A 45,986-nucleotide genomic window follows, 5' to 3' on the forward strand; every position below is an offset into this window, starting at 1 on the left:
GACGGCACGCGCCCGGGAGGGGCCGGGGCGACGCGGTCGAGGACCGGTCGCCCCGTGCCCGTCAGCACCCTGCGGTGAGGGTGACGCCGATGATGACGCCGGCGCAGAACGGGGTGGTGGCGGGCGCCTCGGAGGCGGCGTCGGTGCCGATCTCGTCGGCGGCGGTGAAGGTGTCGTGGGCGGTGGCGAGCTCGGCGAGGTCGGCGGGCTGGACGGTCTGGACGGTGATGGTCGACATGGTGTTCTCCTTGGATGAGTGGTGGCGGCGGATCCGCCGGGTCGTGCGGGGAGTGGTGCGGGTGGTCCGGCCGGAGGGCCGGGGAGCGGGTGCTGCGGGAGCACCCGGGCGGGAGGAGGGCCGGGTCAGCAGCCCGCGCCGAGGGTGGCGCCGACGATGATGCCGACGCACAGGGGCGTGGTGGCGGGCGCCTCGGTCGCGGCGTCCGAGCCGAGCTCGTCGACGGTGGCGAAGGTGTCGTGCGCTCCCGCGAGGGCGGTGAGGTCGGCGGACTGGGCGTCGGTGGAGATGGTGGTCATGATGTGTCCCTTTCGTGGAGTACCTCGGGCTGAGGTGGTGGTCCCCTCGGGATCGAGGGGAGGTTCGTGGGGCCCTAGCGGGCGGTGAGTCCCGGGCGGTCCGGGTCGATGCGCGCGGCGCGGGCGGCGTCGGCCCAGGCGTCGGCGGCGGGGATCGTCTCGGCCGAGGAGCGCAGGAGCGCTTCGGCGAGGACGCGGGAGCGGTGCTGGCCGAAGCTCAGTCCGCGGTAGGAGGAGCGCTCGTCGGCCGGGTCCTCGGCGTAGGCGAGGCCGTCGGCGAGCCTCTCGGCGAAGGCCGAGACGGCGGTGCGGGGCGAGGGCCGGGCATCGAGCAGCGGAGTGATCCTCCGGGCGACGTCGTCGGCGGAGTCGGCGGGCAGGTAGACGACGAGGGCGTCGGAGCGGGGGAAGGCCCGCGGGTCCGAGAGCGCCTTGGCCTGGTGGCGGGCTCCGGAGGCGGCGAGCGCCTCCAGGAGCGGGCCCCACAGGGCGAGCGCGTCCTCCGCCGAGTCGGCGACGAGCGAGAGGCGCACGACCCGGTCGGCGGGATCGAGTCCCATCGGGCCGAGGGCGAGGAGGTAGCCGGGAGTGGTGCGGGTGCGCCAGCTCGGCAGCCGGACGCCGGCGACGGCCCCGTCGGCGGAGCGGACGAGATCGACCTCGGGCACGAGGACCCGGACGCGGCCCAGCTCGACGACCCGGCGCTCCTCCCCCTGCACAGTGGCGGAGCCGAGCACCCCGGAGGGAGCGGGCTGCAGGACCGTGCGGTGCGGGATCGCGTCGATCAGCCGGGGGGCGAGGTCCTGGCCGTCGCCTCCGGCGGTCTCGCCGAGCAGCGGGTTCCGGAGGTGCAGGTGGGTGTAGAGGGTGGCGGCGAGTCGGGCCCGCAGCTCGATCGGCCCGGTGGCCTCGATCACGGTCCCGTCGACCTCGGCCCGCAGCCGGGCGGCGTCGACGCTGATCACGGCCTCGTCGAGGACGGAGCGGGTGGTGAGGGCGGTCATCGCGGGCTCCTGTCGAATCCGAGGGCGGTGGAGTAGGCGGAGGGGGCGAGCAGGACGCGGCGGCCGATGCCGGCGGCGGCGCGCTCGATCCCGGGGAGGCGGGAGACCATCGAGGCCCGGGCGAGGGTGCGGTCGACGAGGTGCCAGCCCAGGTGGGCGGTGGCGCGGACGGCGAGGGCGTCGTCCGCGCCGGCGGTCTCGGCGGCGTAGGCGAGCCACATCCGCCGGATCCTCGGGACCAGTGCCGCCATCCGCTCCGCGATGCGGGCGTCCGCGGCCGCGGTGTCGAAGGCGAGGGGAGGAGCGGAGGCGCCCTCCCGGGTGGTCACGGTGTCGAGCACCGCGCGGTGGATCCACTCCCCCGCCAGCGTGCCGAGGTCGCGGGCCGGATCCCCGATCCCGAACTCCTCCCAGTCGAGCAGCTGGAGGCGCCCGTCGCGGAGGTGGAACTGGTCGAGGCGGAGGTCGCCGTGGATCGGAGCCGTGCGGTTGCCGCTCTCCCACTCGCGGAGATCCTCCGTGGCCGAGACGAGCTGCTCGTCGTGCTGCAGGTCGCCCCAGAAGGCGAGCTCGGCGAGGGTGAGGTCGACGTAGCGGGTGTGCGGGATGCCGACGCGCAGCATCTCGACGGGAGGGCTGGGGTGCGAGGTCGCGGTGAGGCCCGCCACCGGGCCGGCGTGCAGCCGGGCCAGGAGCCGGCCGGCCTGTTCGGGGAAGTCCGCGGGGACGCGCTCCTCCACGAGCAGGAGGGCCAGGCTGGTGCCGGGGCAGTGCTCGAACACCAGCAGGGAGTCGTCCTCGTCGGCCGCCAGCAGGCGGGGTCCGGCCGGGGCGTGCTCGGGGCTCCGGGCGGCGAAGCCGGCGAAGTCCCTGGAGCGGCGGAAGGCCGCGGGGCCCGCCGTCCGGGGCGAGACGTGCTTGACGAAGACGCGGGCGCCGTCGTCGAGGGTCATCGTCCACGACGCGTTCCGGCCGGCGAAGGCGGGGCGGTCGATCGCGGCGACGCGGTGGCGTCCGCCGCCGAGCAGCCGCTCGGTCGAGGCCGCCGCCCGGAGGGCCGCCGGATCCGCGGGGCGGTGCCCGGGGGTCGCGGGGCGGAGCCCGGGAGTCGCGAGGAGAGTCACGATCGTGTCCTTCGGTCGGTCGAGCGGATCAGAAGAGGTAGGTGACGACGAGGTAGGCGCCGCCCGCTCCCCCGACGAGGAGGGCGGTGTTGACGAGCAGCTTCTTGAGGGGCGAGGGGCGGGTCGAGGCGGTGCGCGAGGTGGTCATGGTGGTGTCCTTCCGAGGGGTGGTGGTGGTGGATATCGGGAGCCGGGCCTAGGAGGCGTCGGCGGCCTTGAGGGAGGCGCGGAGCGAGACGCGGGAGCCGGTGCGGAGCGCGTTGTTGCGGTAGACGCGGACGACCAGGCGGAACAGCAGCGGCACCGTGATCGCGGCGACGACGGCGGCGATCACCATCTCGGGGGTGCCGACCGAGTCGAGGCCGAAGCGCATCGGCATCAGGTAGGAGGAGAAGAGGGGGACGAAGGAGAGCGCGTGCACCCAGGCCTCGTCGAGGTTCGCCGGCACCACGTAGAGCGCGATGATCAGCAGCGCCATCTGCACGACGGAGAGCGGCATGGCGGCGGTGCCCAGGTCCTCCTGCCTCGACACGGTCGAGGCGAGCAGGGTGCTGAGGAGCGCGAAGAGCACGTAGCCCTGCAGGAACCAGACGAGGAACCAGACCAGGCTCGGGCCGAGCTCGATCTCGAGGACCGACCACCCGCCGACCACGCTGAACCCGCCGACGACGGCGCCGCCGATCACGAGCAGCTGGGCCAGGGTCACCAGGCCGACGCCGATCATCTTCCCGGCGAGCAGCGGGGCGACGCCGATCTTCGTCAGCAGGATCTCGACGATCCGGGACGACTTCTCCTCGACCACCCCCGAGGCCAGACTCGACGAGGAGTAGACCATCGCGGCGAGCAGGGCGCTGATCATCGCGGTCGCGAACAGGATCCGGGTGTCGAGGACCACGGTCCCCGCCTCCCTCGTCGCGTCGACCAGGAACCAGCCGCCGATCCCGGCGCCGAGGCCGGCGATCGCGGCCAGCGCGAGGGTCGCGGTGAGGATCGTGCGGTTCCCGGTGCGGGTCAGGATCTCGCGGCGGACGATCGTCGCGGCTCCCCGGGCCGGCGTCGGAGGAGCGGAGCTCTCGGCGGTCCGGGCGTGGGCGGCGCGGGGGTGCGTGGTGGTCATCGTCCTGCTCCTTGGATCTCGAGGCGGCGCTCGGCCGCAGGGGTGGAGGCGGCGGTGAGCCGCTCGGACAGCAGCTCGGTCAGCGAGCGCTGCGCGGTGCGGATGCTCCGGAGGCCGCCGTGGCGGGTGAGGGTCGCGAGCACCTGCTCGGGGACGTCCCGGCCGCTGCCCTCGATCGAGACGAGCAGCGACTCCGGCTCACCGGGGACCGGCTCGGCCGACAGTCCCGGTGTGACGCCGAGCTCGGCGACGAGCAGGTCGTCCAGAGGGCGGGAGAACTGCAGCTGCCAGCGGCTGCGGCCGTCGTCCTGCAGCTCGGCCACCGCTCCGCTCGCGGTCACACGGCCGGAGTCGAGCACGCAGACGGTGTCGCAGAGGCGCTCGACCAGGTCGAGCTGGTGGGAGGAGAAGAGCACGCCGACGCCGCGGGCGGACTGCTGCCGGATCAGGCCGGCCATCGTCTCCACGGCGACCGGGTCGAGCCCCGAGAAGGGCTCGTCCAGCACCAGGAGCGACGGATCGCCCACCAGGGACACGGCCAGCTGCACGCGCTGCTGGTTGCCGAGCGAGAGGTCCTGCACCAGCGTGTCGGCCCGCTCGGCCAGGCCCAGCGCGTCGATCACCTCCTCGGCGGTCTCACGGGCTCCCCGGGCGTCGTGCCCCTCGAGCAGAGCGAAGTGGATCACCTGCTCGCGGACCCGCATCTGCGGGTAGAGGCCGCGCTCCTCCGGCATGTAGCCGATCGAGCGGCGGTCCTCGGCGGTGATCGGCGCGCCGTCCCAGGTGATGGTCCCCGTGTCGGGGGTGAGCAGGCCCAGGATCAGCCGCATCGTCGTGGTCTTGCCGGCGCCGTTGCCGCCGATGAAGCCGACGATCTCGCCGCGGCCCACGGACAGGTCCACGTCGTGCAGGACCCGGTGGCCGCCGAATGCACGGCTCACGCCGCTGAGCTGAAGCCCTCGCATGTCATCTCCTCGAAGTCGTTTCTCTTGACTCCTCAGACGCTACGGACGCTCTCGCGACGGGCTCCTGTACTTCGGTACAGCGCCGAGGTGGCCAAAAGTGCAGGTCCCGCATCACCGGACGTGCAGGTCCCGAGGCGGCCGCGCGTGCAGGTCCGGGGGCGGCCCGGGTGCGGGCCGCCGGCGTCCCGAGCACGACGGACGCCCCCGTGCTCGTCCGGTCGGCGACCGGAGCGCACAGGGGCGTCCGTGGAGGAGGAGGAGCGGGGTCAGGCCGTCGCGCAGCTCCCGTCGACCTCGCCGATGACGCCGTCCGTCACCGACACGACCGCGCAGTTCGGGTAGCCCCGCTGCGGCCGGTGCGCGGGGTCGAGCGCGCGGAGGATGCTCCCCAGCACCGCTCCGTGCGTGACGACCAGCACGTCCCCGTGCTCCGCCGCCGGCACGAACCGCGCGATCGCGGCCTCCACGCGGACGCGCACGGTGGCACCGCTGTCGGCCCGGCCGGAGGGGTCGTGGCGGTGGATCGCGTCGAGCACCGAGTCGAGCCCGGCGTCGGTCATCCGCGGCCAGTCGGCGGAGGAGGGCACGTAGGAGTAGCCGTGATCGGCGAACACCGGCTCCCAGAGCGAGGCGTTCGGCTGCCCCTCGAAGGCGCCGAAGTGCCACTCGCGGAGCTCGACCATCGGCTCGGCCTCGAGCGACGGGTGCCCGGCGAGCGCCGCCGCCGCCGTGGTGCGGGTGCGGGTGAGGTCGCTCGTGAACGCCGCGACGAGCGGCACGCCGCGCATCCGCTCGCCGAGGGCCGCCGCCTGGCGCTCGCCGCGCTCGGTCAGCGGCGAGTCGCACCAGCCCTGCAGCTGGCCGGCGACGTTGAAGAGGGTCTCGGCGTGGCGGACGAGGTGGATCGTGCCGGTCACGGGCGCGCGTTCGCGGGCGTCGTCGGGCGGGCGGAGGTGGTGCGGTGCATGCGGTTCTCCGGGGTCAGCGCGCTACTCCGGAGCGGCGCGCGCGATGTGGAGGGCCAGGAAGGCGACCTCCTCGTTGGGCAGGGCGGCCTGGTACTCGGCCGCCACGAAGGAGCGCACGCGCTCGGCGGAGGCGATCGCGCGCGGGTAGCGGGCGCTGAGACTGGTGAAGAGGAAGTCGTCCTCGCTCTCGAGCAGGCCGCCCGAGAAGAAGCGCTCGGCGAAGTACTGCAGGTGCGCCACGAAGCGGGCGGAGCGGAGGTCGTCGCGGTCGAGCGCGGCTCCGCTGGAGTGCTGGATGATCGCGGTCACCGAGCGGATGAGCTGCACGATCCGGAGCGAGTCGATCCCGACCTTGCCGAGCTCCGCGTTGGCGAGGTGGAACGCGACGTTCGCGGCCTCGTCGGCGGGCAGCTCCACGTCCAGGCGCTCGCGCATCCGCTCGACCGCCCGCTCCCCCACCGCGTACTGCACGGGGTAGACCGTCCGCATCTCCCAGGCCAGCCGGTTGGCGACCGAGAGTCCGCGCCGCTGCCGCTCCACCGCGAAGTGCAGGTGGTCGGTGAGCGCGAGGTACACGTGCGGGTCGAGCTTCAGCCCCTGCTCCTCCGCGTCGGCGACGACCGCGCGGGTGAGCTCGACGAACTCCGGCGGGATCTGCGCCAGGAGCTCGACGAGGTTGCGCTGATCCGAGTCGTCCAGCGCCACGAACACCTGGTCGACGCTCGAGGGCTCGATCGCCTCGCCGGCCTTCGCTCCGAAGCCGATCCCCCTGCCCAGGAGCACGCGCTCGACGCCGCGCTCGTCGACGACGAGGACGACGCTCGAGTTGAGCACCTTCTTGATGGTCTGCATGCGTGTCTCCGTCGACGGCCGCGTCAGGGCTGGGGTGGGGGTGGCGGGGCCTCTGCCCGGAGAGCCGGACGGCGCCTCCGGGCAGAGGAGGATCATCCCAGATCCGCGCCGTTGGAGGCGATGACCTTCTGGTACCAGAAGAACGAGTCCTTGCGGTAGCGCTCGGTGCTGCCGTGGCCGAGGTCGTCCATGTCGACGAAGACGAACCCGTAGCGCTTCGAGATCTGCGAGCTGGAGGCGCTGATCAGGTCGATCGGTGCCCAGCTCACGTAGCCGAGCAGCTCCACGCCCTCGTCCACCGCCTGGATCATCTGCTCGAAGTGCGCGCGGAAGTAGTCGATCCGGTACGGGTCGTGGACCCGGCCGTCCTCGGTCAGCTCGTCGCGCATCCCGAGCCCGTTCTCGACGATGAACAGCGGCTTGCCGTAGCGGTCGTAGAGGTCGATCAGCGAGATCCGCAGGCCGACGGGGTCGATCTGCCAGCCCCACTCGCTCGACTCGAGGAACGGGTTCTTGACGCCGAGGACCGTGTTGCCGGGGGTGCGCTCGGCGTCGGGGCGCACGGACTCCGTCATCGACATGTAGTAGCTGAACGAGATGAAGTCGACCGGGTGCTCGCGCAGCAGCTCGACGTCGCCCGCCTCGAACGGGATCTCGACCCCGCGGCTCTCGAGCGCCCGCAGCGCCAGGCGCGGGTAGGCGCCGCCCGCCTGGACGTCGGTGCAGAGGTAGAGCATCCGCTCCTTCGCCTGCGTCGCCGCGACGTCGTCGGGGTGGCAGGTGTTGGGGTAGGTGGTCAGCATCGTGAGCATGCAGCCCATCCGCGACTCGGGCCACAGCTCCTTCAGCGTCCTCGTGACCGAGGCGGAGGCGACGAACTGGTGGTGCAGAGCCGTGTAGCAGGCCTGCTCCACGCTGCCCTCGACGGTCTCCTCGATGATCCCGCCCGAGGTGAACGGGTGGCGGATGATGCCGTCGATCTCGTTGAAGGTCAGCCACATGTCGACGAGGTGGCCGAAGCGCTCGAAGCAGGTGCGGGCGAAGCGCTCGAACAGCCCGATCGTACGGCGGTCGACCCAGCCGTTGTGCTTCAGCGCGAGCGCGAGCGGCGGGTCGTAGTGCGAGAGCGTGACCAGCGGCTCTATCCCGAGGCGCCGCATCTCGGTGAAGAGGGCGAGGTAGTAGGCGATGCCCTCCTCGAGCGGCTCCGCCTCCTCCCCCGTCGGGTAGAGGCGGGTCCAGGCGATCGAGACGCGGAGGGTGGTGAAGCCCATCTCGGCGAACAGCGCGAGGTCGCCGGGGTAGCGATGGTAGAAGTCGATGCCGCGGCGCTTGGGGTAGTACTCGGTGTCGTCGTCGGACATCGCCGCCGTGATGCTCTCCACCGTGTTGCGGTGGTGGATCGCGTACTCCTTCGGGTCCGCCTTCGGCTTGTAGGAGGCGACGTCGCTGACCGCCGGGCCGCGCCCGCCCTCGCGCCACGCGCCCTCGACCTGGTTGGCGGCGAGGGCGCCGCCCCATCGGAATCCGTCAGGAAGCGCCATCGGCGAGCTCCTTCTCTCTCTGCGTCACGGTCATGATCCGGTCGCCGGAGGTGATCCGCTCGGCGGCCTCGACGAGCACGGTGTACTCGGCGGAGTTGGTCACGAGCACCGGGGTCGTGGTGTCGTAGCCGGCCGCGGTGATCGCGGCCAGGTCGGCGATGAGGAGCAGCTGCCCGGCCTCGACCCGGTCGCCGACCGCGACGTGCGCCTCGAACGGCGCGCCGTCCAGCTGCACCGTGTCGATGCCGACGTGGATGAGCACCTCGACGCCGTCCGCGCGGCGGAGCCCCACGGCGTGGCGGGAGGAGAGCAGCGCGATGACCTCGCCCGCGAACGGCGCCCGGACGGCTCCGTCGGAGGGGCGGATCGCCAGCCCCTCGCCGAGCACGCCGGCCGAGAACACGGGGTCCGGCACCTCCGAGAGGGGGATGACGGAGCCGGTGAGCGGCGCCTGCAGCGCGAGCGGGCTCCCGGCGGCGGCCGCCACGTCGCCGAGCGCCTGGACGCTGGCGGACGCGTCGTCGCGCCAGATCACGAAGGAGACGACGAACGAGACGGCGACCGAGATCAGCAGGCCGATCACGGCGTTGAGCAGGTTCCAGGGGTTCAGCCCGTCGATGAACATCGAGATGCTGGCGACGCCGGGGCTGACCAGCGCGAACGCGGCGACCTGCGTGGCGCCGATGTAGGCGCCTCCGACGACGCTGCCCGTGATGACGGAGACGAGGGCGCGCTTGTTCTGCAGCGTGACGCCGTAGAGCGCCGGCTCGGTGATCCCGAAGAGGGCCGAGAGGCCGCCCGAGAAGGCGGTGGCGCGGAGGGTCGCGCTCTTGGTGCGCAGGGCGATCGCGAGGCTGGAGCCGGCCTCCGCCGCGTTGTGGGCGAGCGAGGAGGCGAGGTAGAAGGTGTCCTTGCCCGCGCTGGCCATCGTCGCGATGGTCGGCGGGATGAACGCCTTGTGCATGCCGACCGAGATGATCAGCGGGAGCACGCCGGCCAGCAGCGCGACGGCCACCCAGCCGAGCGCCCCGTAGAGGCCGATCATCGCGCCGGTGAGCATGGAGCCGAGCCAGTAGCCGAGGGGGCCGAGCAGGAAGATCGTGGCCGGAGCGACGATCACGAGGCACATCAGCGGCACGTAGAACGTGCGGATCGGGCCCCACGAGTGCTTTGTGAAGAAGCGCTCGACGACCGAGAGCAGCAGCACGGCCAGGATCGCCGGGAACACCTGCGCGTTGTAGGCGATGACCGGCACCGGGATGCCGAAGAGCGCGACGCCGCCCTCCTGGTTGAGCAGCGTCGTGAACGCCGGGAAGACCAGGACGCCGACGAGCCCGAGCGCGAGCGGCCGGTTCACGTCGAGCTTCTTCGCGCTCGTGTAGGCGACGAGCAACGGCAGGAAGCCGAACACCGCGTCCGGGATGGCGGACAGCAGCTTGAAGCTGTCGGAGGCCGGGTCGAGCCAGCCCAGCGCCGAGGCGAGGACGAGGAACGACTTGAAGATGCCGGCGCCCGCGATGGCCGGGATGATCGGCGTGAACACGCTGACCACGAAGTCCATGATCGTCGCGCCGAGGCGCTTGAGGGACCGCGGCTGCTTCGCCCGCGCCGTCGACGTGGTGGTGCCGCCGCGCAGCTTCTCGACCGCCGCGTACATCTCGCTGACGCCGCTGCCGACGATGACCTGCGTCTGCGGGCCGGTGACGACGCCGATCACGCCGGGCACCGCCTTCAGCGCCTCGACGTCGGCCTTCGCGTCGTCCGCCAGCGCGAACCGCAGACGGGTCGAGCAGTGCTGCAGCTTCGCCACGTTGGCGGCGCCGCCGACGTGCTCGAGGATCGCCTTCGCGCTCTCCTGGGTACTCATCGGTACTCCTCCGGGTGTGTGGGGACGCGCGCTTCCCTGCGCTGTGCTGCCCGGCCGTCCGTCGCCGTCCCCGCCCCCTCCGGCACCGTCATCGGTGCTCCGGCGGAGCGTCAGGAGGCGTCCGGGCACAAAAAAAGGACCCGACGACGCTCATTACGCGTTTCGTCGGATCCTGCCTGCACGACCAGTCACATGTCCGAGAGCGACGCTAACACGGGGGTGGGTGGGGCGTCAAAGAGGGGGGCGTGCGCTCGGCCATCGCGTACGGGCGGTTGTTGCACCGGTGTCGGCATGATGGACACGTGGACACTCTCGACGTCGTTGCGGCGGTCATCAGCGATCGCGGCCGTATTCTTGCCTGCCGTCGGCGGGCGGACAAGGCGGCGGGCGGGCTCTGGGAATTTCCCGGCGGCAAGAGAGAACCTGGCGAAACGGCTGAAGTCGCCCTCGCGAGGGAGATCCGCGAGGAGCTGAGCGTGGAGATCGAGGTCGGCCCCAAGCTGACGTCAGACGAAACGGAGGTCGGCGCTCTCACCATTCGGTTGCACTGCTTCCGAGCCGTGGTTCGTGGCCCACGCCCCACGGAGAGCACCGACCACGACCAACTCCTCTGGCTCCTTCCGAGCGAACTCCCCGGACTGGAGTGGGCCCACCCCGATCTGCCGGCCGTTCGGCTTCTTTCCTCTACGGATCGATGAGGTCGAAGCCCTCGTCAGACCTGAACGCTGTGATGATCGAGAGGCTGCGGATGAGATCCAGCATGTCCTCTTCCGGGCGACCGGGAAGCAGGATGACGGGGACTGCCGCGTAGCCCTCGCGCTGCGCAAGATGCGCATAGTCGAGCACCTGCCCGATGGCCATGCGGACGAAGGACCGGGCGGTCGACTTCTTGGCTTCGACGATCCAGCCGCTCGATCGGACGTACAAGTCCGGCTCGACCCGTGAGCTGCCGACCGGGAGGGTCAGACGACTGGGCGGCGTGCCGTTCTCGGTCAGCCAGAGCCCAAAGTCGGACTGCAGCTCGAACTCGATTCGGGAGACGACCCGGTCATCGAGAGGGCTGACATCCGCACCCGCGATGACTATGTCGGAGTGCTCGGGAGGCGTCCAGTCGCCGAGCGAGGCAGCGGGCTCCTGCATGCCACCATAGGTCGGCAGCCGAGTGATGTCCGCCGCGAGCGGCAGGAGAGTGAAGATGATGCCGCGTCGCTGCGTCCCTTCGGTGTCCGGGATGATCTCCCACCGGTAGGTCGGAGTCCCTGTCGTGAAGGCACCGATGTAGGTCACGCTCGTTCCCTGCACCGTGAAGAGCCGAAGCACCCGCCCATCCTGCGCCGCGTCCCGGAGAGCCCTGTTGCCGCGAAGAAAAACTTGGTCACCGACCTGCCCTTCTCCCGTGTAGGAGTAAGACCCGTCCTCGCGAAGTCCCTCGAACCGGTCGTAGCCGTATCGAGCTCCCTTCGCCGGATCGGTGAAGATGAAGATTTCACGGAGCGCTCGCGGCGTCACGATCCCCTGCTGCTGCTGCCCTCCGTAGGCGCGGTGAATATCACGCCGGAGGACCTGGTCGCCCACTTCCAAGGTGAACCGACGCTCGGTGGTGTCTCGTCGAAGCAGACGGGAGCGGACAGCCTCCGCCTGCGCTTCGGTCAGATCCCACCGAGATTCCTCAGCCGGAAGAGTTCCGTAGGAGGAGCGGAGGAGGCTTCGGATTCGACGCTGAGAAACGCCCAGTTCAAGTGAGAGTGTGGCGGGAGTAACGGGAGGCATCTCGCGAGACTAGGAATGCTCGGAGCACGTTCTGTCGAGATGTACTCGTGTTAGCGACAGAGTTACTCATATTGCCTAAGTGCTGAACTTTGTGCCGCATGCGTCCCAGAAGAGAGGTCACAGAAGAGACCATTACTCACTATCGCAGAGTTGAAGGACGCTAATGCGGTCACGCCTGCCGCTGTTGCGGCGTCGGGACGACCCTCCATCAGAGGAAAGAGGTTCTCCCCCTCAATACCGGCACCCCGCCAGCACCGCCTCCGACGCCGCCCGGTCCCGGGCGCCGATCCCGAGCCCGTACTCGCTGAGCACCGCCACGAACTGCTCCACGTACCCGCAGCGCAGCTCCGCGGCCGGTGGCAGCCACTCCCCCGGGCCGGCGTCGCTCTTCGCGCGGTTCGTCTGCTCGGAGGCGGCGACGAGGTTCGCGGGGTCGTTCGCGAAGGCGAAGCGCTGGTCGTCCGTCCACGACCAGGCGCCGTGGTGCCACGCCCAGCCGAGGGCGACGACGTGGTCGATCTGCACGAGGCGGGAGGTGTCGGTCCCGGAGACGAAGGCGACCGAGGTGCCGTCGTAGGGGTCGATCAGGGTGCCGGTGAGGACCTTGCAGTCGCGGGTGCCGGGCTTGAACACGGGGGCGAGCAGGTCACGGCCGAGGACGTCGTTGCGGGTGTCGCAGCCGTTGCGGTCGACGTCCGACCACGCCTGTCCGAAGAGGTCGCGGTCGTAGGGGACGGCGGCGGGGCCTTCGACCGCGGGGAGAGCGGCCAGCGTCGCGAGGGACGGAGCGGACGGCCCCGTTTCCGGAGCGGACGGCTCGACGTCCCCCGAGGGGCTGCTCGGCGCGGGAGCAGCGGGACTGCTCGACGCCGCAGAAGCACCGGCCGAGGAGGACACCGCCTCCGGTCCGCCTCCTCCCGCCGTGTCCGACAGCGCGACGGCGGCGACGGCGAGCGCCGCAGCTCCCAGCAGAGCGAGGATCGCACCGGCCCGTCGACGAGGGCGCCGGCGCACGGGGAAGGTAGGCCAGTGGCGCATGATCGACCCTCCTGCGATGAGACCCGCGATGCGGTCGACGCGACGCGCCTCCTCAGTATGCGGAGTGACCCGCTCCGGGCTCGACGGTCGGGTGGAGCGTCGGGAACGGGGCGGCCGCGCGGAGCGACAGCGTCGACGACCGGGCTCGAGCCTCCCGGAGGCCACCTCGTCGCGCCCGCGCCGTCGACCCGCGCCTGCTTGACTGCTCCCATGGAGATCTTCATCGGAGTGGTCGGCCTGCTCGGCGGGCTGGTCATCGCCGGGCTCGCGGTCGTCGCGGTGGTCATCGGACGGCGGCGGGCGGTGCCGGCGTCGCTGGTCGACGTCGAGGTGCGGCTGACGCACGCCGGGGACGACTGGTGGCGGGTGGGCGCGCGGGTGCGCAACTCCGGCCGCTCGCTCGTGCCGGTGACGAGCTACAGCGACGGGCGGCCGATCTCGGTCGATCTCGGCGGGGCCGTGTCGGCGGAGTGGTACGGGTCGGCTCCCCGGTCGGACGCGTGGCGGATCGATCCGGCGGTCGGGCTCCTCCTCGGACCCGTCGCGCTGGAGCGCGGGGCCGACCTGGGGGCGACCATCGTCGTGCGCGGGCGGCCGCAGGTGCGGATCGACGCGCCGCTGCGCTACGTGCCGGTGCGCGAGAACGTGATCGAGTCGCAGACGCCGGACGCCGCTCCGGTCTGGGGCGTGTCCGAGGCCGCGACCTCTCCGGCAGCAGCGCCTGCGTCGGCTCCCCCCGCGCCGATCCGCCCGCGCCAGCAGCGTCCGATGGACGCCGACCCGTCACGTCCCGAGCGCGAGAGCGTCCTCCGCGGCGGCTTCGGAGTGTGGGCGGCCATGATCGCGGGGGGCGCCGGAGCCGTCGGCGTCGCGATCGGGATCGCCCTCGAGCTGGCCGGCGTCGAGGCGTCGGGGCTCGGCGGCGCGGGCATCATCCTGATCGCGGCCGGCTTCCTCGGCCTCGTCGGCACCCTCGTGATCCGGCTGCTGCGCCGCTGGCTCGAGCCGCCCGCCCTCTGGCGGACGCCCGCGCAGCGCCTCCGCCGCCCCGGGACGATCACCGTCCTCATCCTGAGCTACGCGGGGCTGGCGCTGTTCTGCACCGAGTTCGCGGCGCAGTCGGTGACCGGCGACACGACCTGGGTGGCCGGTGTCGCCGTGCTGATGCTGATCGCCGCATTGATCGGCATGGGACTCGTCGGGTTCCTCCGTCTGGTGGTCCTGCTCGGCGTGCGCCGCGCCTCCCGGGAGACCCCGTGACCCGTGAGGTCGTCGTCGTCGGAGCCGGCCTGGTCGGAGCGGCGACAGCCCGCGCCCTCACCGAGCGCGGCGATCGCGTGGTGCTCGTCGAGCAGTTCGAGCGGGGTCACGACCGCGGCTCGTCCCACGGCGCGACGCGCATCTTCCGCCGCGGCTACCTCGAGGACGACTACCGCGCCCTCACCGGACGGGCCGGGCGCGCCTGGGCACGGCTGGAGGCTGAGACCGGCCGCCGCCTGCTGCACCCGGTCGGCGCGATCGACCACGGCGACCCCGCCGTGCTGGCCGCCGTCGAGGCTGTCCTCCTGCGCGACGGGATCCCCGTGGTGCGGATCGAGGCGGACGAGGCGCAGCGGCGCTGGCCGGGACTCCGCTTCGAGACCGACGTCCTGCTGCACCCCGAGGGCGGACGCCTCGACGCGGTGGCCGCGATCGACGCGATGCTCGACTCCGCCCTCGGACGCAGCGCCGTCCTCCGGACGCAGACGCGGGTGCTGGGCATCGAGGAGCGCGCCGACGACGTGCGCGTGCTGACCACCGATGGCGCCCTCGACGCCGACGCGGTCGTCGTGGCCGGCGGATCCTGGACGCCGCCGCTCGTGGACGGCCTCGTCCGCGCGGCCGGCCGACGCCTCCCTCCGCTGCGCGTCACGCAGGAGCAGCCCGCGCACTTCGCGACGGACCTGCCCCTCGACTCGTGGCCGAGCTTCGCCCACCACCGCGCCGGCCTGCCCGTCGTCTACGGGCTCGCGACGCCCGGAGTCGGGGTGAAGGTGGGCGAGCACAGCACCGGAGTCGTCGTCGATCCGGACGAGCGCACCTTCGAGCCCGAGCCCGGAGCGCTCGCCCGCCTCGTCGGCTACGTCGCGGAGTGGATTCCGGGCGTGGACGCGGCGAGCGCCACTCCGATCAGCTGCCTCTACGACAGCACGCCCGACGAGGACTTCGTGCTCGACCGCGTGGGCCGCGTGACTCTGGCGACCGGGTTCTCGGGGCACGGCTTCACGTTCGGTCCGGTCCTGGGCGAGCTGCTCGCGGACCTCGTCGCCGGCGGAGTGGCGCGGGAGCGGTTCCAGCTGCTGCCGGCGTGAGGGGCGGGTGCGTCCGGAGGAGTGGCTTCCGACCGGGGAGCAGCGGCTTCTGACCGGGGAGCAGCGGGTGGATTCCGACGCAGCAGCGTCTGCTCAGCGGCCTGCGGGGCCCGTCCCGTGCTGCTCGCGGCCGTCCGGGTCGAGGAGCACGGCGTCGTCCCAGCCGCTCGCCGCCTCCCTCGCACGGGCCTTCGCGGGCGCGCGCCGAGCCACCGCGACGACGATCAGCGCCCCCAGCATCACCAGGGCGGCGGTCTGCAGCGGCGGCGCGACCATCGCGAGCGCCTGCCGCACGTAGAGCTCCGGCGGGACCGTGATCGAGTCGCCCTGGTACTGGTTCGGCAGCAGGAGGACCACGACCGGGAGCGCGAGCACTGCGGCCCAGAGGACGACGGTCACCGCGATCGCGGCGGCCCAGAGCAGGCGGACCCGCGTCATCGGCGGGGAGCCCTCAGCAGCGGGACCACGACCGCCAGGCCGAGGGCGATCAGGCCGACGGTGAGGAACGGTCCGATCGCGTTGTCGCTGAGCACGCGGAGGTACTGCTCGGGCCCGAAGGCGCTCTGCGACGGCGAGTAGTCGTACCAGCTGTGGGAGCTGTTCCAGAGGGCGAGGAGTCCGACGAGGACGCTCACGGCGCCGACGACCGCCAGGGTTCCGGCGATGCGGCGAGTGGAGACAGCGGGGCGGGGGTCGGCGTCGGGCGCGTCGTGACGGTCACCGGAGTCGGGTGCCGCGTCGCCGGGAGCGGAGTCGGGTTCGGTGGGGAGCGGGACGGTCGGCTCGGTCGGGAGTGGGACAGTCGGCTCCGCGGCTCGGGGCGCGGTCGGCTCCGCGGGTGTCGGGACGGCCCGCACCGCCGCTCTCGCGCGCTCAGGAGCGGTGAGTCGGCCGGAGACTCGGGAGCCCGTCGGGCCGTCGACCGATCGCACGTCCTCCTGATCGGGAGCGGACCCGCCACCTCGCCGGCCGGCCGATCGCCCGATGCCCGAGGTCCCGCCCGATAGGAACGGGGAGCGGAGGCGCTCCTCGCCGCTGCCGCGCCGCTCGGCCTCGCGTCCGTCGTAGCCGCGCTGGAAGCCCGCGTGGTAGCGCGGGTCGGTGCCGCCCTCGTCCGTCCCGCCGCTCTCTCGTGGGGAGCCGTCCGCTCCGGTGCTCCGCGCCATGCCGTCCCCCGCTTCGTGCAGTCGGGCCATCATGTCGCACCTCGCCCGCTGCGGGGAGGTGCCGGGCGGAGCTCGGGGTGCGGTCGGCGGAGGCGGGGGTTCAGCGCCCGGCCGCGGTGGTGCGCGACGGGAGGCTGACGATCCCCGCTCCGACCAGCAGCAGGCCGATCGTCACCGCCGTCAGCGCCGGCCAGCCACCGGCTCCGACGGCCAGGCCGAGGAGCCAGCCGCCGGCGGCCGAGCCCGCGTAGAAGGCGATCGTGTAGACCGCACCGGCGTGCCCTCGGAGTGCCGGAACCGCCCGCGCTCCCGTCCAGGCGGCGCCGGTCGCGTGCAGGGCGAAGAAGCCGGCCGTGAAGACGAGGAGTCCCGCGATCACCACGGCGACGTTCTCGGCGAGCATCACCAGCAGTCCGACGATCATCAGGGCGACGCCGATCCGCATGACGAGGCGGGGACCGATCCGCGGCCCCCATCTCCCCGCGAGCCGGGAGGAAAGGGTTCCCGCGAGATAGGCGGCGAAGAGGAGGGAGACGAGCGCGGGCGCCAGCGCGAACGGCGGCGCCTCGAGCCGGAACGCCAGGTAGTTGTAGACCGCGACGAACACGCCGACCGCGAGGAACGTCTGCAGCGCGATCGCGACGAGCATCGGATCGCGGAGCACCTGCGCCGTCTTCGCTCGCCAGCCGCCGGGAGCAGTCTCGCGCGTGCCGCCGCCCCGGGGCGCGAGCACGGCGAAGACGATCGCCGCCGCTGCGCAGACGGCCGTCACGACGAGCAGGGCTCCGCGCCATCCGAGCGCCGCCGCGAGCGGTCCGGCGAGCAGGCGTCCGGCGGCACCGCCGATCGTGGTCCCGGAGACGTAGGCGGTCGCGGCGGCCGTCGCTCCGGCGCCTCCGACCCGGTCGTGGATCGCCGCGACGGCGAGCGCCGGGACGGCACCCAGTGCCGCTCCCCCGAGGAAGCGCAGGACGAGCAGGAGCTCGAAGGTCGGGGCGACGCAGGCGAGCAGCGCCAGGACCACCGACGTGAGGACCGCGATCCGCATGGATTCGAGCCGTCCGATGCGCTCGGCCACCGAGGCCCACGGCAGCACGGAGAGCGCCAGTCCGAGGGTCGCGGCCGAGACGGTGAGCGCGGCGTCGGACGGGGCGAGGGCCCACTCCCGCGCGAGCTGCGGGAGGACGCTCTGCACGGCGTAGAGCTCGGCGAAGGTCGCTACTCCGGCGGCGAGGAGGGCGATGGTCAGCCGCCGCTGCGAGAAGGGTGCCGCTGCGCGCATCGGTCGGGTGCGTGCGGCGGTGCTCATGGTTCCGACGGTAGACCGCCTGCGGGTGCATGACTAATGTCCTTTCTCGTACTGTTCATGCGTTCTGGTCATGTCCGGATCTAGGGTGGTGGCGTGTCCGACGACTGGCCCGCGACCCTCCGCCTCCTGCCCCTGCTCGTCGCGGTCGCCCAGACCGGGAGCGTCACGGCGGCGGCCGCCGAGCGCGGGATCCCGCAGCCGACCGGGAGCCGGTCGCTCGCCCGGCTGTCCGCCCTGGTCGGCACTCCCCTGGTCCGCCGGGAGGGCCGCGGGGTGGTGCTGACGGAGGCGGGGACCCGTCTCGCCGAGGCCGCTCAGGACGGCATGTCGGTGATCCGCGCCGGGCTCGCGGAGGTGCGGCAGGCGGGCGACGTGGAGCACGGCCGGATCGACCTCGCCTTCCAGACGCTCCTCGGGGAGAGCTTCGTGCCGGATGTGATCCGCCGGTTCCGCCGCCGCTGGCCGCAGGTGGGCTTCGGGCTCCGTCACGGCTCCCGAGCCCTCTGCCTGCGGGCCGTGGCGGAGGGCGAGTCCGAGCTGGCGATCGTCGCGGATCCGCCCGATCTCCCCGGAACCACCACGACGACCCTCTACTCGGAGCCTCTCCTCGCGGTCGTGGACCCCCGTCATCCGCTGGCGTCGCGGCGCTCGGTCACGGTGGAGGACCTCCGCGGCCTCGACCTGATCATGCTGGCACCCGGCTACGGCCTCCACGAGTCGGCCCGGCGCCTGCTCGCCGTGGACGGCCGTGACCCCGTGCCGGCGTTCGAGGTCGGCGACTACCGCGCCGCCCGGGGACTCGCGGCAGCCGGTCTCGGACTCACGATCCTGCCGCCGAGCCCGTCCTCGGTCGACGACGACGTCCGCGAGATCCCGATCGACGATCCGGGCGCGAGCCGTGAGATCGGTGTGCTCGCCCGCGACACCGGAAACCCGGTCGTCCCCGAGTTCCTGCGGGCCCTGCACGCCGCGGCGGCCGCCCGGCGCCGGTGACCGCTGCTCGGCTCTGCTGTCAAGCACAGGAAGCGGAGGCCCTTCGTGCAGCAAGCTTCGAGAGGATCCCCGCACCGCCAGCGACACCCCCCCTCCCCCCGCTCCTGCACCACGTCACCGAGGACGGCCCCGGTCATGATCCTTCTCCGCACCCACGCCAACCGCTGGACCGCGCGCGCCCGCCGCAGCGGCGTCGTCCTCGGCATCATCACCCTGGTCTCCGATCTCCCCCGCCCGGCCTACCGGACGGTCCGCCTCGACCCGACGAGCGGCGAGCGCTTCCTGCTCCGCGACACCGCCGAGCTCGAGGAGGCCTTCGCCGTGCTCCTCGCCGGGCTCGAGCGCTCGCGCATCGCGGCCTCGGCGCCCCCGGCCGAGTCCGCTCCCCCGTGCGCCCCGGTCGACGCGCCCGTCGCAGTCGAGGACGACCTCGAGGAAGCCGCCTGACCCGACGGCGTCCTTGCGGGGAGACCCTCACCGCGCATCAGGCGCCGAGCTCTCCGCCCGCCTCCTTCACACTCGACGTGTCGGATCGACGTGCCGTGACACCACGACCGGCGGATCCGTCCTCGGCAGGTCCCGCGGACCGATGACCCGTCGGAGCCGGGCCGACCTGCGCGACCGCAGGAGAGCCCGGCGCCAGCGCGAATCGGTGCGGGCCCGGAGGTGGGGGTCGAGCGGGCGGAAGCCTCCCGCGGTCCGCTCCTCGATCAGCACGATCGTCGCGGTCGCGAGGTGCAGTCTCCGGACCGGCTCCCTCTCGGGATGCGGATGTCCGGAGCGCGTGCGGAGCTGCTGCTCCAGCTGCTCCGGATCGGCGGACCACCAGGTGCTGACGCCGACGCGTCCATCGGGGAGAGGGAAGCGCTCGGTGATGCGGTACGGGAGGCCGTGCTCGGTCATGCAGTAGTGCCTTTCGAGGAGAGGGTCCGGGAGCCCGGGCCGCGCTGCAGCGGCCCGGGCTCCGGTTCACGAGGTGCGGGTCGAGCGACGGCGCAGCGCCGTCAGAGCGCCGCCGGCCAGGAGCAGAGCGCCGGCTCCGGCCGCGAGGGGCCCGGCCGCCGCTCCCGTCGAGGCGAGCACCGTCGGCACGAGTCCGACCGGAGGCACCGCCACCTGGGCGCAGCTGGCTCCGCCGTCGTCCGCGCACGGGTGCAGGACGGTCGTCGGATCGAAGCCCTCCGGGACCTCGGTCAGGCGCGCCCGGTTGGGGATGGTCCACGCGTCCACGCCGTCGGCGACCCGTCCGGTCACGGTGAACGTCGTCGACGCTCCCGGGGCCAGAGACAGGTTCTCGACAGTCAGGTCGGACGACGCCGGGCCGCCGTCCCGGGAGATCGTGACGTCGCTCAGGTGCGCGAGCTCGGGGACGTCGGTGAGGGTCACCCCGTCCGCCGGCCGAGCCCCCTCGTTGGCGACCACGATCCGGAACCCGGCACGCCCGCCGTGGTCGACCTGATTCCCGATCGCCGTCTTCTCGATGGAGAGCCTTCCCTCGACGGGCGGCACCGGGATCTCGGCGCAGGACGACGTCGCATCGTCAGCGCAGGCGTTCTCGACCGTCGGCGGGTCGAAGCCCTCGGGCTGGTGGGTGATCGAGACGCGGTTGGGCAGGGTCGCGGCGTCGTACCCGTCGGCGACCCGGCCGCTGACGTGCAGCGACACCTGACCGCCGGCGGGGATGTCGAGACCCGTGACGGGCTCCGTGGCCGGCTGCGTTCCTCCGGCGCCGTTCTCGATGGTCGCCTCGAGCAGGTGGTCGAGCGTCGGGACGTCGGTCACGGTCACGTCCGTGGCGTCGACCGTTCCGGTGTTCGCCACGACGATGTCGAAGCCCGCCGTGCCGCCGTGCTCGGCGCTCGCCTGGGACGCGGCCTTCCGGATCTGGAGCGACCCCTCGCCGATGTCGTGCGGGACGGTGGCGCAGGGGTTCGCGTCGGTCCCCGTGCCGGACGAGGCGGGAGCGAAGGGCGCATCGGCGAGGCAGGCCGTGTTCGTCAGCGCGCGGTCCCCCTCGCCGGTCACGATCACGTCGAAGGTCAGCTCGGCCGTCGCCCCGACCGGCAGGCTGCCGGCCGCCCAGGAGATGCGGCCCGTCTCCGCGTCGATCGTGGCCGTGCCCTGCGAGGCGCGGAGGGAGTCGGCGTCGAGCTCGGCGTCGTCGAGCACGCCCTTGTCGAGGTAATCGATGACGGCGGCGTCGGAGTAGTCCCCGGTCCCGTCCGAGGTCAGCGTCACCCGGTAGGGCACGCGGGTGCCGCGGAGCAGCGGAGTGGCGGAGTCGACCGACGAGGTCTTCGCGATGGTCACGTGCGGCGCGAGCGGATCGAGGCGTGCGACCGCGACCGCACCGTCCGAGCCGTAGGCCCAGTCGTCGATCGCCCGCAGGTCGCCGTAGGAGCCGTGCACCGAGTCGTTGGCGTTGGGGATGCGGCCCCGCCCGGAGTCGTCGCCCTCCCAGCGGTGCACCCCGCCGGACGAGTCGGTGCCGCCGTCGCCGGACGTCACCGCGGAGGTGCCGGAGTACCGCTCCGAGTTCGATCCGGCGAGGAGCGAGTCGTCCCAGTGGACCATCGACGGGTCATCGCCGCCGCCGGTCGACCTCACGACGGACACGCCGCCGGCGGACGTCTCGGCATCGACCCGCGTGAAGTGGAACTCGTTCGTGCGGCCGATGGAGGCGCGGAAGGTGACGTCGGGGTCGGTCACGTCGACGGTCCCACCCTTCGCGTCCCGTCCGTCCCAGTCGACCGAGAAGGGACCGGTCGTCCCCGCGATCCGGGTGAGGTGCACGTCGCGCTCGCCGTCGTAGGAGCCGTCCCCGTCCGCATCGACGTCCACGACGACGGTGCCCGGCTGCGTCCCCAGGACGCCGGTCAGCGTGCCCGCGTCGGAGCCCGCGGTCGACCGGCGGAAGGCGAGGCCCTCGATCGTCGGCGCGCGGTAGGCCGGAGCGATCGACTCCGGCAGGTCGGACGACGGCGGGTCCAGGAAGAGCTTGTAGGTCTGCAGGCCGTCGATCCCGGAGCGTCCGGACGCCTGCACGTACTGCGCCCCGATGCCGCCCGCCTCGCTCGACTGCGGCATGGGGACCGAGAGGTAGGACGGATCGGACGACCCGACCTTCACGTTGCCCTTGTTCGTGGCCTGGACCGTCGAGGCGACCCCGTCGTAGCCGCGCAGCCCGAGCTCGTAGCGGGCGCCCGTCTCCGTGACGGCATGGAGGGTGAAGGAGGAGCGCCGCTCCTCGGGCGAGGAGTAGGACTCCTTCGCCCCGGACTGGATCGCATAGGACTCGGACCACACCCGGCCCGCGACCGCCGCGCCCCGCGCGTCCTGGACGCCGATGCTCCAGACGAGGTTCACCGGCGCCGTCACGTCGTCGTCGGACACCCGGATCTGGAAGACCCCGGTCTCGTCCGCCACGAACGAGCCGCCGGCGGACACCGAGGGCGCCGCTCCGGGCGCGAAGTCCTGCTCGTCGAGGACGGCTCCGCCCGGAGCCGTCACCCGGGCGGTACCGCCGCCGGTCTCGCCCTCGCCGGTCCCCGAGCCCGCCTGGAGCGGGTGGAGGTCCACCCGGAGCGTCTCGCCCTTCTGGACCCAGGCCGAGACGGTCGTCACGCCGGCGTTCGTCGCGCCTCCCTGCAGGAGGGTGTTCTCAATCGTCGTGTGAGGACCGTCGGCGGCGAGGGCGGGCGGCGGTGCGAGGCCTCCGCCCAGCAGCCCGCTCACGAGCACGCAGCCCGCCGTCGTTCCGACCAGCGCTCGCGCCGTCCGCGCTCGGGGTCGTCCGCGCTCGTCCCGCCCCGACTGTTCCGTTCGACTCATCCGATGTCCTCTCCTCTGCCGACCGAGCGCACTGCGTCGGCGGCGACCGTTCAGCCCCACGGAAGGAGAGTATTGCTCGGTTCGACGTCACCGCGGCCGGTACGGCTGCATCCGTGGAGAACGGCGCGAGATGGGCGCTGTGGAGGAGGAAACGGCGCGCGAGAAGAGCCGAGCGGCGTGCTCGCGTCGGGTGATCGCGGAGCCTGCGCGGAGTGACCGCGAGCGCGGGCGAGGACTGATCGCGGATGCGGGCGGAAGACGGTCGGCGCCGTCGACGGCGCGAAGAGCCGTCCTGCGAGGCGGAGAACCGGCCGTTCCGCCGCCCTGCGCTCTCCGGGAGACCGACTCCGACAGCCATCGGAACGAGCGACCGTTAAAACGAGAACGGCCCGCCGAAGCGGGCCGTTCTGCTCTGTCTCAACCAGAGTGCGCCCGGAGGGATTCGAACCCCCAACCTTCTGATCCGTAGTCAGATGCTCTATCCGTTGAGCTACGGGCGCAGTCCGTCGCGTGGGCCAGAGGCGCACGCAACGAGGTACGACTATACATGCCGGGAGCCCCCTCCGCGAATCGGCGGCGGCGGCAGCGAGGGCTCCCTCCCTGGACGCTCCTGTGGCGCCCGGGCGCCCCTTCCTCCCTGGCGATTCGGAACGCGCCGCAGAGCCTCCGACGGGCGGACGCCGCTGCTCCCCCTTACGGCGTACCGTGGGCTCATGGAGGCCGCCGCGATCGAGCTCGTGGGCTTCGTCGTCTCTCCGCTGCACCGCTACGAGGGCCGCCCCGCCGATGGCCCGGTGCCGTCCGAGGGCAACGAGCAGCCCGAGTGGATCGAGATCCGCGCAGGCCTCGGCATTGTCGGCGACCGCTTCTTCGCCCAGCGCGCGCACCGCCCCGCGGCGATCACGCTCTTCGCGGTCGAGACCCTCGAGCACATCGCCGCCGAGCTCGGCGCAGGGCCCTTCGACCCCGCCGACACCCGCCGCAACATCATCGTCCGCGGCGCCGACGTCGATGCGCTCGCCGGCCGCACGTTCGCGATCGAGCAGGGCGGGGAGCGGATCGAGTTCCAGGGCGGACGACCAGCGAACCCCTGCGCCTGGATGGACGTCGTGCTCGCCCCCGGGGCGTTCCGGGCTATGCGGAGGCGCGGCGGCGTCCGGACCGCCCCCCTGACCAACGGCGTCCTCCACACCGGGCCGGCCCGTCTGATCCTCCACAGGTCGGACGACATGCTGATCTGAGCCCGGCGGCGAGCGCCTAGGCTCGCAGCGACCGACTCCCCCGATCGAAGGAGGCCCCGTGCTCCGCCCGAGCGACCTCCTCCCCACCCTCGCCACGACCCTCCGGCGCGGAGTCCGCGACGTCTTCGCGACCACGCGCTCCCGGGGGCGGGATCCGCACCGCCGCACCCGCAGCACCGACGTCTCGGTCCAGCGCGTGCACCACCGCGACGTCTGGGCGCGGGTGAGCACAGTGGGGCGCGACGGCGAGCGCACGTTCGTCCTCGTGCCGGGGATCGGAGTCGCGGCCACCTACTTCGAGCGCCTCGCGCCCGCGCTCAACGAGTTCGGTCCGGTGCACGCTCTCGACCTGCCGGGCTTCGGCGGCGTGCCGCACCCGATCGACGCGCGGCGCATGGACATCGGGGACTACGCCGAGCTGGTCGGCGCCGTCATCGACGAGCTCGGCCTCGACGATCCCGTCGTCCTCGGCCACTCGATGGGGACGCAGGTGGTGGCCGAGCTCGCCGCCCGCCGTCCGGAGCTGACCACCATCGTCCTGCTCGGACCCGTGATGAACCGGCACGAGCGCCGCCTCCCGACCGCCGCGCTCCGCTTCGCCCAGTCGAGCGTCCGCGAGCCGCTCAAGGTCGCGATCCTCGCCGCGGGCGCCTACCTCCTCTGCGGACCGCGCTGGTTCTCCCGTGTGCTGCCCGAGATGATGCACTACCGGATCGAGGAGACCGTCCCCCGGATCCGCGCGTCCGCCCTCGTCATCCGCGGCGAGTTCGACCGGCTCGTGCCGCGCGAGTGGGCGGAGGAGATCGCCCGGTCGATGCCGCATGCGCGGGCCTGGGAGATCCCCGACGCCTCCCACTCCGTGATGCACGCGCACGCGGAGGAGGTCGCCCGCCTCTGCGTCGAGCACGCGCGGGCGCCGCAGCCCGACCGGGACGAGGCCGCCCTCCGCCGCTACCCCGACTCGGAGGTCGACCATTCCGAGGAGGACGCGCCCACCGAGGACCCGAGCGGCGCTCTCCGGGGGCGCATCACCGAGCTGGCCGGGATCCTCGTGGACGACGACTCCCTCATCGCCGAGGGCAAGACCCTCCACGCCGAGGCGAGCGATCCCGAGGCACTGCACCAGGTCGCTCCCGACCCGGGCGACGGCGAGCTCGTCGAGGGCGGCGGATCGAGGGAGGACGGCGAGCAGGACGGCTGACCACCGCAGGCCACCACGAGCCGCATGTCGCGCGGCGCGAGACGCCGAGCGCCCGCGAGAGCAGCCCTCCCGCCGACGCCACTCGGCGCCCGCCGGTCAGGACTCCGCGCCGACGATCTCCTCGCGGATGCGCCGCAGGTCCTCGGCGAGCGCCCCCAGCAGGATCCAGTGCTGCGGATGCGGAGTCGCGATCACGAGCGGCGCGGTGAGAGCGGGCAGCTCGTCCGTGATCGCCTCCGGCTCGGGAACGTCGACCGAGGACTGCACGAGGAGCCGCAGATCGTGGGCGGCCCGGTGCAGCTGGACGGCGATGTCGGCGATCGTCGGCTCCCCGACGAGCTCGTCGTCGTAGAGGTCGTGGACGGTCCGCGTCATGCCGCGGACCCGGGTCACGATGCGCCCCAGCCGCGGGACGACGGAGTCGAGGGCCAGCAGCCGGTCGCGGTGGGCGGAGCGGCGCGGGTTGAGGCGGAGGGACTCCTCGCCGGTCGCGATCGCCTCCTCCGCCTTGCTCTGCATGGTCTGCAGCAGCCGGGCGTTGATGAGCAGCTCGTCGAGCCGGCGTCGCGGGACGGGGGCCTGGAGGGCGTCGCCGAGGTCGTCGAGGGCAGCGGCGAGCTGAGCGGTGAGGTCTCCGATCGCCCGCTCGGCCGGCGCCAGCACGACCGGAGGGACGATGAGCACGTTGATGACGACTCCCACCGCCGCGCCCAGCAGGGTCTCGAGGATGCGGTCGAGCGCGTAGTTCGGCGTGACCGCGCCCACCGAGAGCACGAGCATCGCGCTGATCGGGATCTGCACCGCGGAGGCGGGGGTCAGGCGCACGGCCCACCCGACGGCGATCGCGGCCACGATCGCGAGGAGAACGATGATGCTCTCGCCGCCGAGCACCGTGCCGATCACGGATCCGACGATCACGCCGATGATGACGCCGACCGAGCGCTCGAGCGCCTTGGAGAACGACTGGTTGATGCTCGGCGCGACGACGAGGAGCGCGGCGATCGCGCCGAAGACGGGCAGCGTCCCCGGGAAGACGACGCCGGCGAGGAGCCAGGTGACGACCGTGGCCGCCGCCGTCTTGACCAGCTGCAGCACCGGCGGCCGCGTCGGCACGGTGAAGCTCGAGGTCAGGCGCATGGGACCACGGTAGCGAGCGCCCGCCGCCTCGCAGTCACCACGCGGGTCACCGGCTCGCGGCGGCCTCGACGCTCGCGAGCACCGCGCGGAGCGAACGCGACGCCTCCGCCCGCAGATCGGCGGGCACCCCCGAGAGCAGCGCCCGCTCGGCGTCGAGCACCTCGGGGAAGGCCCGGTCGACCAGCTCCTCCCCCTCGCGAGTCAGCGTGATGAGCGAGCCGCGCCCGTCCGCCGGGTTCGCGGCGCGCCGCACCAGGCCCCGACGCTCCAGCGAGTGCACGCGCTTGGTGATCGCGGGAGCGGAGGCGAGGGCGATCGTCCGGAGGGTCGTCGGCGACTGCGGAGCGCCGGCGCGACGCAGCGTGGAGAGCACGTCGAACTCGCCGCGGGTCAGCCCGTGGGCGGCGAGCAGCTCCTCCGTCGCCCGGACGATCAGCGCGGAGGCGCGGATCAGCCGCCCGACGACGTCGACGGCGGAGGTGTCGAGTTCGGGCCGCAGCACCGCCCAGCCCGCCCTGATCTCGTCGACCGCGTCGCCCGGCTGGCTTTCAGACTGATTCACACGTAAAGTATATCTGCTTCACCCGTGAAACACTTCTCCGGCCGCCGCCGCTCGGACCCCGATCAGAGGACCCGATGGCCGCCACCCCCGTTCTGCCCCACCCCCGCGAGCTCCTCGCCTTCGGCCCGCACGCCGGCGCCCATCGCGTCGCCCTGCGCGCCGGCGTCTCGATCGCCGTCCCGCTGCTCGTCCTCTGGGCGCTCGGCCGCACCGATCTCGCCCTCTACGCGACCTTCGGCGCCTTCACGGCCCTCTACGGTCGCCAGCACACGCACCGGCCGCGCCTGCTGATGCAGCTGTCGGCAGCCGCATTCCTCGTCACCACCGTGACCCTCGGCACCGTCGTCTCCCTCTCTCCTCACCGCGACTGGCTGATCATCCCCGTCGTGGTCGCCGTGACCGTCGCGGCCGCCTACCTGAGCGACGCCCTGCACTGGCACCCGCCCGGCCCGCTGTTCCCGGTGTTCGCCGTCACGGCGTGCGCGTCCGTCCCGTCCGAGCCCTCGCGGATCCCGCTCGCCGTCGCTCTCGCCGCGGGCTCCGCCGCCTTCTCGCTCGTCGTCGGCCTGAGCGGTCTCGCGCTCCCCCGCGCACGCCGCCTCGCCCCGACGCCGTGGCGCACCTCGTTCCGCGCGGCGGCGGCCCGTCCGGCGACGCGCGCCGCCCTGCTCCGCTTCGGGGCCGTCGTCCTGGTGGCAGGCACCATCCCGACCGCGACCGGCCTGGGCCACCCCTACTGGGCGATGGTCTCCGCCGTCGCAGCCGTCTCGGGAGCGGACGCGGGCGCCCGGCTCGTGCGCGCGGGCCACCGGATGCTCGGCACGATCGTCGGAGTGCTGATCGCGGCCGCGCTCCTGGCCCTGCCGCTCTCCCCGCTCGCCGTGATCGTGGTGGTGGTGCTCCTCCAGATGACCGCCGAGCTCGTCGTCGGCCGCAATTACGGCCTGACCCTCGCCTTCGTCACTCCGCTCGCGATCCTCATGGTCGAGCTCGCGCACCCCGTCGACGAGCTCGTGCTGCTGCGCGACCGGGCGCTCGAGACCGCGCTGGGCGTGCTCGTCGGAGTCGTGGCGACGCTCCTGACCCACGCCGCCTCGCAGCGCTCGCGCTCGCGCTCGCGCTCCTAGGCTCAGGAGGATGGACCGCACGATCCCCGCTGTGCTCGCCGAGATCACGGCGGCCGTCGCCGACGTGCGCGACGTCGCGCGGTCGCAGCAGGACGGCGCGCGGGCCCGCGTCGCGGACCGGCTCGACGAGCTGTTCGCCGGAGCGACGACCCGCCGAGAGGTGCGGGCGGCGGCCGCCGACGCGCTCGGGCTCTGGGGCGGGGCGGGCTCCTTCTCGGACGTCGGCTCGGCCGAGCCCGACCACGCGGTCAGGCGCCTGTACCGGGCCCTGCGCGCCGGCCGCTCCACGCCGGCTGGCCCGCACGTCGCGACCGCCACACGACGCCGAGAACGACGAAGGCCCCCTGCTTCCGTGGAAGCGGGGGGCCTTCGTCGATGACGCTACTTCACAACCACCGACGTAGCCGCAGACGTTCGATTTGCGGTGACGTAACCGGTCTTCTTGCCCGTGACTGTGACCGTGATCACCTTGCCCACGGTCGCGCTTGTCGGCTTGTAGGTTGTCGCAGTCGCCCCGGCGATGGCGACTCCGTTCGCTTTCCACTGGTACGTCAGCGTCACGGTAGCTGCGCCCCATGAACCCGCAGATGCAGTGAGGGTCGATCCGACCTTCGCCGTTCCCGTGATTTTCGGCATTGCTGAGGTGAGGGCGCCGGCCGCGACGCCTGCCGTGGGTGCGGAAGTGGACCCCGTCGACACGTAGCCGGCCTTGCTGCCGGTCACAACGACGGTGATCGTCTTCCCGAGGGTCGCAGAAGACGGCTTGTAGGAACTCGCAGTCGCACCGGAGAGCGCCACCCCATTCGCTTTTCACTGATACCTGAAGCTAACTGAAGACGGTTCCCACGTACCCGGATTCGCCGTCAAAGTCGAACCGGCGACGGCGCTACCTGCGATCTTCGGGATTGCACCGGACAGCGTGCCAGCCGAAACGGACGCGCTGGAGATCGAGGTCCTCGATGCCGATGTGCATCCCGCTTTCACGCCCGTCACAGTGACCGTGATCTTCTTGCCGATCGTCGCGCTCGAGGGCTTGTAAGTCGATGCGGTCGCTCCGACGAGCGCGTCTCCGTTGGCACTCCACGGATACTTGAAAGCGACAGTCGATGGAGCCCAGTTCCCTGCATCAGCGACAAGCGTCGAACCGACGCTCACTGGACCACTAATGGACGGCGTGAACGAGGTCAGAGTTCCGGCAGCTACCGCACCAGTCGATGCCGATGTGCGCGAACTCGTGGCGAATCCGGCCTTGGATCCCGTCACCCTGAACGCAACCCGCTTGCCGACGTCTGTCGCTCGTGGTGTATAAGTCGCTCGTCCAGCGTCGTTTCGCTCAAAGGCTCGCGGCGGAGGACCACACCGGGGATCGCGGTCGGGAGGCGGCCCGTCGTCACCACGCCCGTGCGCTCGGCCAGCCCACCGTCCGAAGGGATGTCGCGCGTCGATATGAACTCGCGCAGCTCGCAGACGGGGGATCGTGGTTTGACTCTCCCCAACCGGACAGTGACGACTTCTCGCTATAGCAGCGATGGCCGGGGCCACGGGATCGACCGTGGCCCCGGCCATCACAGGGACCGGAAAACGAAGATGCGACCGCCAGCCGCGTCGGCGGTTGTGTAGTCGAACTCCAGGTCTCGTGTCCAGGCATCCCAGTGGAAGTATCGAGCCATTTCGTCAGGTACATCCCTAAGAAGGTCGATGTCCTCAGCGAGCTGCTCAGCGTTTTCGCAGAACGATTCCCACTCGCCGCAGTAGCGCTCGTCAAAGTCTGCGATGTTCGGAAGGTGACCGTCGCCCTCGGCGATGTAGTCCCCGGTTTCGACGCAGGCCGTCAGCGCGGGCCGCATGTGATCCTCGACGGCAGCCAGCGCCTCGCCCCAGAGAGCCGCATCGCGGGGACTCAGCTCGCCGGTCACGGGGATGTTCTCGTGGTCGAAGCACCACAGCTCCTCGCACCCTGACCGGCCTCTCGTGCCGGAGCGGTGATGCACGTCTGTGAGCGTCACCTGGTCGGCATCGAGGGCGTCGTGCCAGTCCCCGACCAGTCGGCCGTCATTATAGCAGTGCAAGCATCCGATCCATACTCGGGGCGTATTGATCGTGGCTGCGTGAGTGGCGGTCGTGGTGATCATGGCGGGCTCCTCCCGGCTTGCTTCCCCGTCGTTTGCGGTGAATGCGGGAAGTACTCAGGCCGTACCTCGGACCGGGGTGCCGTGCACGCGGAACGACCCTGCGCGGCGGAGCTTGCGACGACGAGCGAGGTCGGCTTTTGGGCTGGCGACCAGGTCAGGGGTATGGCTACGGTGCGCAGCCATTCATCGCTTTCGCTGGGAAGCAGGGCTAGGTCTGCCATGCCCGGAGGCGTGGCTCCGTGCGATGAAACGAACACCTGTGAAGTTGGGGGTGCTTTGCGCCTGCATCCGTTGAGCCGGGATCTTTGGTGCAGGAAGGGGTGCATGTGACGCCACCACGAGATGACCGATCCGCCGACTGGCACGACATGTCGGCCGGCGCGGCATGAGCGCCGGCTGTCGAGTTCCAATTGCTGGTTAAGTAGCTGCGTGGCGAAGAAACGCAAGAACGGGAAGCAACGACATCGAGACGCGCGGGATCCTCACGCCCACGAAATCGTAGACGGCGCAGTCCGCCTCCATACCGTAATGGCGGGTCTCCTGCGCTCCTCAGATCCTCTCGGCGAAGCAGATCTGCAGATCGACGAGGCGTTGTCGACGCTCACCAGTGAGCTGTCGGTTCATCGGCCCGAGCGAGTCATCGAGCTGGCACGCATGGCCTGCCTCCCGTGGCGGAGTGGGTCCCTGGCCAAGCCCGTACCCCAGGCGGGCGTCGCAGTCGCGGAGCTTCTCGCGCTCCTGGCTCTCGCGGCATGTGTCGGCGATTCCGATGGTTCTGCAGCTGACGAGGAACCGAACTCGTTGTACGTGGCTGCGGATGAGTGGGCACACGCTGCCGCCGCGCTGGTCGATCTCCTGATCGCTCGCCAGTTCATAAGTTCGCGCGAGAGCGAACCTGCACCGATGAGCCAAGTCGCGTTCACCACGCGCATGCGCGAGGTCTGGCTCCGCAACTCTTCCTACGCCGATATGGTTCGGAAGACGATGCTCGCGCTCTTCGACCACGACGACGCAGCTCACGCGTTGCAGGAACACCTGGGTTTCAACGCGCGTGACGCGGATCGCGTGTTTACTGCGCTTCACGGCTTGCAGGTGGAGCGGATGAACGCTCGCGCCGAGGAATCGATGGGGCAGCTTGCTGAACTGACCGCGGACGCAGCCAGAGACCGAACGGCGTTCCAGATCGCCTGGAACACCTGCTGACAGCCCACCGCGGACCTTGTAGCGGTCGGGGCCTCTGACGTCGCCGCCGCCCTCAATATGCCAGCCACGCTGGTCGAGTCAGTCCTCGACGAGTTCACTCTTGCCGTCGAAGATGCGAGCGATCGCGACCTCGCGGACGCGTTTGTGGAGGGCAGAAACTTGTTGCGAACGCACCCAGTGGTGAAGACCACACGCGGTGAGTACATGCTCGTCCACGACGCGCTAACTCTGCCCGCGATTCGCGAACATCTCGAATCGACGCTGACGTCGACTCCAGCATGGAACAGCTACCAGAACTGGCGCGGTGGCCTTGCAGAGACTCTGACCCAGGCCGCGTTCGAGCAGGTTCTACCCGGAGCGGATGTCTACTCGTCGTTCGAATATTTCGTACCGGCGAACGATGCCGAGCGTGACGGCGAACCGACCGGCTTCGCGAAGAAAGTCGAAGGAGATCTGTTATTCGTGCTCGACGACGTGGCAGTCATCGTCGAGGTCAAGGCGAACGCGATGTCCGCGACGAGCCGGACGGGGGCGGGACCGATCCTTCGCCGCGACCTCACCGCCATCATCACAAAGGCTGCCGCTCAAGCGGCGCGCGTTGAGGAGCGCATCGACCAGGACGGCGGGCTCAGGCTCTACAAGGCCGGGTGGCGCGACCTCGCACACATCCGAGAGATCCACACCGTCGCTGTTAGCCTTGAGGACCTCCCCGGTGTCGCAACAGCAGCGGGTGACTTGATCGCAGCTGGTTTGCTCAACCCTGCACATGTGCCATGGACGATATCACTCCATGACCTGCAGGTCATCATCGACCTGGTCGACAGGCCAGCCGAGTTCCTTCTTTATCTGAGAAGACGTACATCCCCGCTGGTACCCCTGAAGTTCCGAGCGCCTGACGAGCTCGACCTGTTCCTGTACTTTTTCGAAGCAGGGCTTTTTGTCGAGCCCAGCTCCCACGCAGCCTCTGGCGAGCTGCCACATCTGTCCACACCGAAGCCGACAGATATCCGCCGCTACGAGCAGCAGAAGCTCATCATCATCAGCAGCCGCACGGACGCACTCGATGAGTGGCACAATCGCAACCTGCCTGGAGGGATCGCGGACGCCCCGAAGCCGACGATGAGAAATGCTGCGCTGGCACCGCTGGTCGATGAGCTTCAGGCGCGCAAGGACTATGCGTGGCTGAGCACGAGCGCAACTCTCCTCTCTGCGAACGGCGCCACGCAAGACCAGATGTTAAGGATTCCCCGCCAGCTCCTCCGGTCCGTAAACGATGCCAGGCATGAGAGGTCGCGTACGATCGCGCTCGGCACAGACCAGCGTGAAGGCTGGTTGCTTGTATGGGCGACTCCTACCGCGGATTCCGATCCTGAGAAGTCGACAGTATCGCTCCGCATGTACCTTCAGGCCAAGAAGTACCAACTCGGGCTTCATCGCGGAACTGCCTTTGTCTACGACAAAGCCACGAGCAGTCTTGTCGACGTCCTCTTCGACGATCGCTTGCCCACCCCGAGCCCAGAGCTTGATGTGGAGCTCCAGAAGCCCCGACCGATCGAAGCGTCGCGGGCACCCCTCCCGCCGCACGCGAAGGGCACGCAAGTGCGTCGTCCGAAGAAGAAGCGGAAACGCTGACATCGCTTTCGGGCCTGCCCAAGTCATCAATTTGGCCAAGCGACACTACGAAAACTGGGCGCCGAAGGCGAAAGCCTGCAGATCGTTTCGAGTTCACTCGAGGGGAGGTAGCGGGCGGCGCGTCAGTCGACGCCGGCGTCCACGGCCGGTAGTAGCGCCGCGAGCTCCGGTGTCCCATAGGTGAGGAAGATCAGCGAGGCGTCCTCACTCTCGTCCCATGTGGTGCGATCGAACGTCACCGGTAGTGCCTCGACGGGAGACGGATCGAAGTACTCCTCGATGTCCCGCACACCATCCAGTTCACTGAATGACAGCTTGGACTGATTCTCGCCAGGTGGCTTGAACCGGTAAACCTTCGTGTGCTGGTCGTTCACCGCGAAGGCAGTGCGGCTGAGCCCGTTCGTCGTGAGCAGTCGCTCTAGGTTTTCCGGCGTTATGGTGCCGACCATGTGTGGCGGTTCCTTGACGCGGCCCACGTCAGGGGGGGCGCCCAGATCGTCGTTGCCCACCGGTTCGTTCGTGATGTTCTCGACCTGCTGCCGAAGCTCTCCGACCTCCGATTCGAAGTCGGATGGAGTTGTGTGGGCGGTCAGGGCGAGACGCTCGATGGCTTTCTCGATGTTCGCGAGAACAGGGGAAGCATCACCAACGATGTCGGTGAAGTCTCCGTAGTCCTCTGCGATGCCCTTATAGACCTGCTCTTCGACAGTATCGGCGTAGAAGTAGTTGCTGATGCGGATGTTCTTGTAGGACGCACCGATTCGATCGATGCGCCCGATCCGCTGCTCCACGCGCATGAGGTTCCATGGCATGTCATAGTTGATCAGCCGTCCCGACGTTTGCAGGTTCAGACCTTCACTCATGGAGTCGGTACCAATGAGAATTTCAAGCTCGCCACTGCGGAACTTGGTCTTGATCTCCGACTTGGTGACCTCAGCCCATGTCCCGGACTCCTGGTCGTAGACCTCTCCGCCTCTGCCTGAATAGCAGCCGAGCCGACGGTATCCCGCGGTAAGGAGCCGCTCGCGGACATAGTTCATCGTGTCGGCGTACTGAGTGAAGACCACCACAGACGAGTAGGTGTTGAGCGCCTCGGTCACGTCCGCGACGAGTTGGCTGGCCTTGCTGTCTTCGCCAGTGATGCTGTCGAGGTCTCGGAGGAACGACTTGAGTTCTACGATCTCGTCGCGGAGTCGGTCGGCTCTCGTGTCGAACGCCTCCGGCTCGAACAGCGATCCTTCGACATCCACGTTGTCATCCTCGGTGAGCAGTTCAGCGAGGTTCTTGCCGTCCTCCAAGACACTCAGACGACGGCGAAGAGACCGTTTGATTGCCTCGAATGATGAGGTCAGGCGGCGGCGATAGATGGTCATGATAAACCCGAGTGCCTGGTTACCCGCCTCAGCCATATATGCATTGTAGTGGCGGCGGATGTACTCCTCAATGCGCTCGTAAAGGCGTCGCTCGTTCGGCTGTAGTGGAATGAACTCATCTTCGACGTGTCGATACGGGATGACCACGTCGTCAGGGATGATTCCCGCTGCTTGATACTCGCGCAATGTCTTTCGCGTGTTGCGGAAGACACGATCCCGCATCGGGGTATGCCGGCGGAGCCACTTGTCCATCCACTCGGAGATCTCGTTCGGAAACTTGGCTTTCAGGTCCGCGCTCGGCGGGTTCCCGGCCAGAGCCGTGACCACGTATGCACCCGTCCAGCCAAGCGCGTCATCGATCTGGTGTTCGAGGTCGGCATCCCGCTCGGCCTGTGGGTCGGAGAAGTAGTCGTCCAGCATCGCACACAGCAGGTCCCAATGCCTGTGCATCGGGTCGATCGCCAGGAGCTTGAAGTATCGAATGAAATCCTCGGCGCTGACGCCCCACCGGCCCTTGAGGCCGAGCAAGGAGATCAAGTCCCAGGCTTCATGCGCGTTCATCTGCATCGGTGTGGCGGTGGCTAGGTACAACGCGCGCCACATCTCCTTGTCCCGCATCTCTTGGAGCAGCGCCAAGAGAGAGTTCGGAGTGTCGGTCGGCTTGGAGCCGCGTCGGCGGGCGTGATGGGCTTCATCGACCAGGACGACATCCCACGGTCCGGCGTCGAGTATCTGTCTCCGCCGGTTACGGCGGCGAGCGAGGTGCGACGAAGCGAGCACGATGGGAAACGCGGACCATGGGTTGGCGTTCGGGTCGACGGGGATCGGTTCGTCGTAACGATCCACGAAGGCGCCTTTGTCTAAGCGGGCGACATCGAGGTTCATCTTCTCGTGGAGTTCTTCTTGCCACTGCTTCATCACAGACGCGGGCACGAGCAGCAGTGCCTTCTTCGCCCGGCCCGACGTGAAGAGCTCACGAAGGATCATGCCTGCTTCAACAGTCTTGCCGAGCCCAACCTCGTCGGCGAACAGGTAGCCGCGGGGGTAGGTGCTCACGACACGGTTGATGAGCTCGGCTTGGTGCGGGAGAGGCTGCGCCCACGCCGATCCGACGCCCGTCCAGGCCGACTCAGTTGGTGCGTCGCGCAATGCGACAAGCTCTTCCCAGGCAGCCTCGACATCGAACTCGTTCCCGTCGCTCCCTGTCGATCCCGGTGTTTCAGAGGGCGGGAGAGCGGTGCCGGGCGGTAGTGGTGGGGTCTCGGGTGCGTGCTCGATGAGGTGTTTCCGGACTGCCGACGGCAGGTCGATGACAGCCCACCCAGCGTCAGCGTTGTTGCTCCACTGCTTCTCGAAGTCGAGAACCTTATGCACGCCCAAGTAGTCCCATATGGGAACGTTCCACGATGGGTAAGCGTCAAAGGTCTCATGGTTCTTCGCCCAAGCGGTCACCGACGAGTTGTTCGATCCATTGAAGGCAACCCTGTTGCCGTAGTTATCCGCGAAGATGCCATACTTGGTGTGGAAGTAGCGCCCTGACTGCCGATGTGTCAGCAGCTCGCCGTTCTCGCCTCTCGGGACACCAACGCGGATCTCAAGTCGGTCGGTGGCGACCATCCAAGCGAGCACGCTCAGGTGTTCGCTCTGAACGATCCGCGCACCGGCGAGCTCTGGGTCAGCGAGCAGCCGCTCGGCAACTACATCGTCGAGAGGCTTGCCGTTGATAACGGCATCCACGTCTCTTTGTGCAAGTTGCGCCCCGACGATGATACGCATCCTCCCGCCGTTGGCCAGGAAGTGGGCCGTTCCCTGTGCCGCGTACTGAAGCTCGGCCGCCGACCAGTAGCCGACGGCTCGGTCGTAGGTCACCGCCCGGGACAGTAGCGGCACGTAGAACGTCTCGAACGGGCGGTCGTCCGGTGAGTAGGTTGCTCCGAGGTCAACAGTCTGGAACGAGTCGGTAGACGATATGGGGTCGTACGGGAACAGGCCGGACGTCGCCGACACCGTCGGCGAGCCTGGTGGTAGAGCGTCGCTGTTGTCCGCGGTCATGTCACTCCACGTCGAACAGTGTGTTCTCGTCGGCGTCCGCCACCGCAGCCAGCTCCTCCGCCTCTGGGAGCACAACGTCATCGAAGTAGAGGGTGCAGAGCGTGTCGATGAGCCCAGCTTCCGGCACCACCCAGGCACCCTTGACTTTGGTGCGTGGGATCGCGTTCGCTAAACCCTGCAGGGTAGAAATAAACCCTGCGTTGCTGGTGTATCCGTGACGGTCGAGGAATCTTTTTGCTGCCTGCTGGCCGTCCACCTCGGCGATGTACAGAGCTGTATCCACAGCGTCGATGATGTACTCGAACGACGACGCTTCGGGTGTCACGCCCGGCAGTTCAGAATAGGCGCCGCGACGTAGGCGTTCCTTAGGTGTCAAGAGCTTGACCTTCCCAGATGCCTTCGAGACGATCTTGGCGCGTTCCAGGTCATCGACGTCCTGACCGCCTACTGCTAGGGCGAGGAGGCGGGCCGTATCGAATGGGAACTCTCGGGCGCCGAAAGTGTCCCAAGCCAGGAGCACGAAGTCAGTGAGACCATCCACTTTTGCAGCCTGCCCGACGAGGCGGGAACGACGTAGGTCCACGATCTCCTCGCGCGCCAAGGCGAGGGCGCCTTCGGGTCGGAGCAACTGGTCGCGCCCGTCTGCGTCGGGAGTGGACGAGTAAACGGGCCAGTTCTGCGAGATCACCGAAAGTGTTGGCCCGTAAGAGGAGAGGAGGAGGTCAACACCATCGATGCCGTCGTGCTGGAATCGCGTTGCGGCATCGCGGGCTGCCTGACGGATGTCGTGCTCGATGTCATCGAGGTACACCTTGCGATCGTCGTTGCGGTCAGCTCGCTTGCGGCACACCAGCATGATCGTGGATGCTGCGGAGTTCATATTTGCTTGGTGCAGAGAGTTCTCCGCCTCAGTGTTCACGGGCCACGATGTCTCGATCGTGAAACCTGCTTGCAAAAGACCCATGCCCAAGGTGTCCCACGCTTCAGCCCGCTTGTGGGTAAACATTACGGAAAGCACACCAGTATCACGAAGCACGCGACGAGATTCAGAGAAGATCGCCGTCATCTTCGTCTCGTAGTCGAGATCGGCTAACTCCTTCTTCCTCCTTCCCATCGCGGCAAACCGCGCAGGGTTCGCCACCGCCTCATTGTCCTTGTCGGTAAGTCCATCCCGGAAGAAGCCGTAGCCTGCCGCCTTGAACGTCTGTTTCTCCCACACGTAGAAGAAGTCGGCCAACTCGGCGTACATGACGTTGTCGTAGTAGGGAGGGTCCATGCACAAGTGTGCAATCGACTCGTCCTCGACCCCGTCAAGCGAGGCTGCGCTAGCTTGCAGAACACGAACTTCTCGTGGGATCCGCTCATCGGAGCCGGACTCCAACCCCACCTCTGTTAACAATCGCGCGTTAGCTTCGAAGTTGTCGATGACATGCAGAGTCCACGGGTACAAGCCGTCCGAGCCCTCGTATTCGGCGAATGTCCACTTGAAGGCGAAGTCGTGGCGATCGAACACCGAGCGCGTCGATTGCTGGTTGATGTTCCAGGACGATAGGCGAGAGTTCCAATTCACCGCCTTCCCCTGGAGCTGAGCAAGAACCGCAAGCACCGCTCGACCCTTCTCTTCACCCAGGTCATTTAAGACCTCGGGGACCAACGCATGAAACTCCTTGCTTGCGATGCCATGTACTAACAGCTGACGAGGTGAGAAGAAGTCTGCCCACGAAGTCATTCCGTAATTCAGAGGACGAACGTCGTTTCCTTGCGGGAACTCCTCTGTGGGTATGAATCCGTTCCGCTCCCACTCGTCGCGTACCTGCGCGAGCGACCTCTCAGCGGCCAGTAAGCCGGCACGGTCATCGTCTGTCGGCGCACGGAAGGACCGTTTTCCGTTTGGCAATCGAGTTACCACCGCGTACATCGTCGGCCACATGCGACCCGCCTGCGCCTCCGCCTGGATATAATCGGCTTCGACGACAAGGTTGTCGTAGGGCGATACGGCCTTGCCCCGCGCTGAGGTCCCTTCGGAAGGATCAAAGTCAAGAACGCCCGAGACCACCTCGAAGGTGGGCGACTCCAACGGCTGGCCATCCTTTTCGTAGGTAACGCGGACGGCGACGTTCCCCTTCTTTTTTTTGAGCCACCAGTCCGGCGTCAGTGGAATTGCATGTCCAGTGCGGGGGCAGGCGACGGTGTGGGCAAAGAGATAGAACTCCACCTTCTCTTGCGGGGGTGAAGGGAAGTACTGGCGAGTTGCGTCGGCGATCCGTTCAACGTACGTCGTTGCCCACCGTCGCAGGTCTGGAACGATCTCTGTTCCGAACGCGGCCGGGACTGAGATTCCGGTGGTTAAGATGCCTGCCGCTACAGCGTTCAGGTCACTCGCGATCGTGGGAAGACCATACCGTGCAGACTCGAATGGAATGCTCCCGCCACCAGCGGTTGAATCGAGCACTGCGGGCAAGTTAGCGCCCCAAGTCGCGCGCAGGAGATCGTGCAGGACGACAATGTGAGGCAACCCGACACTGTTCTTGTATGCCTGCTTGTAGTTATACGGATTGGGAACTCGAACACCTGACGCAACGGCTGCGTCATACTTTGCGCGAGCCGTCACCGGATCTCCCCAAATACCAAGTAGGTGGAGGAACCAGTCTCGATACCACCGTTCGTTGGGTGAGTCGTACCGTGCGGCATTCCTGACCATTGGTCTCGGGTGAAGAATTTCTGCTTGCACCTCAGCGGGAAACGCGCGCAAGGTTCCACGAACTTGCTCGGCAACCCTGTCACTCCATGCGGGCATGAGCCCCGCTAGGACCACGCCTGCGGAGGCTGCCAACGGGCGCCGTGCCCACCAAACGTGGATGCGTGAGAGCGGAGGGATGGCAACGCTAATCGTCCGCTCGCGACGCGACTCTGTACCAAGTTCAGCGACGGGGAGCCAGTCCTCGATGAGGACTCGTGGTCTTGGAGTGGTCACATCGTGTCCTTAGTCGGCGAGGAGGATTCGGAGTGCTTTGCGGGCGCGGTTGCCATCGAGTCCCGTGCACTTTGAGTACCAGTAGTAGGTTTCCTCAACGCTCATGGCATTGATCCCGGCTACAAGCGCACGGACTCGCTCGTGCTTGGCGATGGGCTGGGTCGCAAGCATGACCAGTGCCAGGCGGACTCCCTCTGCTTCGCCAAGGCGGATTGGAGCCTCGCGTTTGAAGGCCAACACGCTCGGCTGGTGGCCTGCCTTGCGAACCGCGACGAACAGCGCATCGACGACGCGTCCGGTCTGAACGGGCGTGGCAGTGCTGACGGGCGCCGTGATTGTGCCGCCGTTTTCCCCGTACGCTTCCTCAAGCGCCACTCCGAATGTCTCGCCTCGGCCTGCGGTCACGACGAGCCGGAACCCTCGGACCCCCTCGACCAGCGCGAGGTGGGTTGCGGGGCGGATGCGTTTGACGGCACTCACTTGGTGACCTCCGCCGTCATGGTGGTGCTCTTCATCCCGAGGTTCTTGATGACCGTGTGAATCTGACCGAACTGAGCATCGGTGACGTCCAGGGCTGAAGCGAACCGGAAGATGAGGGTGACCTCACCCGCCACCTTGTTCGCTCCGGAGATGGCCTTTTTCACATGGTTGTACGCAGACTGGAAGTCTTGTCGATCAGCGGTTCCCTGGAACTGGACTCCGCCCGCCACCCCTTTGAACTCGGCGCGGATCGTGGCACGAACGGTGATGCTCTGCTTCTGCAACATGCCGAGCGATGCAACCGCGAGGTCGATGTCGCTGGTGCCAGACGCTTCGTCGGCTGTGACCTTCAAGGTCATGGTGCTCACGGTCGGCACTGTGAAGTCGGAAATCTGATCGAGGAGGCTCTGCATCGCCGCCCCACCTGGGCCGGCTGCGTTGAAGGTCTTCGAGTTCGGAGTGCGTGTTGGCAACTCGATATCCTGTGCATCTGCTGCTTCTCGGCTGAGGATGCGTAGGCCGTCGAGGCCCTTGTCTTTGATCGCGGACGGCGACAGCGCCCGGACGCCCGAAGCGGGCTCAGCATCGAGGACAACGAACCACTTGTAATCGCTGGCTTGTACGGCCGTGGCGAGTAGTTCAAGGACATCCGTCTTGGTCGGCTCGCCGCCGCACTCGGCTTCGAGGCGGGAACGAATCTCGGCCCCGGTGAGGTCATCGTTGGTGATGACGCGACGCAAGTCGGTCTGGGTGGGCTTCCGAACGAGTAGGCCTCGTGACTGTGCTTCAGAAGCGGTCATCACCTCCGCGTCGGGCTTCATCTCGGGTGAGAACCCAGCCATCGTGCTTGCCGTGTATGTCTTTCCCGTAGCAGCGTCGTAGTAGACCCAGTTTTCGTTCTTGATGCCGTTGACGATTGCTTCGCGAATCAGGTTCGGGTTGCGGACGATCTGGATGGTGTGGTCGGTCCAGAAGAAATCAGCGATGGAGCGAGTGGTCGCCGAGCTTGCCGCGTGCCAGGTCTTCGACCGGAGGTAGGAGGCGGTGAATGGGCTGCTGCGAATCTTGTCTTCGTCTTCAAGCAGACTCAGTACCGCTGAGGTTGCGTTCTTCGTGTCGCCTTGTGCCTGAGCAGGGAGCTCACGATGACGGAGATACCCGGTGGTCTTGTCGCCGGACGGGAAGTAGATGTGCTTGTAGCAGCGGGTCACTGCGATACGAGCGTTGAGGGTGGCTTCCTTGTTGTAGACCTCGACCTTCCTGCGCACTTCGTCGCTGAACTGAGCGAGCCGAGCAGCATCGCTGGCAAGGTTGTTGGACGCGATCAAAGCTCGTGCGCGGTCTTTCAGAACTTCGACTTGCTCTTCGTCGGGGACTGCGAACACTACGGCGTTTCGGTAGGTCCTGGGGCTTCCGACGGAACCGACCTTGTCAAGCATCTCGATGACTGCGGCAGGCGGCTGATCTGCGCCCTTTTGCGTGACGGACACGACGTTGTAGTCCAGCACGACCACCCTCAGCCCAGCCTCGTCGTGGACCTCGGCCGGACCCGACGGGAAGTAGACGGCTTTCGCGCCCCCGTCGTTGGCGAACGCATTGCGGATAAGAGTGTCCACCATCGCAGCGACTGCGGTGTTGGCGACGTTGCGCTTCTCAGTCTCGATAATTGCGTTGACATTTGGCTCGATGTTGAATCGCCAACGCCCACCGTCGAACGACAAGTGCCAGAAGACTTTTTCGGACTCAGTAAGTGCTTTCTCAAAGATTGCGGCGTCTTCGCCGGGGCGGAGTGTTCCGACGGTCCAGTCGTTACGTCCAGCTCCAGCGGTCGCCACCATCTCAAGCGAATGCGTGAACACCGTGCGTGCCACGCGGGTGGCATAGGCAGGTTTGCCGGGGAAGACATCGGCATCCACGGCTGCGGCGTGTGACTGATTGCCCGCAAAGTCACCCTCGGCCACGGATGCGTATTCGGCTCGCCCTAGTCCATCCGTGAGGTGGTTGAGAACCGGATCGTTGTCGAAGTTGATATCGCCCACGTTGATGATCGCCGTGTCATCGTTCGTGTTGTAAATGTGCGCAACAACCTCAGCGAGCAGCTTGAGCGCACCTCGCGCCCGCTGGAACTTTGTGATGTTACCCAGGCGCTTGTCGAGCACGCGTACGAGCTCGGGATGGAACGGGTAGGTCGTGGTCACCAGCTCGCCATACGTCGCTGGGCGTTCTGCGCCGCCAGCCAACTGCTCGGTCCTGCCAAGAGTCTCGTACAGATGGCGGTAGGCATTGCCTGCTGCTTCTGCGGCGGCCTCATCAACCGACGCGAAGAGGCGTTTCTTGAGGATTTCGCCGATCTCGTTGTCGTTTGCTGGACGGATCACGGCTGACGGCTGGACGGCGCGGGTGAGCACGTCGCCGGTCTCTTCCGCGGCCTTAACTGATGCGGCATTCGCGCTATCGGCGCGTTCCTTCTCATTGCCAGTGAGGTCACTTATCTCAGTGGTCTCAGCACCGAAGGCGTTGGTCGTCGCTGCCAAGGTGATGATGACGGAGACGTTATTGGTGGGGTCGGATGCGACCTCGAACAGGTTCCCCAGAAACACCGGGATCGCGCGGGCCATACGGCGCACGTCTTCGCTGCCCGAGGAAGACACAGCACGCAGGTACTTGGCGATCTCGTCCACGATGACGATCGTTGGCTTGCCCGCGAAGGCAGCTCTGATAGTGCCGGTTCCCGGGGCTGTGCGCTCAGCGTCATTGGCGGCCATTGCAGCAAACGCTTCGTCGCTGATCTGTGCGGCCATCTCGCCCCACAGCGTGTAGGTGCGGTTTCCGTCGGTCTCAACCCCGGCCGTGGGGTCGAGAGCATCACCGACGAGCGCGGCAACCTGAACAGGGCCGTCCGGCAGCAGCTTCGGGTCGATGAACTCTGCGATGTTAGCCGGGCGTGCCCCGCCGGCGAGGTGATAGACCGCCGTGAGACCGTGCGTCTTGCCGCCACCAAAGGAGGTGGTGGGTCGCAAAACACCGTTCTCTCCAGCGATGCCCTTCGCTCCGGTAACTCGACCGAAGGTCTTGGTCAGTAGGGTCTTCAACCCCGAGGTCGGGTAGGTCTGAGCGAAGAACGCCTCAGCGTCGCCGTACACCGGGTAGTGCTCGGCGTCGCGCACGACCTTGTCGAGCTGCGCTGCGAAGTGATTATCGGCGAGACCGCCCTGGAGCACGTCCTCTCGCGGCACACAGGTGGTGCGCAGTGGCAACAGGCCCGGATCACTCATGCAGATTCCTTCCCAAGCAGCGCGTGGTCGCGCGAATCATGCGTCTGTGTCTAATGCGGCGTCTCCGCGGCGCACCCACTCGTCGACCTCGCTCGTCTGGAACTTCCAGAGCCGACCAACCTTGTGAGCGGGCACCGCCTTGTCGGCGATCCAGGCGTAGATCGTGTCTTTTGTTACGCCCAGGTAGTCCGCGATGTCGTCGACAGAGAGCCAGGGTTCGGCCACGCGGGCTCCTTCAAACGAAAATGAACCGAATCTTTCCGGGTATGTCCGAGACTAGCGGGTCTGAAGCCGATCGAATCACGGTGAGAGGCGTGCCAGAGGTTCACGCAAGGCTGATGGCGCGGAAGCACGTCCACCAAGGGCGTCCCCTTGCGGCTGATCGAACGGCTGTCGGATTGTTGTCGGGCTAGCCGCTGCGAGTAAGACGAAAGCCCTTACCTCCCCGTCTTTACGGGGAAGTAAGGGCATCCGCGAGCGCGGTACCGGTGGGATTTGAACCCACGGTGGACGCAAGCCCACACATGTTTTCGAGACATGCTCCTTCGGCCGCTCGGACACGGTACCGGGGTCGAGTGTACGCGACGGCCGGAAGTCGCGCCAATCGAGAGGACGGGCCGCCGTCAGGCGGGGAGGAGGAAGCCGAGCACGCGGTCCCACTCCGGAATCGCGAGCAGGTGGCCGCGGCCGGGAACGACCTCGAGGCGGGAGTCGGGCAGCCGTGCGGCGTACCACTCGGCGTGGCGGCGGCCGGCGACCGCGTCCTCGGCGCCGTAGAGGAGGAGCGCGGGCGGCTCGGCGGACTCGACGGCGAAGCCCCACTCCTGCACGCCGTAGCCGATGAGATCAGCGGCCATGCCGAGGGCGCCCTGGGCGGCGGCGCGCTCGAGCATGCGCGAGAGGCGCTCGCGGACTCCGGGGGTCTCGAGCACCGCGGTGTCGGCGTCGCCGGAGCCGAGCATCCCGAGGAGCGCGTCCGGGGCGGGGGTCGGGCCGAAGGCGCCCTCGAGGGTGCGGGTGAGCGAGCGGACGGCCTCGTCGAGCGGGAAGCCGGCCAGGCGGGCGAGCTCGGCGCGGTTCTCGTCGCCGACCCACGGCACGGCGCTGTCGGGAGCGGGCGTGCCGATCACGGCGACGCGCTCCACGAGGCCGGGGTAGTTCGCGGCGAGTGCGAGGGCCACGCGGCCTCCTGCCGACCAGCCGGCGGCGCTGACGGAGGCGATGCCGACGGTCGCGAGGTACTCGGCGATGTCGGCGGCGGCCTGCTCGGGGCTGGCTCCGACGCCCGCTCCGGCGGGGTCGAGGTCGGTCAGAAGGGAGGAGGCGCCGTAGCCCGGGCGGTCGAACGAGAGCAGGCGCACGCCGTGGCGCGCGGTCTCCTCCGGGTCGGGGTCGAAGTCCGAGGAGCCGGGAGCGGGATGCGCCAGGACGACGACCCGCTCGGCGCCCTCGGGGCCGGACCAGCTGACTCCGAGCGGGCGGCCGGACTTGAGGACGTGCACTGTCGAGGGCATGTCCCCCAGTCTCCCGCAGACGTCCGACGCCGACGGGGCGGCGCTCGGGGCGGCGTCGTCTTCCGTGGCGCGATCCCCCGCCTCCACCCCCTCCGCGACGACGCTCCTCCACAGACGGCTTCCACGTGACCTCTCCCCCGGCCTGGCGCGCCCCGCTCCCGGCGTCGGTGGTCGACGGTACTGTCGAAGACACGTTCGAACGAGCGGCGGTGTCGGGGGTCCCCCGTAGCGTCGCGCTCGTCCCCCTCCCCCGCCCCGAAAGGACCTCATGGCCTCCTCGAAGACGCGCACCGCCCCGTACCGCTGCTCGGAGTGCGGATGGACGACCGCGAAGTGGGTCGGCCGCTGCGGCGAGTGCCAGCAGTGGGGCTCCGTGATCGAGAGCACCGAGCGCACCGGCCTCGTCCGCGCGGTCGCCGCTGTGGCTCCGGCCGCCGGCCGCATCGCGCGGCCCATCACCGAGATCGAGACCACGTCGGCGGCGCACCGCCCCACCGGCGTGGGCGAGCTCGACCGCGTGCTCGGCGGCGGGATCGTCTCCGGCGCGGTCGTGCTGCTCTCGGGAGAGCCCGGCGTGGGCAAGTCGACCCTCCTGCTCGAGGTCGCGAGCCGCGCCGCGGCCGAGGGCCAGCGGGTCCTCTACGTCAGCGCGGAGGAGTCGGCCGCGCAGGTGCGCATGCGGGCCGAGCGCACCGGCGCGATGCACGACAGCCTCTTCCTCGCGGCCGAGACCGACCTCGCCACTGTGCTCGGCCAGATCGACGAGGTCCGACCGGACCTGCTCATCGTCGACTCGGTGCAGACGGTCGCGAGCGACACCGTCGACGGCCTGCCCGGCGGTCCCAGCCAGGTCCGCGAGGTCGCCGCGACCCTCATCCGCGTCTGCAAGGAGCGGGCGCTCCCCCTCGTGCTCGTCGGACACGTCACGAAGGACGGCTCCATCGCGGGGCCGCGCCTGCTCGAGCACCTGGTCGACGTGGTCTGCCACTTCGAGGGCGACCGGCAGACGGCGCTGCGCTTCGTCCGCTCGCTCAAGAACCGCTTCGGCCCGACGGACGAGGTCGGCTGCTTCGAGATGACCGCCGAGGGCATCGCCGAGATCCCCGACCCGAGTGGTCTGTTCCTCAGCCGCACCCGCTTCCCCACCCCGGGCATCTGCGTCACGGTCGCAATGGAGGGACGCCGCGCGCTCCCCGTCGAGATCCAGGCGCTCGTGATCGCGAACGACGGCGAGCACCCCCGCCGCGTCACGAACGGAGTCGACGCGTCCCGGGTCGCGATGATCCTCGCGGTCCTCGAGCGGCAGGCGGGCATCCCCCTGCGGCGCTGCGACGTCTACGTGTCGACCGTCGGCGGCGTGAAGCTCATGGAGCCGGCGGCGGACCTGGCGATCGCAGTCGCCATCGCCTCCGCCCACGCCTACACGCCGCTGCGGCCCGGGATCGCCGCGTTCGGCGAGATCAGCCTCTCGGGAGACATCCGGCCCGCCTCCGGAGCGAAGCAGCGCGCCTCCGAAGCGACACGACTCGGGCACTCCTCGCACCTCGACTCCAGCGCCTTCACCCTCTCGAGCGCGATCACCCACGCGCTCGTCCCCGTTCCCGAGCGCATCCGTCCGGAGCGGGTCCCCGCGCACTGACGGCCGCG

Annotated in this window: 39 protein-coding genes, 2 tRNA genes and 1 pseudogene; 12 read left to right on the forward strand and 30 right to left on the reverse strand. The window is 69.2% G+C overall.

Annotation, left to right across the window (positions count from 1 at the left end; translation table 11 throughout):
- Nucleotides 1-61: 61 nt before the first annotated feature.
- From C5C63_RS17145 to C5C63_RS14245, 10 genes are all read right to left on the reverse strand, one after another.
- On the reverse strand, nt 62-238 hold the full coding sequence (locus tag C5C63_RS17145; protein WP_181110626.1) for a hypothetical protein: 177 nt from the start codon (nt 236-238) through the stop codon (nt 62-64).
- Between the two features lie 125 nt (nt 239-363).
- Nucleotides 364-537 (reverse strand): hypothetical protein, encoded by a 174-nt coding sequence (locus C5C63_RS17150; RefSeq protein WP_181027122.1) that lies wholly within the window; start codon nt 535-537, stop codon nt 364-366.
- A 74-nt stretch (nt 538-611) separates the two neighbouring features.
- Nucleotides 612-1,541 carry a T3SS effector HopA1 family protein gene (locus C5C63_RS14210; protein ID WP_104237819.1) on the reverse strand — a complete coding sequence of 310 codons (930 nt, stop codon included), beginning with the start codon at nt 1,539-1,541 and terminating at the stop codon, nt 612-614.
- Nucleotides 1,538-2,665, reverse strand: coding sequence for a class V lanthionine synthetase subunit LxmK (gene lxmK, locus C5C63_RS14215; protein WP_258059357.1), 1,128 nt, complete (start codon nt 2,663-2,665; stop codon nt 1,538-1,540). Before lxmK ends, C5C63_RS14210 begins: the two co-directional genes overlap by 4 nt.
- A gap of 196 nt (nt 2,666-2,861) precedes the next feature.
- Complete coding sequence (locus C5C63_RS14220) at nt 2,862-3,782, reverse strand: ABC transporter permease (RefSeq protein ID WP_104225127.1); 921 nt, start codon at nt 3,780-3,782, stop codon at nt 2,862-2,864.
- The gene (locus tag C5C63_RS14225; protein WP_258059757.1) at nt 3,779-4,723 is read right to left on the reverse strand and encodes an ABC transporter ATP-binding protein; all 945 of its coding nucleotides are present in this window, start codon (nt 4,721-4,723) and stop codon (nt 3,779-3,781) included. The genes C5C63_RS14220 and C5C63_RS14225 overlap by 4 nt, the downstream gene beginning before the upstream one ends.
- A 290-nt stretch (nt 4,724-5,013) precedes the next feature.
- The gene (locus C5C63_RS14230; protein WP_104326293.1) at nt 5,014-5,664 is read right to left on the reverse strand and encodes a histidine phosphatase family protein; all 651 of its coding nucleotides are present in this window, start codon (nt 5,662-5,664) and stop codon (nt 5,014-5,016) included.
- Between the two features lie 72 nt (nt 5,665-5,736).
- Nucleotides 5,737-6,567, reverse strand: coding sequence for a PRD domain-containing protein (locus tag C5C63_RS14235; protein WP_104225973.1), 831 nt, complete (start codon nt 6,565-6,567; stop codon nt 5,737-5,739).
- Between the two features lie 92 nt (nt 6,568-6,659).
- On the reverse strand, nt 6,660-8,111 hold the full coding sequence (locus tag C5C63_RS14240; protein ID WP_104274498.1) for a glycoside hydrolase family 1 protein: 1,452 nt from the start codon (nt 8,109-8,111) through the stop codon (nt 6,660-6,662).
- On the reverse strand, nt 8,098-9,978 hold the full coding sequence (locus C5C63_RS14245) for a beta-glucoside-specific PTS transporter subunit IIABC (protein WP_104326294.1): 1,881 nt from the start codon (nt 9,976-9,978) through the stop codon (nt 8,098-8,100). The genes C5C63_RS14240 and C5C63_RS14245 overlap by 14 nt, the downstream gene beginning before the upstream one ends.
- A gap of 302 nt (nt 9,979-10,280) precedes the next feature.
- Here C5C63_RS14245 and C5C63_RS14250 point away from each other — a divergent pair, with 302 nt between their 5' ends.
- Nucleotides 10,281-10,676 carry a (deoxy)nucleoside triphosphate pyrophosphohydrolase gene (locus C5C63_RS14250; protein ID WP_104326295.1) on the forward strand — a complete coding sequence of 132 codons (396 nt, stop codon included), beginning with the start codon at nt 10,281-10,283 and terminating at the stop codon, nt 10,674-10,676.
- Here the strand turns inward: C5C63_RS14250 and C5C63_RS14255 are convergent.
- Nucleotides 10,663-11,553 carry a hypothetical protein gene (locus C5C63_RS14255; protein ID WP_258065471.1) on the reverse strand — a complete coding sequence of 297 codons (891 nt, stop codon included), beginning with the start codon at nt 11,551-11,553 and terminating at the stop codon, nt 10,663-10,665. The two genes, C5C63_RS14250 and C5C63_RS14255, sit on opposite strands and share 14 nt — an antisense overlap.
- 426 nt (nt 11,554-11,979) lie before the next feature.
- Entirely contained in the window at nt 11,980-12,786 is an 807-nt protein-coding gene (locus tag C5C63_RS14260) for an HNH endonuclease family protein (RefSeq protein WP_104291727.1), read from the reverse strand.
- Between the two features lie 210 nt (nt 12,787-12,996).
- Between C5C63_RS14260 and C5C63_RS14265 the strand changes: the two genes are divergently transcribed.
- Nucleotides 12,997-14,046 (forward strand): hypothetical protein, encoded by a 1,050-nt coding sequence (locus tag C5C63_RS14265; RefSeq protein ID WP_104291728.1) that lies wholly within the window; start codon nt 12,997-12,999, stop codon nt 14,044-14,046.
- Complete coding sequence (locus C5C63_RS14270) at nt 14,043-15,137, forward strand: FAD-dependent oxidoreductase (protein ID WP_104326313.1); 1,095 nt, start codon at nt 14,043-14,045, stop codon at nt 15,135-15,137. Before C5C63_RS14265 ends, C5C63_RS14270 begins: the two co-directional genes overlap by 4 nt.
- 93 nt (nt 15,138-15,230) lie before the next feature.
- On the opposite strand, the gene C5C63_RS14275 is transcribed toward C5C63_RS14270, so the two are convergent.
- From C5C63_RS14275 to C5C63_RS14290, 3 genes are all read right to left on the reverse strand, one after another.
- A complete protein-coding gene (locus tag C5C63_RS14275; protein ID WP_104291729.1) occupies nt 15,231-15,575 on the reverse strand; it encodes a hypothetical protein in 345 nt (114 codons plus the stop codon).
- On the reverse strand, nt 15,572-16,336 hold the full coding sequence (locus tag C5C63_RS16760) for a hypothetical protein (RefSeq protein WP_146086399.1): 765 nt from the start codon (nt 16,334-16,336) through the stop codon (nt 15,572-15,574). The genes C5C63_RS14275 and C5C63_RS16760 overlap by 4 nt, the downstream gene beginning before the upstream one ends.
- A gap of 67 nt (nt 16,337-16,403) precedes the next feature.
- On the reverse strand, nt 16,404-17,612 hold the full coding sequence (locus C5C63_RS14290; RefSeq protein ID WP_104266674.1) for an MFS transporter: 1,209 nt from the start codon (nt 17,610-17,612) through the stop codon (nt 16,404-16,406).
- 93 nt (nt 17,613-17,705) lie between these two features.
- On the opposite strand from C5C63_RS14290, the gene C5C63_RS14295 reads away from it, so the two are divergent.
- Both C5C63_RS14295 and C5C63_RS14300 read left to right on the forward strand, forming a co-directional pair.
- The gene (locus tag C5C63_RS14295) at nt 17,706-18,605 is read left to right on the forward strand and encodes a LysR family transcriptional regulator (protein WP_104326297.1); all 900 of its coding nucleotides are present in this window, start codon (nt 17,706-17,708) and stop codon (nt 18,603-18,605) included.
- A 135-nt stretch (nt 18,606-18,740) separates the two neighbouring features.
- A complete protein-coding gene (locus tag C5C63_RS14300; RefSeq protein ID WP_104266672.1) occupies nt 18,741-19,052 on the forward strand; it encodes a hypothetical protein in 312 nt (103 codons plus the stop codon).
- A 66-nt stretch (nt 19,053-19,118) separates the two neighbouring features.
- Here the strand turns inward: C5C63_RS14300 and C5C63_RS14305 are convergent, their stop codons facing one another.
- From C5C63_RS14305 to C5C63_RS14315, 3 genes are all read right to left on the reverse strand, one after another.
- On the reverse strand, nt 19,119-19,508 hold the full coding sequence (locus C5C63_RS14305) for a hypothetical protein (RefSeq protein WP_104326298.1): 390 nt from the start codon (nt 19,506-19,508) through the stop codon (nt 19,119-19,121).
- A gap of 66 nt (nt 19,509-19,574) precedes the next feature.
- On the reverse strand, nt 19,575-22,436 hold the full coding sequence (locus C5C63_RS14310) for a DUF11 domain-containing protein (RefSeq protein WP_146086400.1): 2,862 nt from the start codon (nt 22,434-22,436) through the stop codon (nt 19,575-19,577).
- 427 nt (nt 22,437-22,863) lie between these two features.
- Nucleotides 22,864-22,936, reverse strand: a tRNA-Arg gene (locus tag C5C63_RS14315).
- A gap of 213 nt (nt 22,937-23,149) precedes the next feature.
- Here C5C63_RS14315 and C5C63_RS14320 point away from each other — a divergent pair.
- The gene (locus C5C63_RS14320; protein WP_104326300.1) at nt 23,150-23,677 is read left to right on the forward strand and encodes an MOSC domain-containing protein; all 528 of its coding nucleotides are present in this window, start codon (nt 23,150-23,152) and stop codon (nt 23,675-23,677) included.
- Nucleotides 23,678-23,735: 58 nt separating this feature from the next.
- A complete protein-coding gene (locus C5C63_RS14325) occupies nt 23,736-24,878 on the forward strand; it encodes an alpha/beta fold hydrolase (RefSeq protein WP_104326301.1) in 1,143 nt (380 codons plus the stop codon).
- Nucleotides 24,879-24,974: 96 nt separating this feature from the next.
- Here C5C63_RS14325 and C5C63_RS14330 read toward each other — a convergent pair whose 3' ends face one another.
- A complete protein-coding gene (locus C5C63_RS14330; RefSeq protein WP_104225996.1) occupies nt 24,975-26,015 on the reverse strand; it encodes an aromatic acid exporter family protein in 1,041 nt (346 codons plus the stop codon).
- A gap of 46 nt (nt 26,016-26,061) precedes the next feature.
- Nucleotides 26,062-26,577: a MarR family winged helix-turn-helix transcriptional regulator gene (locus C5C63_RS14335; protein WP_104262354.1), complete on the reverse strand. Its 516-nt coding sequence runs from the start codon at nt 26,575-26,577 to the stop codon at nt 26,062-26,064.
- A gap of 74 nt (nt 26,578-26,651) precedes the next feature.
- On the opposite strand from C5C63_RS14335, the gene C5C63_RS14340 reads away from it, so the two are divergent.
- Nucleotides 26,652-27,704 (forward strand): FUSC family protein, encoded by a 1,053-nt coding sequence (locus tag C5C63_RS14340; protein ID WP_104326302.1) that lies wholly within the window; start codon nt 26,652-26,654, stop codon nt 27,702-27,704.
- A 10-nt stretch (nt 27,705-27,714) separates the two neighbouring features.
- Complete coding sequence (locus tag C5C63_RS14345; protein ID WP_104326303.1) at nt 27,715-28,083, forward strand: hypothetical protein; 369 nt, start codon at nt 27,715-27,717, stop codon at nt 28,081-28,083.
- Between the two features lie 2 nt (nt 28,084-28,085).
- Here C5C63_RS14345 and C5C63_RS16765 read toward each other — a convergent pair whose 3' ends face one another.
- Nucleotides 28,086-28,502, reverse strand: a complete 417-nt coding sequence (locus tag C5C63_RS16765) for a hypothetical protein (protein ID WP_181110627.1) — start codon at nt 28,500-28,502, stop codon at nt 28,086-28,088.
- Nucleotides 28,503-29,269: 767 nt separating this feature from the next.
- A complete protein-coding gene (locus tag C5C63_RS14350; protein ID WP_104326304.1) occupies nt 29,270-29,836 on the reverse strand; it encodes an antirestriction protein ArdA in 567 nt (188 codons plus the stop codon).
- 528 nt (nt 29,837-30,364) lie between these two features.
- Between C5C63_RS14350 and C5C63_RS14355 the strand changes: the two genes are divergently transcribed.
- Entirely contained in the window at nt 30,365-31,039 is a 675-nt protein-coding gene (locus C5C63_RS14355) for a hypothetical protein (RefSeq protein ID WP_104326305.1), read from the forward strand.
- A 57-nt stretch (nt 31,040-31,096) separates the two neighbouring features.
- Entirely contained in the window at nt 31,097-32,671 is a 1,575-nt protein-coding gene (locus tag C5C63_RS14360) for a hypothetical protein (protein WP_104326306.1), read from the forward strand.
- A gap of 122 nt (nt 32,672-32,793) precedes the next feature.
- Here C5C63_RS14360 and C5C63_RS14365 read toward each other — a convergent pair whose 3' ends face one another.
- The 8 genes and pseudogenes from C5C63_RS14365 to C5C63_RS14390 form a co-directional block, all read right to left on the reverse strand.
- Nucleotides 32,794-36,096: a DEAD/DEAH box helicase gene (locus tag C5C63_RS14365; protein WP_181110628.1), complete on the reverse strand. Its 3,303-nt coding sequence runs from the start codon at nt 36,094-36,096 to the stop codon at nt 32,794-32,796.
- Between the two features lies 1 nt (nt 36,097).
- Nucleotides 36,098-38,548 (reverse strand): DUF1156 domain-containing protein, encoded by a 2,451-nt coding sequence (locus C5C63_RS14370; RefSeq protein WP_258065472.1) that lies wholly within the window; start codon nt 38,546-38,548, stop codon nt 36,098-36,100.
- A gap of 342 nt (nt 38,549-38,890) precedes the next feature.
- Nucleotides 38,891-39,070: pseudogene (locus C5C63_RS17575) on the reverse strand (DUF1156 domain-containing protein); the annotation flags it as partial.
- Nucleotides 39,071-39,079: 9 nt separating this feature from the next.
- The gene (locus C5C63_RS14375) at nt 39,080-39,550 is read right to left on the reverse strand and encodes a hypothetical protein (RefSeq protein WP_104326309.1); all 471 of its coding nucleotides are present in this window, start codon (nt 39,548-39,550) and stop codon (nt 39,080-39,082) included.
- The gene (locus C5C63_RS14380; RefSeq protein ID WP_104326310.1) at nt 39,547-42,825 is read right to left on the reverse strand and encodes an ATP-binding protein; all 3,279 of its coding nucleotides are present in this window, start codon (nt 42,823-42,825) and stop codon (nt 39,547-39,549) included. The genes C5C63_RS14375 and C5C63_RS14380 overlap by 4 nt, the downstream gene beginning before the upstream one ends.
- Before the next feature lie 36 nt (nt 42,826-42,861).
- Nucleotides 42,862-43,050: a helix-turn-helix domain-containing protein gene (locus tag C5C63_RS14385; RefSeq protein WP_104326311.1), complete on the reverse strand. Its 189-nt coding sequence runs from the start codon at nt 43,048-43,050 to the stop codon at nt 42,862-42,864.
- A 255-nt stretch (nt 43,051-43,305) separates the two neighbouring features.
- Nucleotides 43,306-43,392, reverse strand: a tRNA-Ser gene (locus tag C5C63_RS17155).
- A 56-nt stretch (nt 43,393-43,448) separates the two neighbouring features.
- Complete coding sequence (locus C5C63_RS14390) at nt 43,449-44,339, reverse strand: alpha/beta fold hydrolase (RefSeq protein ID WP_181110629.1); 891 nt, start codon at nt 44,337-44,339, stop codon at nt 43,449-43,451.
- 268 nt (nt 44,340-44,607) lie between these two features.
- Between C5C63_RS14390 and radA the strand changes: the two genes are divergently transcribed.
- Nucleotides 44,608-45,978: a DNA repair protein RadA gene (gene radA, locus C5C63_RS14395; RefSeq protein WP_104239282.1), complete on the forward strand. Its 1,371-nt coding sequence runs from the start codon at nt 44,608-44,610 to the stop codon at nt 45,976-45,978.
- Nucleotides 45,979-45,986: the final 8 nt, after the last annotated feature.

Origin of the sequence: Rathayibacter sp. AY1B8, assembly GCF_002932775.1 — a bacterium.
Lineage (GTDB): Bacteria > Actinomycetota > Actinomycetes > Actinomycetales > Microbacteriaceae > Rathayibacter.

What these genes read in the sequence shown, in the direction of transcription:
- C5C63_RS17145 (WP_181110626.1), bottom strand. Translation starts at nt 238, where the DNA reads ATGTCGACCATCACCGTCCAGACCGTCCAGCCCGCCGACCTCGCCGAG.
- C5C63_RS17150 (WP_181027122.1), bottom strand. Translation starts at nt 537, where the DNA reads ATGACCACCATCTCCACCGACGCCCAGTCCGCCGACCTCACCGCCCTC.
- C5C63_RS14210 (WP_104237819.1), bottom strand. Translation starts at nt 1,541, where the DNA reads ATGACCGCCCTCACCACCCGCTCCGTCCTCGACGAGGCCGTGATCAGC.
- C5C63_RS14220 (WP_104225127.1), bottom strand. Translation starts at nt 3,782, where the DNA reads ATGACCACCACGCACCCCCGCGCCGCCCACGCCCGGACCGCCGAGAGC.
- C5C63_RS14235 (WP_104225973.1), bottom strand. Translation starts at nt 6,567, where the DNA reads ATGCAGACCATCAAGAAGGTGCTCAACTCGAGCGTCGTCCTCGTCGTC.
- C5C63_RS14240 (WP_104274498.1), bottom strand. Translation starts at nt 8,111, where the DNA reads ATGGCGCTTCCTGACGGATTCCGATGGGGCGGCGCCCTCGCCGCCAAC.
- C5C63_RS14245 (WP_104326294.1), bottom strand. Translation starts at nt 9,978, where the DNA reads ATGAGTACCCAGGAGAGCGCGAAGGCGATCCTCGAGCACGTCGGCGGC.
- C5C63_RS14260 (WP_104291727.1), bottom strand. Translation starts at nt 12,786, where the DNA reads ATGCGCCACTGGCCTACCTTCCCCGTGCGCCGGCGCCCTCGTCGACGG.
- C5C63_RS14265 (WP_104291728.1), top strand. Translation starts at nt 12,997, where the DNA reads ATGGAGATCTTCATCGGAGTGGTCGGCCTGCTCGGCGGGCTGGTCATC.
- C5C63_RS14275 (WP_104291729.1), bottom strand. Translation starts at nt 15,575, where the DNA reads ATGACGCGGGTCCGCCTGCTCTGGGCCGCCGCGATCGCGGTGACCGTC.
- C5C63_RS16760 (WP_146086399.1), bottom strand. Translation starts at nt 16,336, where the DNA reads ATGATGGCCCGACTGCACGAAGCGGGGGACGGCATGGCGCGGAGCACC.
- C5C63_RS14290 (WP_104266674.1), bottom strand. Translation starts at nt 17,612, where the DNA reads ATGAGCACCGCCGCACGCACCCGACCGATGCGCGCAGCGGCACCCTTC.
- C5C63_RS14300 (WP_104266672.1), top strand. Translation starts at nt 18,741, where the DNA reads ATGATCCTTCTCCGCACCCACGCCAACCGCTGGACCGCGCGCGCCCGC.
- C5C63_RS14305 (WP_104326298.1), bottom strand. Translation starts at nt 19,508, where the DNA reads ATGACCGAGCACGGCCTCCCGTACCGCATCACCGAGCGCTTCCCTCTC.
- C5C63_RS14310 (WP_146086400.1), bottom strand. Translation starts at nt 22,436, where the DNA reads ATGAGTCGAACGGAACAGTCGGGGCGGGACGAGCGCGGACGACCCCGA.
- C5C63_RS14320 (WP_104326300.1), top strand. Translation starts at nt 23,150, where the DNA reads ATGGAGGCCGCCGCGATCGAGCTCGTGGGCTTCGTCGTCTCTCCGCTG.
- C5C63_RS14330 (WP_104225996.1), bottom strand. Translation starts at nt 26,015, where the DNA reads ATGCGCCTGACCTCGAGCTTCACCGTGCCGACGCGGCCGCCGGTGCTG.
- C5C63_RS14340 (WP_104326302.1), top strand. Translation starts at nt 26,652, where the DNA reads ATGGCCGCCACCCCCGTTCTGCCCCACCCCCGCGAGCTCCTCGCCTTC.
- C5C63_RS14345 (WP_104326303.1), top strand. Translation starts at nt 27,715, where the DNA reads ATGGACCGCACGATCCCCGCTGTGCTCGCCGAGATCACGGCGGCCGTC.
- C5C63_RS14350 (WP_104326304.1), bottom strand. Translation starts at nt 29,836, where the DNA reads ATGATCACCACGACCGCCACTCACGCAGCCACGATCAATACGCCCCGA.
- C5C63_RS14355 (WP_104326305.1), top strand. Translation starts at nt 30,365, where the DNA reads ATGGCGGGTCTCCTGCGCTCCTCAGATCCTCTCGGCGAAGCAGATCTG.
- C5C63_RS14360 (WP_104326306.1), top strand. Translation starts at nt 31,097, where the DNA reads ATGCCAGCCACGCTGGTCGAGTCAGTCCTCGACGAGTTCACTCTTGCC.
- C5C63_RS14365 (WP_181110628.1), bottom strand. Translation starts at nt 36,096, where the DNA reads ATGACCGCGGACAACAGCGACGCTCTACCACCAGGCTCGCCGACGGTG.
- C5C63_RS14380 (WP_104326310.1), bottom strand. Translation starts at nt 42,825, where the DNA reads ATGAGTGATCCGGGCCTGTTGCCACTGCGCACCACCTGTGTGCCGCGA.
- C5C63_RS14390 (WP_181110629.1), bottom strand. Translation starts at nt 44,339, where the DNA reads ATGCCCTCGACAGTGCACGTCCTCAAGTCCGGCCGCCCGCTCGGAGTC.
- radA (WP_104239282.1), top strand. Translation starts at nt 44,608, where the DNA reads ATGGCCTCCTCGAAGACGCGCACCGCCCCGTACCGCTGCTCGGAGTGC.